A 57671-nucleotide genomic window follows, 5' to 3' on the forward strand; every position below is an offset into this window, starting at 1 on the left:
GCGGAAATCGAAGCGATGCGCTACGAACCGAATCGTATTGCATTTCAATACGCCGCCAGCGAACCGCAATGGCTGCGTCTCGCCGAATGGGATTATCCCGGCTGGAAGGCGGAAGCAACGCTGGAAAGTGAGGAGATAATGACGCTGCCGCGCATTGCAACTCATGAAGGACTACGCGTCTTGCCATTGCCCGCAAAAACGCGGGAGATAAAGCTTACTTATGTTGCTCCCCAGAGCGGATGGCTGCTCTCCGCCGCCGCAAGTATCCTCTTTTTAATACTGCTTTCCCTAGCGATCCTTCTGCAAACCAACCGCTTCTTCCCCCTCTTATCGCGATTGATGGGGAAGTATTATTAAAGTGAAGGTTTGGATTATGTAGTTAGAGGCTTTGAGAAGAAAATTTGGAATTTAAAAAAAGAAAGGGCGCAGAACCGATGATTGTCCGAGTAGTTGTCGAAAAAGACGGCGCCTTGAAAGTGAAAGATCCTGAACATTTAAATGGTTTGGAAGAACTTAATTTAGTCGCCGATGAAGAAACAGACGAGTCCCGCAATGAAACGAATTGGCCGGAACTGTGAAAAGCCTTAGATGCAGTGGACCGCCTTGGCATCTCGCCGCGCAGCCATGAAGAAATTCTGCAAGAACTACGGGAGTTTTGTGAAGGATGAATCCCCTCCGTCTAACCGTCAAGCAAGTTTTTCCATTATATAAAAGAGATTCTAATTTTTCTGGACGACCAACATAAGAGATTGGAATTCTCGGTATTATTATCCCTCACTTCCTCTCCGCCAAAATCTTCATTTCGTCCAATCGGCATTCGCGGATGCGGCCTTCGGCCAGCCGGACGTTGACGGTGTTCTTGACGTAGTTCATCTCCATGACTGCGCCTTCGCCTTCCGGCGTTTGTACGCACGTTCCGGCGTTGGGAAATTCCTTGCGCGCTTTGACGTAATCGTCGGTTTCGTAAGCGAGACAGCACATCAAGCGGCCGCATAGGCCGGAAATCTTCGTGGGATTGAGGGCGAGGTTCTGCTCCTTCGCCATGCGGATCGTGATGGGATCGAACTGCTGCAGAAAGCGGGAGCAACACAATTCCTGTCCGCAGATGCCGAATCCGCCGGTCTTTTTGGAACGGTCGCGGACGCCGATCTGGCGCATTTCAATGCGCGTCTTGTAAACGGCGGCCAGATCTTTCACCAATTCCCGAAAATCGATGCGATGCTCCGCCGTAAAAAAGAAGCGCATTTTTTTGGCGTCGAATGAACGCTCCACGCCTGCCAGCGACATCGGCAGATCACGGGCGCGAATCTTATCCAGGGCGATGGCGTAGGCTTCGCGTTCGATGGCGCGATTCTCCCGCACGATTTCCATATCCTCCTTCTCCACCCGGCGCAGAACGAAGACTTCCGCTTCGGGGGGAAGGTCCTCTTGCCAGGCGTAAGCGGGAGTCTTAACCTTGGCGATCTCTTTATCCCCTTCGATATCGACCAGGCAGAATTCGCGTGGAAGCAGGGGGATCTCATCCTCTTTGAACCGCGCCACTACGCGCCGGTCGCGCACTTTGACGTCGATGACATTCATCTCTATTGACCTATCTTCTTATATGCAGAAACGTTATTTTTGTTACTTTTTCGAGCCGCCGTCCTTCGCTTACGCGTTCGTGGATAACCCATAAATCTATTACGCGGACGAATCGTCCCTTACGCCATATGATAACCGCACTCGCCGTACATATCAAATCGATCCCTCTCATTCCATGCGAAAAGATGTCCGGAGAGTGGAATCGTTCTCTGGACGAACGCCTCTCCTTGGCTATAATCCTCTCCATTCATGTCTCGTTACCATGCGTCAAGGTACTCATTTCGAAATGTTTCAATTAGAATAAGACAATTAGCAAAACGGTATGCCGATTATGAGCCTCTACGATCCCCATATAACGCAGGAACAGAGCCTGCGCTCGTCCAGCCGGGTGTTGAAGTACCACCTCACCTCTCTGGGATGCCCCAAAAACCTGGTGGAGAGCGAAGAGATGATGGCTAAACTGTCTCTCTCCGGCATGGTTCTGGTGCACGATCCAGAAGAAGCGGATTTATTGGTGCTCAATACCTGCGGCTTCATCGGCCCCGCCAAAGAAGAGGGAATAGCCGCCCTCTTGGATTTAATCCAAATACGGCAAAACAATCCCGCCCAACGACTCGTCGTGGTGGGCTGCATGATCCAGCGCTACCGTCAGGAATTTCAAGAAGAATTTCCCGAAGTGGACGCTTTTATTGGTGTGAACGATAAAGAATCCTTCCTACAAGTAGCTTGGGAAGCGTTGGGCCGGAAGCCGCTCAATACGATTCCATCCCATCCCTACGCTCCCCGCTTGTTGACGACGCCGCCTCACATGGCTTACTTGCGCATCTCGGACGGCTGCTCCCACACGTGCAGTTTCTGCGCCATTCCCATTATGCGGGGAAAACTGCGTTCGCGTCCCATGGAAGAGATTCTCTTGGAAGCGAAGTCGCTGGCGGCAGGCGGCGCCAAGGAATTGGTAGTCATTGCCCAGGATACAACTTCTTACGGCAGGGATTTATACGGCCATGCCGCCATCGCCGATCTTCTGACCAAGATGGAGCCGATTCAGGGACTCGAATGGATCCGCTTGATGTACGTCTATCCTCATTTGGTGGATAAGCGCCTGGCCGCCGTATTCGCCTCCAGCCGCAAATTGGTTTCCTATCTGGACATTCCCATTCAGCACGGCGATCCGGAAATGCTGGAAATCATGAGGAGAAGCTCGTCGGACAAGCATATACGGCAGGCGGTGGATTTGATCCGCGCCGCGCGTACAGACATTTCGCTGAGGACAACGGTTATGGTAGGATTTCCCAGCGAGAAAAATCGGCATTTTCAAAATATGTTGAAATTATTGGAAGAGATCGATTTCGACCGCGTCGGCGTTTTTAAATATTCCCGCGAGGAGGGAACGCCATCGGCGGAACTGCCCGATCAGATTTCCGACCGTATCAAGGAGAAGCGCTGCTCCGCCTTGATGGATTGGGCTGCCGACCGCGCTCGCGCCAAAAACCAGCGTTTTGTCGGCGAGATTATGAAAGTATTGATTGACGCCAAAGCGGCGGAAGGCGGCGGCTATTGGGGACGCTACCAAGGTCAGGCGCCCGAAGTGGACGGCCAGGTATTCGTATGCGGCGGAAAAGCGGCTGTCGGAGAATTTGCGAACGTTCGCATCACGGAAGCCGACGAGGACAACCTCTACGGCCACATCAACGCCGATCTTAAAATTTACAATGACAAGCCATAGCCCCAAGAAACCCCTATGCCCCGGTTGGAAGGGACTGCCCGCCGGTTTCGCCGCCGCTTCGCTGCTGCAAAAATTCGCCTATCTGCTGGCGACGACGTTTGGAACAGGCCATCTTCCCGCTTCCGGATCCTGGGGCGCTCTCATTGCCTGGGCCGTTCATTCCTTCCTTTTTCCCAACGCCTTCACCTTAGAAAACTGGCCCGCCGCGCTGGCGATCCTTCTCGCCGTCATCCTGATCGGAATTTGGAGCGCGGAAGTTGTGGAACGTTTTTCGGGCGTCAAGGACGATTCCCGCATCAATATCGACGAGGTTGCGGGCTATTGCCTGGCGATTCTCTTTCTTCCTCCCGGCCTGAAATACACTATCCCCGGCTTCGTTCTATGCCGCATCTTCGACATTATCAAGCCGCCTCCCGCCCGCCGCCTGCAAGACCTTCACGGAGGCGTCGGCATCATGATCGACGATCTCATCGCCAGCCTCTACGCCTGCGCCGCGATGCATCTTATAGCGGCGTTTTTCATGAATTAACCTTGTAGGGTGAGATCAAAGCGAAGCGTAGCCCACCCTTCTCTCTAATCCAGTTTGTAAAGTTTACTCGAACGCCTCTTCAATAGGCGGTTCGGCTTGCGGATTGAATTCTTTATAGTCGAATCCGAATAATTTCACGATCGTCGCCGCCGCCGAGCTGTAGTAATAAGGCTTGGTATTCGACAATTCCCCTTTATCAGGAGAGTCCGGACCGATGACGGATATCCATACGTTTTCAGAACCGGGGGTTTTGGCGTTGTGATCCACCCAATCCTCTTCCGTATTGCCGCGTCCATGATCCGTGAGGATCACCAGGCTGGTTTGTCCGCGATATTCGTCCAAAGATTGCAGGGTAGTCCATAATTCCTGTAAGAAGCCGTCGAAATAATGGGCGGCGAAGCCGTAGCGATCGTATCGTCTTTCATGCGACCAGTCGTCGGTTTCGCCGAGAGCGGCGTAGAGGAAGCGCGGCTTGTAGGCTTTGAGAAATTCCAACGCCAATCCGCCCGTCACCGCATCGAAGCGCACCGTATCCCAAGGCGACATGATCTGGAATTGGATATGGTTCAAAAATTTCATGCCTTCCGTCAGCAGGCGATCGGGCATGGCTTCGTAACCCGCGTTAATGAAGATCGAGCCGTCCTCATGCGTGGCGATGCCATTAAAAACGTTCCACGATCCGAAAGCAGCGATTCCGGTTTCGCCCAGTTGCAATTTCTTCTTCAGATAATCCAATACCGTTGGCGCCGGATTGGGAACCAGGTCGTTGCTTTTGATCTTCTCTTGCGGCTGCCCCGTCAAAATTTCCGCATAGCCGGGATAGGAAAATTTATGTTCGTTTTTAACGCGGACAACGCTGTTTTTCGCTTGGTTTCCCAGAATAACGCCCTGCTTGGCCAGTTCCGTCCATAAGAAGGGTAGCATCGCCTCGCGCCGTTTTTCGGGAGTATCCCGCCAGTATTTCGCCTTGAATTCGTCGAGACTTTCGATGCCCGATTTCTTTTGATTGTCGATCAAAAGCGGATCGGCTCCGCCGAACATTTCCTGCACGCGCAAGCCGTCCACCGTAACCAATATGACGTTTTTCGTATGAAGGGGCGCGCTCTGGGCCGAAAACGAGAAAACCAGAAAAGCAGCGAACAATAAAATACCTGATAAAAAGCGTAAGAATTGGTTGGCCACCATGCGATATCACCTCGAAATTCGTTTGGATTGAAAAACGATAGTTCGTTTCTATTTGAATACTCCCATCGAAAGATTTATTCAACGTTAGGATTTCGATAAATCATGATTTTTCCACTTTACGGTTTGGCCACATTCTAAAATCGATGATTTTCGCATCCCAGCCTTGAAAGGCTGGGCTATTATCAAATGCCCCTTTAAAGGGGCAAACGACAATAGCTAGCCGTTTCAACGGCGGGTTAATTTTCTATCCTTAAAATATCTGAGGCTCTTGCAAAATTCATAAAATCCGCTTTTTTAATTCTCCCCCCAAGATTGGGGGGAGTTAGAGGGGGGTTGATTTTAATAGACTTAGAACAACCCCCTCCTAACCTCCCCCAGGCTTGGGGGAGGAATAATGGAATTTTGCAAGAGGCACGATCTAATAAAAAAAATCTTAAAAAATGCAAAATTGAGTTGACACTCTGTAATAATTGTCCTAGTATTCATAGTACAATGATAATCACAATCGATATGTCCAATCCGAAGGCGACGTACTTGCAGATCGTCGATTGCATCCGCAGGGCCATCGCCACGGGCGCTCTGAAGCCGGGGGATCAACTGCCGACCATCCGGGAGGCGGCGGTTCAGGCCCGCGTCAACCGCAATACGGTGAGCCGGGCTTACCTGGAGTTGGAGCATCTGGGGCTGGTCCGTCCACGGCAGGGATCAGGCTGTTTCGTTACGGACGCAGGCCCCAACCTGGAACGAAAAGAACGCCTGAAGGCGCTGGCGCGCATAACCGATGAGCTGGCGCTGGAAGCCTATCATCACCAAATTCCCCTCGAACAAGTCATCGAAATGCTGCGCAAGAGCGCGGGCAAATTGGGCAAGGAGAGCGAACATGAATGATTTCGCCATCGTTACGGAAGGGTTGGGACGCAAGTTCGGCGCCCGTTGGGCGGTTCGCCATCTCGACCTGAAGGTTCCTCAAGGCGCCGTCGTCGGCCTGCTGGGTCCCAACGGTTCCGGCAAAACGACGACTATCAACATGCTGATGGGGCTGTTGCCGCCCACGGAAGGAAAAATCCAGGTTTTGGGGATGAATCCGCAAAAGGACGATGTCGCCATCCGCCGCAAAACGGGCTACGTCCCCGAAATTTACGGATTTTACGAATGGATGAAAGTAGACCAACTCGTCGCTCTGGTCGCGGCCTATCATCCCGATTGGAATTGGACGCTGTGCCATTCGCTGAAATCGGAATTCAAGCTGGACGGCGACATGGCGGTCAAAGGCTTATCCAAGGGAACAAAAGCCAAGCTGGCGCTGCTGTTGGCGCTATCCTTTGAGCCGCCTATGTTAGTCTTGGACGAGCCGACGGGCGGCCTGGATCCAGCGGCGCGGCGCAATTTCATCGAAACCATTTTGGGGCAATATCAGGACGCGGGCAAAACCATCCTGGTCTCTTCCCACTTGTTGAACGAGTTCTCCGGCTTGTTGGATCACGTCGCCTTTGTCAAAGAAGGCCGCATCGAGATGGCTTCCCGGCTGGACGAGCTGCATCGGCGGACGAAGCGGGCGCGGCTGATTTTCGATGAAGGCATCCCCAGCCATATCAACTTCCCCGGCGCCATCGCCGTCAAGAAAAACGGGCGGGAAGCGCTGGTTACTTGCCGCGATTTCGATCCGGAAAAAACGCCGGGCGAATTGAAGCAATCCGGCGCCTCCAACATCATCATCGAGGAAATGACGCTCGAAGATATCTTCGTCGATTTGGTGGGATCATGAATACGAAATCTTACGCCATCTTTCGCAAGGATTTTCATCTGCTCGCCGTAATGATGCTGGGCGCGCTGGGAATGCAGGCGGCGATCTTGATTTTCGTTCCCGTCATGAATTCGCTGACCCATTTGCCACACGGGATGGGATTGTATTCCGATTTTGCCGTATACAACTGGTTTCCCAAAGTGCAGGTTATTGTCGGCATCCTGTTCGCTCTCGTCGCCGCCGCATTTTGGTCCTGCGAGGAGCGGGCGGGGCAGCACGATTGGTTTTTGCGCCGGCTACCCGTCTCGCGCCGCCGAGTCTGGGGGGAGAAGACGGCGGCGGGGCTGAGCGTCGTTGGACTAGCCCTGATTATCAACGTTCTATGGTTTTATGTTTTTCTCCTCCTCGGGGTAAGGATCTGGTCCACGGAGGATCATATCTTCGCTTATCTCTTAGTTTACATGACGATCGCCTATTTCATTGGCCTGCCTTTATCGCGCATTCTATCCCAATCCATCGGCGTCATCTTGTCGGGAATGGCGATCATGTGCGTCGTCATGATTATAGGCGGGGGCAGTCAATGGATCGATGACATTATAAAAAATCCTTATGCATCCTACCAGTATGCATCCCATTATTTTTCCCAATTCCTAAGCATCTTGACTATTGTTCTGGGAATTGGATGGCTAATTGCTATCCGCTATAGGAAGATCAACCAAAACATTCCACCTAGACGATTTTGGTTCCTAGTACGAAAGCAAGCGAAAGAAACAATTCTTTTCTCAGTCTTAATATTGGCTTACCTAGCTTTATTCGTCATGGCATCTATTGCGTTTTGGCAAGATAAGCAACCTGAATTTTTACCTATCGCTTTTTTTATTGGATTGCTTCTATCGGCTGGCTTAGGGGTCAACCTTTACAGCGCCAAAGAGAAGGAAGGAACCGGCTGCGTCCTCTATCACCATCCCATCTCCCGCAGTGAAATTTATTGGGTGAAGTATCTTTATGGATTGGCATTAGCCAGCGTTATCGCCATTTTAATTACGGCGGCGTATTACTTGTCATTTTTGTCTGGAAATTCAAGTATTCATCTACCCGATACTTATCGTTTTGAAAATGCAGGTGGTAAATGGGGATTTATCTCATATATTATCAATTATGGTCCGGCGCGATGGAGATTGATTCCTTACTTCTTTCTGTTCGGATTAATTCCCTATCATTGCGGGATATTGACTGTGCACGCTGTGCGTAATTCCATTTACGCTTTTTTCGAAACGATCTTGGCTATAGCGGGAGTTTTGTTTGTATGCTCTTATCTGCAATTCTTCAAAATTATCGCCGCATTATTTGCTTTTCAGCGAACGAGCGATTTCAGTTATCATCTTCTTTCCTCCATTTCATTCTTCCCCTGGATACTATTTCTAATGCTGGCGGCGCTGGCGTTGGCGGGGTGCATGGCGGCCAACGACCGCCATCTTTTAACCAGCGGAACTTTCAAACGCCATATAGCCATAGCGCGGCTCTATTTCGCCGCCCTCGCCATCGTCGTCATCCTCGTAAAGACAGGCTGGAAAGATTTGTTCTACCTCCTTACAAACATTGATATAGGCATAGGGTGAGGGGAATGATGAGTGATGAATGATGAATCTCAACTAAAACAATTCCCTCGCCCTCTGGATTGAATCACGAAATCACGAAAGAAAATAAAAACACGAAAAAAGCGAAAAGAAAAAAGATTGCATAGAAAATAGCGCCATAAAAGAATTGCTCCGAGGTATCCAATTCATCCGTGAAATCCGTGATTCAAAAATTTCGTGGAATTCGAGCCTTTTCGTGTTTTCGTGATTCGAAAACGCCGTAGGAAATAAAACGTCTCTTCAGTACTAAAATAATGGACGGGGCGCCAAGGGCAAGGTTGTTTTTGCCCTTGAACAATCCTTGAATTAACCAGGAGAAAAATCATGCAGCGGCCTTTGAATAGAATATTGGAAGCATCCATCGTTCTGGCAATTCTTCTTGTTGTCTTAAGCCAATGGTCAGACCGGCGCGAGCAGCGAATTCTACGCGAGCATTCCATCGAATGCGCAACGATGCTCAATCAGGCGATATGGGACCGCTTCGGCCCCGGCGCCAAAACGCCTTATATGGAATTGTTCGGCCAAAGCAATTCGCCCAATTCGTTTCGCGACAAAATCAACGAGTTTGAAAATTACGCTCAAAGCGTCGGCCAACCTTGGGGATTCGTCGCCGTTCCCGGCGCGCCGCAGGGATTTCAAGACAGATTGAACGTTGCGGCGGATATAATCGGCTGCGTTACGAAAGTTCTGGAGGGCGGCCCGTTTATCGCCGCTCCAAGCGAAATCTATTTTTCTACAAATGAATATGCCATTATGAATTTTTTGAGCGTACAACTTGTCAGCAAAGCGATGCAGCATTTGGCGTGGCGCAATTGGACCGGCGGCGATAAGGCGAAAGCGGTCGAATACGCGAAAGATAACGTTCGTCTCGGCGATTCGCTGCGATATGGACCAGCTCTTATCGAACAATTGATCGGCTTCGCCGTTAAAGGCATCGCTTTGAATTCCTTCAATGGCTTCGCCTGGACGGACCCGGGAAAAGAAGAGAACCGGCTAATCCTGCAAACCCTCATGGATTTGCATCCGGAAAATTGGGATGCTTCAACCAATTTGGAGTATCTCTTATTTCCTTTGACGGATTGGAATCCGCCCAATGAGAGTACTACGCCAAACGATCTTGCCGCTGCCGTTCTTTTACGTGAAGCGCCCGCAGATCCCCCAACCAAGGCGGCTTCGTTATTAAGGCAAGCGGGAATGATTCCGAAAAAGAAATTGCGTTTCGATCGAGTCGTTTCTTTGTTGGGGAAATGGACGACCAAGCCCGCCATGAAAAAACGCGCCAAGAAGCTGCCCGCCGTTTATTATAAAGAAGATGGATTTTTATCCGAACAAGCGGCGCATCGTTTCCCGCCGCTTCTCTACGCCGCTTCCCGCGTTTCGCAAGCTGCCTATAACAAGAATTACTTTTCCCGCATGGAATCCGTTAAGGGAAAAGCCCTGGCCTTAATCGGCGCCTATTGGGCGCGCTGCTACCGCGACGAACATAACGGCGTCTGGCCGACGAAAGAGGAATTCCGATCCCAATGCCCAGTGAAAGATCAAGTGGATATGCGAATTATTGAAGCGGCGAATACCGAGGCCTCCCATACTCTGCTTTGGATTAACAGTTATGTTTACAAATTATTGGCGCAACAATTCATGGTTTTTTTCAATCAAAGCAGGAATGACAAGGATTGCATTCCCGATCCCGATACTCCCGGACAATTTTATTTACGTTGCGTATTCAATAGTAATGAGGCAGGGAAGGAATATGTCGCCTGGAAGGTAGCCTGCATCAAAGCGTTCGCTCCCTTTGTCGAAAACGTAACTCTTAAGATGGGAAATGACTCTCCTTTTTGGAAGGATTACATTGATGCGTATGGAATTGGACATCCTGGATTTAATAACATGGCGGAAGCCCTGGCTATACAAATCAAGCTGCCCAAGAAAACCTATTGGATTTACCATCGAGGACCCGACGGCGTTTGGGACGATATGGGAGATATTTACGATCCATCCAATGGAACGAATAGCAAAGGCGACATCGTTCAACTGGCGGGATGGGAGTGAGAAAAGATAATTTTGAATTTTGAATTTTGAATTTTGAATTGTGTAGGGTGGGCTCAAAGCGAAGCGTAGCCCACCATCCTTTTTCATCTTTGCAATTTCAAAGGCAATTCCAAGCCGGATTTTTGTAGAAGTTCCTCGTTCGTCAGAATCTCCTTCGCGGGGCCGTCGGCGATGACGCTTCCCGAACTTAATAGGATCGCCCGGTTTGTGGTTTCGTAGGCAAGGTCGAGATCGTGGGTGGCGATGAGCAGCGTCTTGTCGCAGGCGTTCAGCCAATGGATGAGCGAGCGCCGCGCGCCGGGATCGAGGGCGCTGCTGGGCTCGTCCAGCGCCAGAATCTCCACATCCATCGCCAGCACTGTCGCCAGCGATACGCGCTTTTTCTCGCCGCCGCTGAGATGAAAGGCGGAACGCTTCTCGAAGCCTGTCATCCCTACTTGCTCCAGCGCCTCGCTCACCAGCCGCCGCACGTCCTCGGCGGGCAGGCGCATGTTGAGCGGACCAAAAGCCACGTCGTCGAAAATCGTGGAGCAGAAGAGCTGATCGTCGGGGTCTTGAAACACCAAACCAACCCGGCGGCGGATTTCATGCAGGTTGGATGCAACGACGGGAATCCCGAATATTTCCACCGCTCCATCGGCGGCCAACACCCCATTCAACAAAGTCAACAAAGTCGATTTCCCCGCGCCGTTGGGGCCGATCAGCGCGATTCGCTCTCCAGCGGCGACATCAAAGGAGACTCCCTTCAACGCCCGCGCGCCGTCGGGAAAGGTGAAACTCAAGTTATGCAATCGAATCGCTGGCGTCATAGAATCACAGTAATATTTTTAACATTTTTGAACCACGAAACCACGAAAAGTCGCGAATTCCACGAAATTTTCGCATCACGGATTTCACGGATGATTTTTGGATTCCACGGAAAAATGGCAATTCCACGGGTAAAACAGGCGTCTCGCCTGTATTTCTTTCGCGACTTCGCGATTCAAAAAGCATAAACTTAACGTCTATCCAAAATGCCGTAATCCTAGTCATCCTTTCATCCTGACCATCATGATTCAGACAAATATAAAGGAACAGTATTATAATTCAATAAGCCAAATCCGAAACGCCATTGCGGCGAGGGCAACCAGCGCCGCAACAACGACGTCCCGCGCCGCGAGCGGCTGATCGTCTAGTTCGACGATGGTTCCGTCGAAGCCGCGGGCGCACATGGCCTGATACATCCTTTCGCCGCGCTCATAGGAGCGCAAAAAGAGAACACCCGCCAGTTGCGACAGGCTCTTCCATTGCAGGGAAAGGGAAGGGTAGATGAGCCGCGACCGCCGCGCCATCAGCATCCGTTCTTTTTCATCCGTGATTACGAATAGATAGCGATAGGCGACTGACAGAGCGTCGGTAACGATGCGCGGCGCTCCGAACGACTGTAAACCTTTAAGCAATCGATGAAACGGCGTGGTGAGGTTGAGAAATACAGTGGAATAAATCGCCAGCGTTCCTTTTAGGAAGATGTTGAGAAAAAGCCGAAAACCCTCCTCCGTGATGATGACGGGCAAAGGGCCGATGGAAAAACGCCATCGCGGCGCCCCCGGTTTGAAAAAGGGAATGAAGATCGTAATAACAAGTAAAAAGGGAATAACTTTCAATCCTTTAGCGGTTATATGCCGAATAGGAACGCCTGTGGAAATCAAAGCGGCGGCGAGCAAAACGGCGTAAAACAGAAACGCCCATTCCTGTCCCGGTCCGATGGTAACAAGAGAGAAAATGAAAATGACGGTCATCGATAGTTTGGCGCCGGGGTGCATCCGATGAAAAAAACTATGGCCGTAGCTGTGATGATCGAGAAACTCATGCTTCATGAGGCGAGCCGTCCGAAGCGGCGTTCTTGCGGGATTTCAGCAGGCGCGCCATCCCATAACCGCCGAAATAGAGAATCAGGGTTCCCACGAATCCAGCGGCGGACGTGGCGAGTTTTTCCGAGGAGATGCCGGGCATGGCGTAGTCGGGAATCATCGGCGGCGTCATCGGCCCTTCAGCGGCTTTGGAGAGAAAACCATGATCTTCCGCCACCCGCTCCAGCCCGTCCGGAGACGGAGAAGCGAAGGGGGATAGAACGACGGCTACGAATAAAGCCAATCCCAAACCGATGAGAATTTCCGACTTCTTCATGATGACGCCTCCAATGGACGCGAGGCGGCCAAATCCGGCCGCAGCGCCAAGACGGCGCTAACGACAAAGGTGGTAATAATCGCCTCGCCGATGCCGATGAGCGCATGAACAGCCAGCATCGCTTTCAAAGCCAACAACGTGGGGTAAGTTCCCGAAAAACCCAATTCCAAAGCGCAAGCGCCCGAAGCAAGAACGACGGAAAGCCAGGAAGCGATGGCGATGGAGGCGAAATAGCCGGTTTTGCCGGAAAATTGACTGGAACATAACTTGAAAATCAAATAGCCCAATCCGGTTCCGATAACCGCCATATTGATAATATTCGCACCCAAAACAGCGACGCCGCCGTCTTGGAAAAGGAAGCATTGCGCGAATAAAACCAGCGAAATAACCAAACTCCCCAGCCAGGGGCCGAGGAAAACGGCGGATAGTACGCCTCCCAAAAGATGCCCGGAGGTTCCAGCCGCTACGGGAAAGTTGATCATCTGGGCGGCGAAGACGAACGCGCACATAATTCCGGTCAATGGAACGGTTTTTTCTTCAAAATGCTGCTGGCATTGCCTTGCCGACAGTATGACGGCGCCTGCGGCGGCGGCGTCGCAGACAGCCCAAACGGGAACGATCAATAATCCATCCGGTATGTGCATAGCTGCCTCCGCCTTGGCTTGGATTTGGATGCCGAATCTTCATCTATTAAAATTATAAGATGAATCCGGCGCCAAACCCAAGCGCATGAACTGGGAAAATATGATTTTTTTTATTTTTTTCATATTTTACCCAAATTCAAGGTAAAGGAAAAGGCGACTGTGGGACGGGGAGACAGGGAGACGGGGAGACAGGGAGACGGGGAGACAGACGGGGTGGCAAAGGCAAGACGAAGTCTGCCTTTGAATTACTCAAGGGCAGGCTGACGCCTTGCCCTTGCCACCCCGTCCACAGTCCCACAGTCTCAAAGTCTCTGCCGCATAGCCCGCAACTGTTTCATGACGTTATTGGCGCCCCGTCCGAAGTAGTCGTACAGCTTTAGATATTCGCTATAAATCGCCGAATATTGTTTATGCCGTTCCGCCGAGGGCGTGAAGGCATTGCGTTGCAAGCGCGCCATTTTTTGCGCCGCTTCCTGGGGCGAATCGTATCCCCCTTGCGCCGCTCCGGCGGCGACGGCGCCTAGAATCGCGGCGCCCAAAGCGCAGGTTTCCGCCGAATCGGCGATATGAATGGCGCGACCCGTTACGTCGGAATAGACTTGCATGAGCAGCCGGTTGCGTTTCGGCAAGCCGCCGCATGCGTACAGTTCGGCGATGGCGATGCCGGATTCCTCGAAAGCGTCGATAATCCTTCGCGTGCCGAAGGCGGTGGCTTCGATAAGCGCCAGGTAAATCTCTTCGGGCTTGGTAGTGAGGGACATGCCCAAGAGCAAGCCGGAAAGTTCCGCATCTACTAAGACCGAGCGGTTTCCGTTCCACCAATCCAGCGCGATCAATCCGCTTTGGCCGGGCGCTAGTTTGACCGCTCGTTCCTCTAAAACCTGGTGGGGAGAGAGGCCGCGCTTCTGCGCTTCCTCGTAGACGGAATGCGGCGCGCAATGCTCCATATACCAAGCGAAGATGTCGCCGGTGGCGGGCTGTCCCGCTTCGTAGCCGTAAAATCCGGGTAGAATTCCATCCCTTACGCAGCCGCACATCCCATCCACTTTCATTTTTTTATCGGAGAGCAACATATGGCAGGTAGACGTACCCATAACCATCAGCATCTTCCCCGGCTCCGTCACTCCCGTTCCCGGCACGGCGGCGTGCGCATCGATGATGGCGACGCCGACGGCGGTTCCCGCTTTGAGGCCCATGAGTTGAGCCGCCGCTTTCGTCAGTTCTCCCGCCTTGCCGCCCAGAGAACGGATATCCTTTGTCAATTTCGTTCCGATGATTTGGCCAAGTTTGGGATGCAGCGCAGCGAGGATTTCCTGTTTCAAGAATCCCTCGTCCATATCCCACATTCCCTTATACCCGGCCATGCAGGAACTGCGCGCTTCTTGCCCGCACAGCTGCTCGACGATCCAGTCGCCGCCTTCGATGAAGCGCGCCGCCGCGTCGTACATCGCTTCGTCTTCGTCAAGCGCTTGGAAGATTTTGGGAAAGATCCATTCGGAAGACATCTTGCCGCCGTAACGTTCCAGGATGGGATCACCCATATTCTTGATCGCCTGAGTTATCCGGTCGGCTTCCGGCTGAGCGGCGTGATGTTTCCACAATTTAGGCCAGGCATGAGGGCGATGGGGGAATTGGCGGCATAGAGGCGCACCATTCGCGTCCACGGGAAGCACGGTGCAGGAAGTGAAATCGACGCCGATGCCGATCACATCTTCGGGGGATGCGCCCACCGCTATCATGACGGCGGGGACGGTGATTTTCATAGTTTGAATCCAATCGTCCGGGTCTTGCAGCGCCCAGTCCGGTTCCAGCGCGGTTCCGTCGGGCAAGGTTTCGTCCATTACGCCGCGGGCGTAAGCATAAACCTGCGTGGCCGCTTCGGCGCCGGTTTCTATGTCAACCAGTAGAGCGCGGCCCGATTCGGTGCCAAAATCGATTCCAAGAGCGTATCGCTTCGTCATGAGATTCTCCTTCTCTCCCTTTGGATTCGGAACTTACTATAGCAAAAGAGAACGGCGCGGGACAATATCCACAGCGGATGGCAAAGAAAAGGATGGCGATTTATATTAACGCCGAAGAGCGGATCGCGCATCATAAAAAACAATCGTTATGATATAATAAAAAAATCCTGATTCGATGATTCCGCCTGGGGTGAACGATGCCGCCGAAAATTCTTATCGTGGATGACGATGACTCCATACTTAGATTATTGGAAATGCACTTAGGAAAATTGGGGTATCGCACGCATTGCGAGTCGAGCGGAGCCGGGATGCGGACGGCGTTGCTTGAAGACGATTTCGATGCGGTGCTTATGGATTTTAACCTTCCCGACGGCAACGGCATCGCCTTTATCCAGGAAGTGCACGAAACCGCGCCCGATTTGCCGGTAATTATCATCACCGCCCATAGCAGCATCGAACGAGCGGTGGACGCCATGCGCAAAGGCGCTCACGATTTTTCTCCCAAGCCCATCGATTTCAACCGCCTCGCGGTTTCCGTCAAGAACGCCGTCGAATGGTTCGCCCTTAAACGTAAAGTCGCCAAGTTGGAACGATCCAAGAAAAGCGGCCTCTGCGGCCTCCTCGGCGGCAGCCCCGAAATGCAGGTGATTTATCGCATTATTGAGAACGTCGCTTCCAGCAAGGCGCCGGTTTTGATAACTGGCGAAAGCGGAACCGGCAAGGAACTCGCCGCCCAAGCGATCCATCAACTGTCCCCCCGCGCCGGGCAGGAACTGATCGACGTGAATTGCTCCGCCATTCCCAAAGACCTGCTGGAAAGCGAATTGTTCGGCCATGAACGCAACGCCTTCACCGGCGCCAATGAGCGCTATATCGGGCGATGCGAGCGGGCGGACAAATCCACCCTTTTTCTCGACGAAATCGCGGAAATGAACGCAGCGCTGCAACCGAAACTGCTGCGCTTTCTCGAAGAACACGCCTTTTACCGCGTGGGCGGCAAGGAAAAACTGTCCGTGGACATCCGCATCGTCTCCGCCACCAACCGCGATCCGATGGAAGCCATTCGGCAAGGTCAGCTTCGCGAAGACCTCTATTACCGCTTAAACGTCGTCAACATCCACTTTCCTCCTCTGCGCGAACGGCCGGAAGACATCCCCGATCTGGCGGCGCATTTCCTGGAGAAATTCGCCCAAACGAACGGCAAGAATTTTCACGAAATCGGCGCGGATGCCGAAAACGCCTTGTGCGAATACTCCTGGCCCGGCAACGTGCGGGAATTGCAGAATTGCATTCAACAAGCGGTGGTTTTGAATACGGGGGAACGCCTGGAATGGGAAATGCTTCCCGAACCGGTGCGCGCCAAGGCGAAAACGCCGTCGGTTTCTAAAGATTTTGGAGAAGAAGAAGTTGCAATGTCCCATTCCGAAGACGGCATCGTCCCTGTAGAGGTTTACGAGAAACAAGCCATCGAAAAAGCCCTGCGCATCGTCAATGGAAACGTAGCCAAAGCCGCAACCGGCCTCCACCTGAGCCAGGCCACGCTCTACCGCAAGATTAAGGATTATGAAATCGTTCTTAAGCGGTTTAAGAAAAGTTGAAAATTATCGGTTTGCCCTTCCACTACGATGAATATCTCGATGCTACTCATGGGCAGGTCCTCCGGCGATGATGTTCTTGCGCCAGAGGTCGCCCAGCGAATAGTCTTCAAGCCATAATGCAAGTTCTTCTTGATTTAGCCGCTTAAATGTGGAGGCTCCCTTTTCGCGGTTAACGACAATGATATTTTCCTGTTCGAAGCAATCGACGAGAGCGGCGGACTGCGTGGATATAATGACTTGCGTTTTCTTGGAAGCGGCGCGTATGACTTCCGCCAGAATTTCGATGGCGTAGGGATGCAAGCCAAGTTCCGGTTCGTCGATAATGATTGTTGATAGCAGATTAGGTTGCAAAAGAGCCGTCGTAAGGCAGATAAATCGAAGCGTACCATCAGATAAATGGTGCGGTTTAAGTGGATAGTCGGAACCCTTTTGATGCCAAAGGAGTTTTACTTTCTCTTGACCGTTTGGTTTTAATTTAAAATCGTCAAAAAACGGAGCGGCCAAACGAATCGTATCAACGATTTGTTCATACGAATCGGATTTATTGTTTTTTAAATAAAGGAGGAAGGGCGCGATATTCGCCGCATCAAACCGCAAATATTCGTTATCGGCGATCGTTTCAGAGCGGCGCATCGCAGCGAATTTGCTGGTGTCATGAAAATGATAAATTTTCCACTCGGAAATAGAATCAAAAACATAGTATGGTACTTTGGGGTACTTAGTTTTTTTTACTTCTTCTAGCAATTTTGGAGTGGAATGACCGCTGCCTAATTCCCACCACCCCGTAGAACCGCCTTCAAAGTATCTTGCTTCATCATTAATTAAGTATGCTTCATCAGCCGTGGGAACGAGTTTGAAGCGATAGCCGTTAGCGCCGAAATACATCTTTACTTCGATCTGTTTTGTTATTTTGGGACCGTTAAAAAGAAAATCGTCAATGCCGCCGCCGTCTTCTAGATAAGCCTGTAGACTTGCAAGTGGCAGCTCGGGCAAAGGCAATTCCATCATAGCGTGCAACATGCGGAAGAAATCTATGAAGTTACTCTTCCCCGCGCCGTTGCCGCCTATGAAAACGTTCAGGTTCGTCAGTTCGAAATTCTCCAGCGACTGAATCGACTTAAAGCCTTTTATGGTTAATCTACTTAATGCCGCCGCCATGCTATTAAGTCCTTCGCAGTCCGTATTCGCACTTCCTACTTATTCAAAAAACTCTCCTGAGAGTAGGTGATGTCGCCGGGAGAGACCAGGCCGTTGGAGGCGTTGTAGGGCGGCGCCAACCATTCGCGGCCCGATACGTTCGTCAGCGCCTTGTCCGGCCCGGCGCTGCATAGGCGCCATAGCGATTTGCCGAAGAGAAATTTCCAAATCGCCGAAGGAGTCTGTACGCCGCCGTTAAAATAGATCGTCGTGTAATCGTAGGAAAGATTGCCGCCGACGAAATGGGATTTCGTCAATGCTGCTTTTACGTCTTCCGCCTGGAATACGTCGGGTACGAGAGCCGTCATGTACGAAATCGGCGTCGTCAGCCGCGAGAGGCTGGAAGCCCAGCCGTGATCGCCCGCCGGTGAAGGACTGTCCCACGGCGCCGCGCCGCAATCGAGGATATAGATTTCCATCGCCGTACCGTAGGCTTTAAAATCGCCTTGCACCCGCGCGATTTTGGCTCGCGTTTGCGCATTGATGAAATTGGGGACGGCGATGGCCGCCAATATCCCGATGATCGCTACCACGATCAACAGTTCGATTAAGGTAAAAGCGTTGAATGATTTTCTGTTCATTTTCTCTCCTTGCGGCGTCGATTGAATCTTTGTTTTGATAAATGGATATATTTTTGTAACTATTCTACTATAAAAATCCATTCCATTCTCGATGGCTAGGGAATTTCAATATACCCCGCTCCGGCGGCGGGCTGGCAGATTTCCACTAGCGGCTCCCCTTCCGTCCAGGAAGCGATAAGCGCCTTCAATTCTTCAGCGGTTTTTTTCGCGTATTCTTCTTTGGTCAACGCCAGGATCGAGCCTCCCAGCCCTGCTCCCGTCAAACCCGCTCCCGCCACTCCTTCCAGCTCGCGGCAGCGATCCACCATCCGATCCAATTCGGGGATGCTGCAACGATAGCCTCCCGGCCGATAGGCGGCGGCCTGGCGGAAATCATCCAGCGAACGCCGGGCGCTTTCCGCCCATTCGTCGATTCGTTCGTCCCCCGCATCGAAGCGATAAGGCCGCGAAATGCCGTTCTTCCAAACCGATACGCGGTCGCCGTCGTGGGAGATATACATCAATTCGCCCGCTTCGCCGATCTTCCCCTCGCGCAAGAGTTGCGGAAAGCGCTTGGCGCGGTCGCATTCCGCAATGCCGAATAATAGAACTTCGCGCAACGGCAAATCTTCCGTCTCTCCATAGAGATTGAATATGCGATCGAAATCCTCTTCCAGAGCGGGATAAGATTTTAAGAGTTGATTCCGGCTGGCTTTGAGAGGAATCTCTTTGAGGGCTTGGTAAATCTCCTCCCATCCGGCATCCAACGCTTCAGGCGAGATATCGCGCAAATAATGAAGACGTTCCCGCCAGGCGGGATGTTGTTCCCGGAAAAGCAGAAAGGCGATTTCGTAGGCGGCAATGCGGGCGTTGAAAGTTTTACGCGCGCCGGACGCCTTGGCCGCCTCTTTGCCGCAATGGGCTAAAATGACATTATATCCTTCCGGAAATGGATAATGCTGGCAGGTCAATGGCATAAAACCAGTATGAGCGACGCAGTTTCTTTCCCCCAAAAGCATGGCGGAATGATCTCCCGCCCCGCCCCGCGTCCCCACGTACCATTCCCCGCTTCCACAGATATCCACCAACTCGGCGTTGGATAGAGTAAGCCGGTTTGCCTGCTGAAGAGCCATCGTTATCCCTACGACGAGGCTCGATGAGGAGGATAAGCCCGAGCCGGGAGGTATATCTCCTCCGATCGTCGCATCGATGCCCCGCAAGGACATATCGGCGAAGCGATCTTGGAGTTTTAACGCGCCCGCCTTGAGGTAGTTGCCCCAATCCCCGCGCGTAAGAGAAGCCGATTGCAGGAATTGCAGCCAGTTTCCCCGCTGCTCCGGTGGAATTTCTTGCCCCATCGAAAAAGCGACGTCATGGTAATGCGGATCGATGTTATTCGCTGAGATTCGGTCCTCTTGCCTTGGCGAAAAACAAAAAAAAGTCTCTCTGGCGATGGGGACGTAATTGCACCATCCTCCCCGGTGATCGATATGCACCCCCATAAGATTGATGCGGGCGGGAACGCGCAGAAGATATAATTCCTTTTTATCAGGATAGGTTTGGCGAAAAAAGGAGACCGTCTTCCCCAATAAAGAGGCGCGGCGGCTGACAAGCGAAAAATCGCTTCCATAATGGGGGAATAGAATTTTTCTTCCGGATTCGTTTTGAAGCGCAGAAATTATTACATCAATTTTTTGAGGAGTGATCGCCATGATGTTTTTTCTCGTATCAATTTGATATCATTGGTGATAGCTATACATATCCCTGATTTCTGAAGGTATGGCGGCATGGATTATTTACCCCAAAAACTTGACGCCCTAATTTTAGCCTTACTATAATTGTATTATGTACGAGTATCAATAAACCGAAAACGAACAGGAGAGAAGAAATGAAATTAGCGCCGGTTATTTTAGCGTTTTTCTTATTATTCGTTTCGCCCATCGCTTTTTCTCAAGATAACGCGAGCGCAAATAATGAAGCGGCTGGCGCCCAGGATGCAACGAATGCGCCGGATGCCGCCAGCGCCACGGTTACGGCGGAAGAAACGGATGCAGCGGCGAATGCAGACGCTTCGACGAACGTTTTGCCTCCCGCCGCTCCGGCTGGGGAAGCGTCAACGAGCGCATCCAGCGGCGGCGGCAGCTTCGATACGAATATGGCCCAAGCCAATCAAGCCTTTTTGGCATTGCGCAACCGTCAAATTCAAATGGCGCTTCAGGGCTACAAACAAGCTGCGGCTTCCAATAGCGAATATAAGAAAATGGAAGATTTTTGTCAAAATATCCTTGATCGCATCAAAGAATTGGAGACGGAATGGCGGGATATTTTTGGAAAAGCCCAGTCGCCGCAATTTCGTTCCGAAAAACTTACGAGAGACGAGATCGACCGCATGATCGATTTTCAATACCGCCAACAACTCGCCGGGCAGGCGCTGGGAGATATGGGTATTATCGCATTAATTCCGGTAGCCGATCTGGGGCTTGATTTCGAAGGCGCGGAAAACACGACCTTGGCGGAATACGTCGGATGGACGAGGCCGAAATCAATCAATGAGCGAATTTGGCAAAGAGTGCGGACGCGCACGTTGGAAAGGCAACTCGTTTTCGCCAAACAGGAAATCTATATGCAGCAACGCCAGGAACGCTTGCAGCGAGTGGAAGATTACCGACGCCGGCGTCTTGATCGGCAATCCGCCGCTGGCGGATTCGGCGGCTTCCAAGGCGGCGGCATGGGCGGCAGCTTCGGCGGCATGGGCGGCGGCATGGGCGGCGGCATGATGGGCGGCTTTGGCGGCGGCATGATGGGCGGGGGCATGATGGGCGGTTTCTGATTCCGCCAACGATTGCCTAGTGATTTTAGAATTGACCGAGAGAGCGGAAAAAAAATTCCGCTCTCTTTTATTTCTCTTGCTTGTTTAGGAATGACATGGATTGTCAAGAATCATGTTCCGATAAGAACCTTTCGCTCGATTCCTCTCTTTCTTCCCGATCGAAAGAGGCGGCGATGGCTTCCGTTCATCGCGGCCGCAGCGTCTTTTTCGCCGATCTCCATCATCCCGGCGGCCAATGCGAAGAGATCGATGCGCTGTTCGGCGAAATCCCCGATGACGCGAAGCGGATTTTTCTGTTGGGGGATATTTTTCACTATTGGATTAACGATAAAGAATTCATCGAGGAGCGCTATCGGGCTTTTCTCTCCCGCCTGAAGCGATGGGCGGATCAAGGAATCGAACTTTTCTTTCTGGAAGGGAATCGGGATTTTCTCGCTTCCCATTATTTCGACGAACAATCCTGGATCGAAGTTCTCTCCAATCCCGCTGTGATCGATATCGGAGGCCGCTCCGTTTATATCGGGCATGGAGATGAATTATGCTGGAACGATTGGGCGTATCAATTTTATAAATCATTGATCCGGTCTTCTTGGATGCGGTTGGCGGCCGATCGCCTTCCCGCCTCCCTGCGGCGCAGCCTGGCGCGGAAAATGTCGCAAACCAGCGCGGCGATCGTAGCGGGCAAAAGCCAGGAAACACTCCGAATTCCCCATCGCGCTTACGAACAGATTGTCGCGACCGGCATCGATCTGATTATCCACGGCCACTTGCACGAATCCTATCAACGGGAATGCCGCGCCAGGGGAATGCAGGGAACGATCGTCAGTTTCGGCTGGAAAGACGGAAAAAGAAATTTCATTCATTTTGAAGGATAATCCTCCTATAGGCGTTGCCTATCGGTTCCATTCTCTCTATCATTCTCTATTTATCGTTCCGCCGGGGCTGTTTTGTCTCCTGGCGGTATTAGATAAAGCCGGGCTGGTCTTTTTTATCGCAACGGATACTCCGTTGGTTCTGCCTCGTTTATTTCTCCCTTGATTAAAAAAAGCGCTCGGCGGCCGCCGCGCGCCTTTCCTGCTTCGGACCGCGGCGGCGGAATCGATAGATAACGGTTCAATTCTTGTATGGAAAGCGAGAACGCTATGCCCTTGCGCGCCAAAATCCTCGAAATTCTCGAACGAGACGCCCGCATCCTCCCCGCCGATATCGCCGTCATGGTGGGGGAAGAGGAAGCGAAAGTCGCCGAAGAAATCAAGCAGATGGAAAAAGAGGGAATCATTCTTGCCTATAAAGCGATCGTGAATCCCGAACGAGCTTTGGAAGATAAGGCGGCTTGTTTGATCGAAGTCTCCGTGCAACCGGAAAAAGGGTACGGCTTCGACAAAATCGCGGAGCGCATCTATCGTTTTCCGGAAGTGCAATCCGTCTTTCTTGTCTCCGGCGGCTACGATTTGCTGGTGGTCATCGAAGGAAAAACCGTGCGGGAGATCGCCGATTTCGTCATCGACAAGCTGGCGACGTTATCCAACGTCCGATCCACCGCATCTCACTTTTTATTGAAAAAATACAAAGAGTCGGGCATGATCCTGGTCGAACACGAAAAACGGGATCGCATACCCGTTACTCCATAAAATGAGGCGAACATGGCAACCTATCCCACCCCCATCCATTCCGCGCCGGAGCCGCGTCCTCGCGTCAACCGGCAAGTTCTTGAACTCCCTCCTTCGGGCATCCGGGTTTTCTTCGACTTGGTGGCGGGCAAACCCGGCGTGGTTTCTCTGGGAGTCGGCGAACCCGATTTCAGCACTCCCTGGCATATCTGCGAGGCGGGCATCTATTCCCTTGAACGAGGGCATACGTCGTATACTTCCAACAGCGGAACGCCTCAACTGCGGGAAGAACTCGCTGTTTATCTGCAAAGAAAATTCAACGCCGTTTACGATCCCGCCAAGGAATTCATTATTACGGTTGGCGGCAGCGAAGCCTTAGACCTCGCTTTCCGCAGCCTCTTGGAGCCGGGGGATGAGGCTATCGTTCTCGATCCTTCCTTCGTCTCTTATGCGCCGCTGGCGGCGTTGGCCGGAGGAACGCCCGTTTGCGTTCCTTCTTCGATCGAGAATCAATTCCTGCCCCGGTTGGAGGATTTGGAAAAAGCGGTTTCGCCGAAAACGAGGGCGATCATCGTCAATTATCCCAACAATCCCACCGGCGCGGCGTTGAACCAATCGCAAGCGGAAGAAATCGCCGATTTCGTTTTGCGGCATGATCTTACGCTAATCAGCGACGAGATTTACATGGAATTGAGTTATGAAGGACGCCCCGCAACCTTTACGTCCATCCCCGAAATCCGGGACCGGTTGATTCTTTTAGGTGGCTTTTCCAAAGCGTGGGCTATGACGGGATGGCGATTGGGCTTCGCTGCCGGACCTTCCGATTTCATCGCGGCGATGACCAAGATTCATCAGTATTCCATCATGTGCGCTCCTACGACGGCTCAGGAAGCCGCCGTGGAAGCCTTGCGCCACGGCGACGACGAAGTCGAGCGGATGAGAAAGGAATACGATGCCCGCCGACGCTACATCGTCCATCATTTCAATCGAATCGGATTGGATTGCTTATCGCCGAAAGGCGCTTTTTACGTCTTTCCTTCCATCCGCTCGACGGGTCTCTCGTCTCAACAATTCGCAGAACGGCTTCTGGAGAAAGAAAACGTCGCCGTGGTGCCGGGGCCGGCTTTTGGCAAGTGCGGCGAGGGGCATATCCGTTGTTCCTACGCCGCTTCTTTCGAAGATATTCAGGAAGCCATCCAACGGATCGAACGCTTCATCAATACGCTTTGAACTGGAACATCTCGATAATTCGCTCGCCTTCGCGTTTAAGAATGGAGATCAGCGCCTTGACGACTTCGCCGTCGTATACGGCGTCGGCGTTTTCCTGAAAATAATGGATGATATCTTGGATAGGCCAGGCGGGCTTGTAATTCCGTTTCGTCGCCAAGGCGTCGCATACCTCCGCCACCATCAGCATTCGGCTATGGGGATGAATCTCGTTTTTGGATAAGCCTCGAGGATAGCCGGTTCCATTCATCCGTTCGTGGTGTTCGTAGACGTAACGGCTTACTTCTTTGAGGGATGGGATTGGCGAAAGGATTTTATAACCAATAAATACGTGATCCTTCATGATATCGTATTCGATCGGCGATAACTTATCCTTTTTTAAGAGGATAGAGTCGGGAATGCCGATCTTTCCGATGTCATGCAACTGGCAAGCGAGGCGAAGCGTTTGAAAATGTTCTTCGCCGACGCCTAATTCTATGGCGAGATGGATTACGAATTCGGCAACCCGTTGGCCGTGGCCTTCCGTGTAAGGATCCCTCGCTTCCAGAGCCAGAGAAAGCGATTGCACGGAGTGAAACAAAAAATCGCTCAATTCCTTGGTCCGCGCTTCGACTCTCTTTTCCAGGTCGATCTGATAATCGCGGTTGTCGATGGAAAGGCGGCGGTAATTAAGAGCACGGTTGAGCGTAACCTTCAAAATGTCTAGGTTAAAAGGTTTGATTAGATAATCGTACGCTCCCAAACGGATCGCATCGATGCTATTATCGAGGGTAGGACGGCCGGTCATGAGGACGACCGGAGTTAAAGGAAGATACTCCAAGGCGATGGCGAGCAAATCGTGCCCTTTCAGTACGGGCATATAAATATCGGATAATATTGCATCGAATTCTTGTTCCTGAATCCATTGCGCCGCCGTCTCGGACCGATCCGTCCATAAGACTTGAGCATTCAATTGCTTAAGGAAATCGGAGACAACGCAGCAAATTACTTGATCGTCATCAACGACCAATATTTTTGCGTTACGAAATAAATCTGGCTTTTCGATATTTTCTATGAGATTCAGTTTGGATCGAGAGTTCATTATGGCCTTGGATACAACAACAAAAAGAAACGATTGGCATCGTTTGCAAGCGATAAATTGTTGCAACGCAATTTCAATTCTTTCGCTTTTTTCATAAAGTGAATTATATCTTGACGAAGGATTGGTTGACAGAGGCAGGAGGGATTTTTTACGATGACATCGTCATATAATCCTAAAAAGTTCATCCCCGTCCTAGCCTCCTGGTTAAGTACATTAAAAGTGTTTTTGTTTTTTGTTCGCTCGCGGTTTATTTTTATATAAAAATATAATAATAGGAAGGTGTTCCGCTATGTTTGAAGGTTCCGCCGTCGCCTTGATCGCCCCATTCCACAATGGAGCGGTCGATTATATCGCTTTGGAAAGACTGATCGATTTCCATGCGAAAGCCGAAACCGAATGCATCCTGGTCTGCGGCACAACGGGCGAGTCCGCTACGCTCAGCCACCAGGAACATAAAGACATCATCGGCCATGCCGCCCAATACGTCCGATCCGTTCGCGGAGGCAACCGCTATCCTCTGCTGATGGCGGGTTCGGGCAGCAACAATACCAAGGAAGCTTTGGATCTGACGCAAGCCGCCAAAGATTTGGGCGCAGATGTTGCCTTGCTCATCTCTCCCTACTACAACAAGCCTACCCAACAAGGATTGTTGCAACATTACCGAACCATCGCCCGCGAAGTGGATATCCCACAGGTCCCTTATAACATTCAAAGCCGCACCGGCGTCAATATTTCCGTCGATACCATCGTAGAACTCGCTCAGGAAAAAAGAATTATCGGCGTTAAGGAAGCCAGCGGCGATCTGGGACAAATATCGGAAATCGCCCGGCGCGCGCCGGAAGGCTTCAAGGTTTGGTCGGGCGACGACGGATTGACGCTGCCGATTCTAGCCGTCGGCGGCGCGGGCGTCATCTCCGTCTCCGCCAATATCATTCCCAAAGACGTGCGCGCCTTGGTTCACGCTTTTCTGCGAGGGGATTTTGCGGAAGCCTTGCGGCTTCATCGGCGGATGGCCGCGCTTAACAAAATTCTATTCGTCGAAACCAATCCTGCTCCCATCAAAACCGCCGTCAATCTTCTTAGCCGCAACCCGGAATACGGTCTTCCTCATTGTGGAGAATTGCGTCTGCCAATGGTTCCCCTGCAACGGGAAAACGAAGACAAATTGATAAAGGTTATGCGGGAATACGGTCTCTCGATCCCTTGATTTCTTTTCGGTTAAGGATCATTTTGTCTTAATGGGGGAACTTTCGCTTGGGGAAAGAAACAGGGCGCCTTAAAGGATGCGTTTCCGTTTGCCGTTAGCGCCACAACATGAGAGTAACAAGGCGAAACGTTATTATAGCGTTATGGGACGACGAATGGAGAAGGGCGACGTTTGCCCCAATCTTTGGAAAAATGGTTGTTTGAACAAAGCCATGCGAGCTGGAAGAATGCAGAAGGCGATGAGGTTAATCCGGCATCCGATGAATTCCGCAAATAAATCGATTAGGGCGTTTCCGTCATTCTATCTTTTTTTGGCTTTCATAATAGCAAGTTTTTCCTCGATAGGCGCAGTGGAGGAAAGCCCTAAACAATCGGACTTGTCGAGTCAGGAATTGGTGGAAGCGTTAAACCGCATAGTTTCTTCTTCGGTGAATTACGATGAACGCGTGAAACTGGCGGCGGAAGTGATCGATCGGCTCGAAAAAATGGGAAAGCCTTCTTTTTCCGAACAGGCGCGCAAAATTTGCCTGGAATTTTACGCTTCAATTCCCCCCAATATAAAATCGGCCTGTCAGAACGATCCCGTCAAACCGTTCGACAAAAATTTTCACGAGTACGCACAACTGATCGATCGGGGAAAACGCAACGACGCCCTCGCCAAGATTCATGCTTATTTGGAAAATAAAGAGAACAAAAATCCTCATCCTTCCCTCGCCGTGATGGCGCTGAAATCCGACGATATGCCCTCCTGTTACGCCGTGTTGTTCGTCGATCTCGCCCAACGCAAGGTCAGCCCCTATTCTCAATACGTCATCGGATATCTGACCGCCAGGATTAAACGCATGAGAGAAGCGGAACAGTTGCTTACCCTGGCTAAGGACAAATTGGGCGACCCTATTCTGGAAGACTGGATTACTTTCGATTTGGCGAAAATTTACATTGTGAACGGCGAGACGGAGAAAGCAGGCCAAATCATCGACAACCAGCTCAAAAAGAGTCCCAACAACGCTGGGATGCTTTATTTAAAGGTTTTGTATTTCATTGCAAATAGGAACGATGATGCAGCTCGGCAGCAGTTGGCGCGATTAGAGCCTTTTCTATATGAAGATCCCTATCTCTTGGCGAACACGGCTACTACCGCCGTGCGGATCAATGAGGTGGATACGGCTGTCCGTATTCTGGAAAAATTCGAGGCTATGGTCGAACCAAACCGCGAGTTTTACAGCGCATTCGCTATGGTTCGCAAGGTCCAGGGAAAAATTGGCGATGCGGAAAAATATACCGAGAAAGCCAATCGAATCCCCGATGTCCGGGTCGCCGTTGCCGGAATGCTTCCCCCCAGCGAAGAACTAAAAAAAATTATCGCTTCCGTACGAGATGAAAAACAAAGCCGATACGCTTCCTTGGAGGGAATCGATCCGCTGGCCAAGTCCTATATGAATCTTCTCGACTACAACGCCGTCAGCGCCATTAATATTTTGGAAGAACTGGTAAAAGACAAGCCTGCCAACTACGTTTGGGAACGCTTCACCCTGGCGGCGTTTCAACGCCGCTTCGGCAAAATCGGCGACGCTCTCGAAACGCTGAAAACGATCGCAAAAAACCACCCCGAATTCCGCCCTTATCGAATGCTCGCCTTATTGGCGGACCTTTCCTACCGTCTGGGAGACGAGGCGCAAGCAAAGACCTATTACGCCGAATTGGATAAACAATTTCCCCAATCCTATCAAGCGTTCGTCGCCAAACGTTTTTTAAATTCTTCCTATTCCAAAGACAAAACCGATATTCTATATCCGATTCGCCTCTCGCCGTTGATGTCCCAATTCGCCAATTACTCAGCGCCTTTCGTCTTCTCCGAAATCGGAAATTATTGGGGCGACAATGTGGAATTCTCCACGGTTTGCGCACAATTGGGAGTCAATCCTCGCCGGGGGCTTCAGTTTAACGAATTTCTAGCCGCTCTTTTGACGTGGACCCGTTATCGCATCGTTCCTTTTATTGGAAGTTCCGACGCGGTATTGGAATTTTTGAAACAGAAAATACCGGTGGTTTTTTGCCAGGGAGATATGTTTGCGGGCAATAATATGATCGGTCCATGTCTGATTGTAGGGGCGGATCCCGGCCGAGGACTTTTTTACGCCGAAAACGTTACGCCATCCGATCCTCATCTTTACGCCAGCGAAGAATTGATGGAAGGAATTTGTCTCGCCGCCTACCCCGATTCGCTTAATCCGACGTATTCCAAAGAAGCGGAGCAAGCGATCGCGTTAGGCGAAGAATATGCTCGCTTGAATTCGAACGCTACCAAAAAAAGGCGCGACAATAAGACTGACGACAAGGATTTTCTTAAACGGAGAGAAACTATCGCCCAAGAAAAATCGCCGCTCGCCGTTCCCATGCAACTCGCTTTCGCCCGCTGGATCGTTCAAAACGAAAAGGCGGATCGGGCGAAGAAATATTTCGATTCCATCCAACCGTTAGGCAAAGATTCCGCCCAATTTCTATTCCTCAGCGCGGATTTCGATTTTCGGCAGAAGCGGTTGGACCCGGCGGCGAAAGCTTTGGATGCCGTCGTCCAAAAAAGTCCGGAGAATCCGCGCTACGCCTTGGCGTTAATGCGCATTATGTATTTGCAAGGCAAAATCAAAGAAGCGCTGAGGATGACGGAATCGATGAGAGAACAATTCCCCGAAGACCCGGCAGTATCCGCCCACTTAATGGCGCTTTACGACAAGACGGGAGCGAAGGAAAAAAAGGCGGCGGAAGAAAAAAGATTGAAAGATTTTCTGCATATCGAGAACATCGAAATCAATCTCGATCTTCCCGCGAAATGACGATTTTCATCGACCGTCTGCGCTATAAAGGCGGATGATGCGGATGACGGCAGATAAAAGATCGCGTTGGATGATATCCGGCTGGCGTTCGGACGTTTTGAGCGCTTGCAAGGCGTGGAAAGGCTTGCCGGTTTTCACAAATGCCGTTTTGCATCCGGCCGCCCATCCAGCTTGCATGCTCTCCCAACCGCTGCAAATGAAAAAAACGTCCTGCAGTTTGAAGCCATGTTTGGCGGCGGCGACATGCAATAGCCTCGGTTTGGGGAAGCGGCAACGCTCCCAATCCGCATAAAGACTGGGGCAAACCATAATATCCTCGATTTTGCCGTATCCCTCTTCGATCATTATTCGCATTCGCCCATGAATTTCGTCTAAGGCGCCCGCCGTTATTTCTCCATTGGCGAGCGGTTCCTGACAGGTTACTATAACCGCTTTAATTCCGTTTTCCCGCAGAGTATGAAACGCTTCGATAACGAAAGGCAATAGAATCAAGCGATCAAGCGTCCTCACCGGCTCATCCTGCAGGACATTGACGACTCCATCCCGTTCAATCAGCGCATATCGTTCCATCGTTCACCTGAAAAATTTTCGCCGGGATCAATTCCGCGCCAAGATGTTCGCGGCTGGTGGCCGTTACGATGAGTTGGCCGTCGAGGTCGATCCGCTCCCAAAATCGGGCGCGGCGGCGGTTGTCCATTTCATAGACCACATCGTCGATCAACAGAATCGGCCGGCGTCCCGTCTTGGCGGCGCATAGGCGGGCTTCCGCCAGGCGCAGCGCCAAGGCCGCCGTCCGTTTTTGTCCTTGCGATCCGAATTGGGCCAGATTTTTTCCTTTAAGTGAGAGGGCGGGATCGTCCCGATGCGGCCCGATTTGGGAACTGCCGCGCTCGATTTCCGCCATTCGCGAACGCTCCAGCCGTTCCGCCATTCTCTTTGCGATATCTTCAACGTTTGCTTCCTCGCCGGGGGGATAAGCCAATCCCAAGGGACCGTCATCCGCCAATCCGGCGTAGAATTCTTCCGCTAGAGGTCCCAGATTGCGCACGGTTTCGCCCCGCCGATGAACGATCTGAGCGGCGTATTCGAGAAAGGGGCGATCCCAAACCGCCAATTCCCGCATTCCGCTTCCATGAGGATCGTTCTGCAGCCGTTTCAAAACCGCGTTGCGCTGCTCCAGCGTCCGCCGGAATTTTTGCAACAGCGCAATATACTCCCGGTCGATCTGGGCGATGGACATGTCGAGAAAACGCCGCCGCATCTGCGGCCCCCCCGCCACGATCTCCAAATCCTCCGGCGCGAATAACACCGTGCGCAAATGGCCGTACAAATCTCCGATGCGCGGCAGCGCCGCTCCGTCGATTTTGACCGATTTCCGTTTTTTTTCCAATCCGCACTCGATGCGTTCTTTTACGCTCTCTTCCTCCGCCTCTCCGCGCAGGAATGCCGTTTCGCTCCCCCAGCGTATCAATTCTTCTTCCCTGCGGGTGCGGTGGGAAGTGGATGTGGAGAGAAAAAGGATGGCTTCGATCAGGCTGGTTTTTCCCTGCGCGTTGGCGCCGAGAAAAAGTTGGATTCCGGGGCCGAGCGTCAGAACGGCTTCCTCGATCATGCGGAAATTTCGTACAAGCAAAGAAGATAAAATCATGGAACCGGAGATAGGCGTTAACCAATAGAATTAGAAATGCGCGTCCTGGAGAATGCGAATCTCCGGCGGATCAACAGATCTTTCGCAAATGTTTGGGCTGCAACAGCCACAATAGAACGCCCGCTCCCAACGCCGCTTGGCTTTCCACGCCAACGCAGGCGACGGCGCCCTTTTTCATATCGAATCCGCAATGATCGCCACCTGTAACCAGAAGGGATATCATCCGGCTCATATCGGGTTCATGTCCGACAAAGGCGAGGCTGGCGCCGGCAGAATGCTTCTCGGCGCATCCTTCCAATATTTCCAGCGTCATGCCCGGCGCCATGCCGGAAACCAAAGAGATGGGCGGTTTTGGTTTAAAAGCTTTGGCAACGATCTCCGCCGTCTGTTTGGCCCGCGCATAAGGACTGGAGAATATTTCGTCCAGACCGGCGACGATCCGCGCCAATCCTTTGGCGGTTTGCTCCATTTTTTCGATGCCGTCTTTCGTCAACCGCCGTTCCTCATCGGAAGCGATGTTGGGATCTTCCCGATCGATAGCGATCCCATGCCGAATGAAAAACAGTTCCATTATACGCCTCCCGTTCAGGAGCCGCCGCCATCCAGTTTGGCTTTCCGGGCGGCTTTCCGCGCTTCTCGTTCCGCCGTGATGCGTTCGATTTCAATGCGTTCTTCCTCATCCCGCTTCTTTTTCGATTCTTCCAGTTCAATCAACCGTCCAAACATGCCGCCGCCTTTGAGGGTTTGCTTGATCTCGTCGCCGAAGGGCGTATTGTGCCAGAAAAATTCGCGGAATCGTTTATCCAATTTGGGAATCCTTCGCGCTTCATTAGCGACCCAATGATAATAATTATCCATAAAAACGGCTTTAAGGTCCTGCCTTTGCTCTTTGGTGGAAAACAGAGCGATCCATTTGCCGGTAAGGCCTTCCGAGAGCCAGTAGTGCATGGCGTCGGTCTTGGCGTATTCCCAACGGTAATCGGAGATGCCCGTTATTAACGCCCTGATGCTGGACCGTGGGGGAAAGGCGCAGATGCAAATGCGCGCTCCGCTTCGCCCTTTCATTCCCGGACTCCACGGTTCCCAGCATCCCGATCTCTGCCCATACCCCGGACAGATGATGAATAAAGGCTGCAAATCGACGTCGTCCCCTTTGTATTTTTTCTGAAACATCTGGTAATCGCAGCTAACGACGAACTTCAACGCCTCTTTCAACCAGGCGCGGTTTATAATGGGATTTTCGCGGCTAGGAGCGCAATATTCCTGCGTTAAGATCGCCACCGTATTCGCTCTCGCTCCGACGCACATCCTTTGCATTTGCGGCACATTGATGATTTCGTATTTCAACGCCAAAGCGCCCGTCGCCTTCGGATCGGGCTTGACGCCGTCGAGCGAATATTCGTCGATGGTGCTGTATTTTATCCGCCCCCGAGCGATTTCGTCGAACCATTCGTCGACGAAATACATGCCAGTGTCCTCCGGCTTGCTTTTATCCAGGTAGAGTTGATTCCAAATGTCCATGCGGTCCGCCATCAATTTTTCGTCCAACATGCCGTACCGCATGGCTAAGCGTTTTTCCCAGATTAAATTTTCGCTCGCCTGGCGTTTAGCCATATTGGCGACCATCCGCCAGAAAACGCTGGTCAAAGAAAGCAAGATATTGCGCCGCTGCTCTTTTTCGCAGGTATCCAGATTTTGAAGCAGCGACTTGATTTCGTCCGCTTCTTCCTCGCCGTCCAGCACGGCGCTTAAAAAGGCGCCTGCTTTGTAATGAATAACGGTTTGGGGCGGTTGCGGGATTTGGGCTGCTTCTATGATGGGTCCTTCTTCCTCCGGCGTCTCCGCTGGAGTCTCTTCGGCGCCGGGAGGCGGCGTTTCTTTGATAACTGGAGGCGGCGGCTCTTCTTTTTTGGCTCGTATGGCCTCTTTAACTTTCTCATCGATTCCCGGCGCCGCCTTTTTGACGAATGTGGCGGAGCGTTCCTCCAACGGTTTGACTTTGGGCGGAATCGTGGGCGTGACGACGGCTTGTTTCTTTACGGGTTCGGGCGATGCCATCTCTTCTAAGATGGCTTTTACGGTTTGGGATGGGCCGTTCGCTGCAATATCTACCAACTGGTTTCGTAAATCCAGAATCTCTTGATCGCGCTTCTTGAGCATGACTTGATACTGCTTGACCTTCTGCTCAAGATTCTTGATATATTGAACGATTTGTTCCCGATTCATGGCAGCCATGGGGCCGATGGCTCCTTGATAAGGTTTTTCCAATTCCTTGAATGTTCATTGTAATATTTTGTTGGACAAATTACCACTGGAATCGGAACAATTTTTCGAGATTGGATGGATTTTGGACCTGTAGGGGCGTCCCCCAGCGGGCGCCTGGAAAAAGCGGCGCTTCAATCCCCAACAAGCCGGGACAAATTGCGAAAGGCTTCGGGAGCGTTCTCCTTGCCGAAGATGGAATATCCCGCCACAAATTCTTGCGCTCCAGCTTGAAGCGCCTGCCGGATCGTCTCTTCCCCGATGCCGCCATCCACTTGGATGAGGAACTGGGCGCTTAATTGTTCCCGGCGTTTCGCCAGCCATTCGATTTTGGGCAGGACTTCGGGGTGGAATTTCTGGCCGCCGAATCCGGGATTCACCGTCATAACCAAAACTTGATCCACTTTTTCGAGGCAGGATCCAAGGGCTTCCATTTTTGTTGGAGGATTAATTACAATCCCCGTTTTTTTCATGCGTTCTCGGATGATTTCCAAGACGTTGGCCGCATCCACAGGCGCTTCGATGTGAAATGAAATGCTGCGCACGGAGGGGAAATCGAACCAGGGAATTTGCTCGTCGGGATTGGTTACCATCAAATGGACGTCGAACTGGCTTTGGATTAAGGGCTGCAAGTTTTCGATTAGCAAAGGCCCCATCGTCAGGTTGGGAACGAAATGGCCGTCCATGACGTCGAAGTGAAAAACATCCGCTCCCGCCGCTTCCAGCGAACGCAGCGATTCTTCGAGACGGCCAAAGGGCGCCGATAACAAGGAAGGCAATATTTTCAATGAATTTTTCATCGTAGAATCAAGCGCGTCTTCTCTCGGCGGCGTGATCGATGAGCGTTTTCATCTCGCGCACGGCGCGCTCCATACCTACCAATGTTGCGTAAGATATGATGCTATGGCCAGTATGAAGCCATTGGATTTGCGGCAGGGCGGCTATGCGCGCCGTATTGCGATAATGCAGGCCGTGGCCGGCATTGACGTTCAATCCTAATTTTTCGGCTTGTTCAGCGGCCTTGACGACGATGGCGAACTCTTTGTCTTCCTCTTTCGGCGTTGAGGCGAGGGAGTAGGGTCCCGTATGAATCTCGACGAACTGGACGCCCAGCGAGTGCGCCGCCGCGATCTCTTCCGCCTTGGCGTCGATGAAGATGCTCACGAGGATGCCCGCATCCAGCAATTTTTGGATATTCGGCTGCAGAATCTTCTCCCGTCCGGCGGTTTGCAGGCCGCTTTCCGTCGTTCGTTCTTGCCGCAACTCCGGTACTAGCGTGCAGGCGTGAGGTTGAATCGCCAAGGCCAGATCGGCCATTTCGTTGGTCAAGGCCATTTCCAAGGTCAGAGGAACCTGAAGCATCCGCCGCAGCAGCTCCACATCCCGGTCTTGAATATGCCGCCGGTCTTCGCGCGGATGCACGGTGATCCCGTCGGCGCCGCCCAATTGAGCGAGGACGGCGGCGTCCACCGGATCGGGATAAGGCGTATCGCGCGCCTGGCGCAGCGTGGCGATATGATCGATGTTCAGAGAGAGTTTCGGCATATCATTTTCCCTTTTTTTCCAATTTCAACGTAACGGTAACTCCCCGTATGTTCTCCTGCGCCGGATGGATGTCAATCCCTTTTTCCATCCGTTCCAATGGCAAAAAGATGGGGGGCGTATTGGGGGAAATCAAACTCATGTTCAAACTCACGGTCGATACGGATTGGATGCGGCTCAAGGCCGCCCGGTCGCCGGTGAAGGCGATTTTATCGGGATCGATGACAAGGCTCTTCAAATCGTAGCCTTCGGGAGGCGTTCCCATGCGCGGCGCTTCCACGGCCAGCAGTTTTCGAACGCGCAAGAGCGGGATCGCGATTTTGGCGGAATCGGCGGTTTCGAAATTCGGTTGGGTTTCCGCCAAATCCCAATAGGCGACGCTTATCGTCGCCTGGCTTGGAGCGATGCTGTCTTCCAAGATGGAAATCCGCGCCCGGTCACGCGGCTCCAGGTTCGTACGGAACATCTCGTTCGTCAAAATCACGTTCAACGGAGAGCCGTCCTCCGGCGGCGCGAACTTGGAGAGATCGATGCGGAAACTGGAAAGATCGGGACGAATCAGTTCCAGGGAATTTCTTGCGCCCAGAATCGTAACGCGCGCCTGCGGAGATATCCAGCGATCGGGAAGATAATAGAAATGGGGCAAATTTTCCACCGTGACGGGAACATCCGTCAACGTACGGCGATTAATGCGATCCTGTCCTTTCAACCAGACCATGCCCACGGCCAACAGCAACGCGGCGAACTTCAAACCCAGGTTCGATGTCAACCGGCTCATGAACTGCCTCTTTTCTTAAGCACATTGGTTAAAATCGATGGGAAGCGCTCCACGTCGATTTGGCGCGTAATTCGTCCGTTGATCGCCAGCGATACGCCGCCGGTCTCTTCCGAGACGATGACGACGACGGCGTCCGTTTCCTCGGCCAGACCCAAGGCCGCCCGATGGCGCATTCCCCAGCTGGAATCGATCTGTTCCCGCTCGCTCAAGGGCAGAAGACAAGCGGCGGCGGCGACTCGTCCATTTCGCAGAATGACGGCGCCGTCATGCAGCGGAGTCAAAGGTGAAAAAATCGTTACTAACAATTCGGAGGAGACGTAGCTATCCATTCGGATGCCAGTATCGATGAAGCCTTGCAGGCTGGAATAGCGCTCGAAAACGATCAAGGCTCCGATATGCCGTTTGGAGAGAACTTGCGCCGCCTGGGCGGCTTCGGCGCAAATCGGATCATCCTGGTTGCGGGATCGCTGAAAGAAACTCGTGCGCGTCATTTCCGTCACTGCCCGCCTCAGCTCGGGGGCGTAAAGAATTACCAGTCCAATGAAACAAGGCAATTGCGCGGAAGTTAAAACCCAATAGATAGTAGCCAGGTTCATAGTGCGGCACAAATAGGATAAAAGGAGCAGCAGAACCATAAACTGGACGACGTGCATCGCCCGGGTGCCGCGAACGGATTTCAGCAGCAAGTATACCATCGCCCAAAGAATGACGATTTCCGTTATAGCGTAGGGCGCTTCCTGTCCGAATACTTTTATCCACATGAAAATGAACCTTATTGCGATTCGCCGTTCGTTAACGATTCCCGCCGAATGGCGTCCGCCATCGCCGCCGCGTCCCGCATGGCGGCCGCATCGTGCACCCGTACGATATCGGCGCCGTTCATGATGCCCGCTACGGCGGCGCCGATCGTTCCCATGAGGCGATCTTCCGTCTCTTTTCCCGTCGTGATTCCAATAAAAGATTTGCGGGATACGCCGATCAACAATGGGTATCCCGTCAACCGAATGCGTTCCAATCGGCTAAGGATCGAAAGGTTTTGCTGGGCTGTCTTCCCGAATCCGATGCCGGGATCGAGAACGATTTGGCCGCTCTCCACTCCGGCTTTTTGCGCTTCTTGGACCTGTCTTTCGAAGAACGAGCGAATTTCTCCCGCGAGATCGCAGTATTCTGTTAACGATTGCATCGTGCGCGGGTTACCGCGCATGTGCATTAAAATTAATCCGGCCCCAGACTCCGCCGCTAAATCCGCCAGCCGAGATTCGTTTTGCAAGCCGGATATATCGTTGACGATCGCCGCGCCCGCCTCTACAGCCTTTGCCGCCACGGCGTATTTGACCGTATCGATGGAGACGCAAAGGCCGCCCTTTCCCGCCGCTTCCCGGATGACGGGAAAGACGCGCCGAAGCTCTTCTTCCTCGGAAACAGCCTCCGCGCCAGGCCGCGACGATTCGCCCCCGACATCGATAATGTCCGCCCCTTCTTCCGCCAATTGGTAAGCGCGTTCGATGGCGCGCTTCGCTTCGAAATAGCGTCCGCCGTCGCTGAACGAGTCGGGCGTAACATTTAATATGCCCATGATCAGCGTTCGTCTCCCCCATTCGAATGAGCGATGGCGGCATCGCCATAGGCGGGACATGGAACGGCGTTCCTTTCGTTTTCGGCGGATAGACCTCGGCTTATCCGTTCCATCATTTGGGAATGAAACGGAGAATATCGTTTGTTAGGATGACGCCATTCGAGGATTTACGGCCATACCGTATGAATAAAGCCGCTTATCTTAATAAACAGCGATCAATGGCCAGTGGCCAGTGATGCGTGGATAGAGATATTTGTGGGGCTTGCTTCGCTTTTCCCGCTCAATGATTTTCGAAGCGTTTCAGGAGAACATCCCGCCCGCGGTACGCGGATTATATCAAGCATACAGGCGAAACGCTTGTTTAACCCAAGTTGGCGGGGTTCGCTTCGCTCGAGCCACCCTACAATTTCTAAGCCGTTTCAGGAGAGAGGGATTCCAGTATTTTCGGCGGATCGGGAATCGCGACTTCTCTCTTCTTCTCCTCCGGCGCCGCCTCCGGTTTTTTCTCCACGCCGGGGATTTTCGCGCGAGATTCAATTGTATTTTTCCGGAGTTCTTTCACTTCGTCCGCGCTGAGTACTTCTCGTTCCAGCAAGGCGTTGGCTAAAGCGTCCAGCATGTCGCGGTTTTCATCCAGAACCCGCTTGGCGCGGTGGTAGCATTCGTCGACGATCTGCCGTACTTCTTTGTCGATCTCGAAGGCGATCTCTTCGCTGTATTCCCGGTCTTTATAAAAATCTCTCCCCAAGAAAATCTGATTTTCGTTCAATCCGAAGGTCAGCGGACCCAGTTTGTCGCTCATGCCGAATTGGCAGACCATTTTATGGGCGATGTCGGTAACGCGCTCCAGATCGTTCTGCGCTCCGGTGGTGACGTCGCCGAAGACGATGTCTTCCGCCACGCGGCCGCCCAGCAAGGTTACCATCCGCGCCATTAATTCATTGCGGGTGGTGAGATAGCGGTCCTCAATAGGAAGGTGCATGGTGTAGCCTAGCGCCCGGCCTCGCGGCAGAATCGATACTTTGTGCACGGGATCGATTTCGTCCATGTCGAGACCCACGAGAGCGTGTCCTCCTTCGTGATAGGCGACGATCTTTTTCTCTTTGTCCGTAATCGCGCGGCTTTTGCGTTCGGGACCGGCGGTAACGCGTTCGATGGCTTCTTCGAAGTCCTCCATTTGTACGCAATCACGGTTTTTCCGCGCCGCCAGCAGAGCGGCTTCGTTGACGCAATTGTAGATATCTGCGCCGGAAAATCCCGGCGTCCGCCGCGCCAGCACGTGCATATCCGTGTCCTTGGCTAACACGATATTGCGGGTATGAACTTTTAAAATCCCTTCACGTCCGTTCAGGTCCGGCAGGTCGATGATGACTTGCCGGTCGAAGCGTCCAGGGCGCAGCAAGGCGGGATCGAGAACGTCGGGACGGTTGGTGGCCGCAATCAGGATCACGTCCTCGTTGGTATTGAAGCCGTCCATCTCGACGAGCAGCTGGTTCAGCGTCTGTTCCCGTTCGTCATGACCGCCGCCTACGCCCGCGAAGCGCTGGCGCCCCACGGCGTCGATTTCGTCCATGAAGATGATGCACGGCGAATGTTTTTTCCCCTGTTCGAACAGATCGCGCACCCGCGAAGCGCCCACGCCGACGAACATTTCCACGAAATCGGAGCCGCTGATGCTGAAGAAGGGAACATTCGCTTCCCCGGCGACGGCGCGCGCCAATAAGGTCTTTCCCGTTCCCGGCGGGCCATGTAATAGAACGCCGCGTGGAATCCGGCCGCCTAATTTTTGGAACTTATGAGGATCTTTTAAAAATTCGACGACTTCCTCTAACTCTTCCTTGGCTTCATCGCATCCGGCCACGTCGTTGAAGGTGATTTTCGATTGATTTTCGCTGTTCAGCCGCGCCCGGCTTTTGCCGAACGACATGGCCTTGCTGCCGCCGATTTGCATTTGCCGCAAGATGAAGAACCACACGCCGATCAACAGAAGAATCGGCAATAGGCTGGTGAAAATCGTAAAAATCCAATTGCTGTCCGTTTTGCTGCGGTAAGAGAATTCTTTATGCGCTTTGGCGTAATTGTCGATTTTCTCCCACACCTTCACGCCCAGTTCGGGCGAGGCGAGTTGGACTTCGAAGGGAACTTTATCTTGAATCGGTTTTCCATTCTCGACCATGAAGCCGGTGATTTTCGTAGGATAAAAATCCACATCCAGCAATTGGTATTTGACGCCTTCATCCAAAATATCCATAAATACTTTCAAATCCAGTTGCCGGGGCCGTTCCGTTTGGATATTGAAGACCACCAGGATGATGATGAGGAGAAGAAGGCTGTAAAAAATAATGGTTCGGTTAAACAAGATTCGTTTTCCTTAGCAGGAGGTTCGTTTGTTAAGATTAACAAAATCAAGGTTTGGTTTTAGAGCGGGCCGGAACTGGCGACGTTGCGGCGAGCCGGCCGGACGGATATTTCTACTTATGATGCCAAAAATGCCTTTCTTTCCTATTTTGCCGCGTCGGCGCCGCCCGAAGGAAATTGGATCGATGCAATTGCGCATTGGCATGCCGCTATGATAATTAGGCTGGGTATTAATCCATTTCGATCCCAACGAAAACGCCTCCCCAAAATTTCATGGAGAGGAGCATTTTCATTTTGCCGTACTGAAGCTAATAATAGGACAATATTTAATGTTAAATCAATTAACCTTTCTGTCAAGCAAAGTGTAGGCCGAAAGCGGCGCGATACGGTTTTTTTTGGGATTTTATTCAGGCGCCGATACTCTTTCTCCCGGTTCGATGACCAACGGTATTTTCAACTCCCGGCATACGTCGCCAATTCGCTGCAAAAGCAAGCGCGTTTTCTCGATGCGTACTTTATCCGGTTGGCTTTGAAAGACGATATCCGCCGGCCCCAACTCGCGAACGTCGGCGCAGAATCGCGTTTCCAAGTACTTCTCGTCTTCCGGTCCCAGATCCTCGCCCATCGCGGCGAGGTTGAGAAAATTCAACGCGGGATAAGCCGCCAGGTAACGTTCCTTATACTTTCCCAGCCGGGAAAATTCCACGACGTGAATAGGCTTATGATGAAAGGTTTGATGATAGAGATGCATTCCGCTCAAGTTGGAAGGCGAAAAAGGCAATTCCAATATGGATTTGCAATTTGGATTGAATATAGCCGGATTGAAAGAATAATCCGCCAGCTGCGGCGGCCGCCACCAGGTCTCCACTAAAAAAAACAGACCTAAGACGATGTAAATAGGCGCGGAATAACTCCGAAGCGCCGGTTTCCATTTTTCCCATCCGATGGCTCCAGCCAAGACAAGGCAAAGAAATCCGATATAAGCGAAGCGGGCATATACGCGGATGACGGTCAAGAAAGGGATGGTCTCGAATAGCGCCGTGGGCGAAAAGATCGGCATTCCCTTCGGCATGACGATTTCACCTTTGAATTTGAATACGGGACCCAGCGATAGAAAAAGAAAAATCGCCGCCATTGCGAGCACTGCGCCGCGTTGCGGGCGATTTTTCCACAACGGACGATCGGCGATAATGAAAAATAAACTCGGTAGTACTATCGCCAGGCCGGGATGCAACTGAAATTCGCCATAATTCAATAAAGGCAATTGCAAAGAGTAAATTAACCAGGCTGGCAATAATAGGTGCAATAGATCCAGCGACCAATAAGCGGAATATTTCATCCCCACGGGATCAATGTAAATTTCCTGGAAAGCGCCCGCGTTGGGCCGGTAAAAATACGCCAAGAGAGCAGCCAGCATCGCCGCGCCTGATATCGCGGCGATTCGCAGAATGCGGAAAAAGGCCGCCCTATCCTTCTTTTCCGCTCCATGCGATATCAACCTAACGAATAAGTAGATCCCCGTAAAAAGTCCATAATACCAATCCGTAAACAAGGCCAATAACCATGCTAGAGTAAAAAGGGCGAGCGAGCGCTTTTGGCCGGATTCCAGCATCCGCTCGCATTGCCAAAAAGCCAGAAACAACCACGCCGTGGAAAAGAGGTTCAAATGCGGCTGATGCGCCCAGCGGTAGGGATTGAACGCCGCCAAAAAGCCGATGAACGCCGAAGCGGCCATCCCCAATCCGAACCGCCGCGCCCAAAGCGAGGCGAATACGCCCGTCCATAGCGTCCAGAAAAAAAAGAGCAGATTGTAGGAAACGTTGGCGCCGAAGAACGCCGTAATCGGCGCCGCGATGAGACCGTTGGCGATAGATAGGGTATGCACTCTCAAATCGCATCCCCAAGGAATAAAAATCATATCGCAGCGCAAGGGCGAGACATGGCGCTCGAAAAGGGCATAATAAACCCACCAAAGATTCCAAAGATTCGTTCCTTTATCTCCCATCGGCGGGCCGCCAAGATGGCCTTGGATATGCAGGATTATGGGAGAACAAAGAATCGCCGTGACGGCGGAAAAGAAGACGATGAAGCGCGCCGAATCCTTTTCCCATAGCCTTTTCAGCCCCGGAACGGCGTTTTTATTGTCGTGGACGCTCTCCATCTGCGCGATGCCTCAAGACCTGACGTGGGGCGATGCGCCCGAACTGGCGGCCAGCGCCTGGACGTTGGGCGTTCCCCATCCGACAGGATACTCGTTTTACATGCTGGCCGTCCATCTTTGCCAATGGCTTCCCTGCGGAACCGTCATTTTCCGCGCGCATCTGTTTTCGGCGTTCTGTTCGGCTCTGGCCTGCGGCGTCTTGTTCGTAGCGCTGCGCCGGCTTCTTGAAGACGCTGGCGATATAGAATCTCTGGCGCCGCCGTCCGCGATGCTGGCTATCATGGCTTATCGCTTGACGCCGGCCGTCTGGGAGCAATCTCTCACCGCTGAGGTCTACGCCCTCTTCGCCTTGGAATTCGTTTTGATCCTTTATATTCTTCCTTGGATCATCCGCCGCCCGCGCATTACTTTGGCGCCGTTGGCGTTTCTAATCGGCTTGCTTTTAGTTCATCACCGGCTATCGATTTTTTCGATTCTTCTTGTTCTGATTTTGTTTTGGATTCGCGTCTCGCCGGTTCTTACGCGGTGGCTGCGCCTTCCAGATTGCGACGTCAAGATTTCGGGAATAGATTTTCTTTTCGCCGGTCTCTGCGCTATTCCTCCACTGCTTTTGTTGTTATATTTTCCCTTTCGTGCATGGAAAAATCCGCCCATCGACTGGTTCGATCCCGAAACCTTTTCACGTTGGCTGCAACTTGTCAATGGCGGCCAGTTTAACGATATTCTCCAGCGCGGAATCGCCGCCTTCATCAGCCGATTCCATCCGGCGTACGCAGCCGCTTTCTTTTTCTTGCCGCTTTTTTGTTATGGCTTCGCAGCGATTTTGGCCGTATGGGGTTGGATAGTTCTTTTCCGTCAAAGGATTTGGCTAGGATTGTTAACGTTAGCGCTCTTCGCCGTCTATCAGGGCTTTTTTCTTGTCTACATCACCGGAGACCGGCAGGTTTTTCTGCTCCCGGCGTTATTGACGCTTACGATGCCCTTGGCTTTCGGCGCAGCGGATATCTTTTCCCGCCTGCGCCGTTCGAATTTATCGTTCTCCTCTTGGATCGGCGCATCGTTGGTTCTGGTATTGGCGGCGATTTCTCCTCTATTTCTCGCTTACGACGACCGCAAACCGTTCTTTCCCGTTTCTGTGGAATCGATAGCGAATCGCTTTGCCGCCGCAGGAGACCGATCCGCTTCCAGCTACGCCGACGGCGTTTGGCGCTTTGCGCCGCCTGGCCGTCCCATCCTCACCGGGCTTTTCGAACCCAGCGCCGATAACGAATATTTTCCCTTGCTCTATCAGCAAATCGTGGAATGCCGGGGCGTTTCCACTCCCCTGATTGGAGCGGGATTTCTCTTTTACGATTGGTATCGCGACCAGCTCAATTCCCGTCTATCCCAACCTCTAGAAATGCGCGGCGACCGGCTGATGCTTACCCGCGAGGATTGGCTTGAAGACGTTTGGTTGACTATCGTCGAACCCGGTCTGCAGGACGGATCCATCGCCGTTACTACCCAACATATTCCTCCCTCTTGGTTCGAACGGGCGCGGATACGAGAAGCGGCTCGCATAACGGTAGACCGCCGCGCCATATCTCTATCGTATCAAAGTTACATCCCCAGCGGATTCGTTTATATCTTATCCGCCAAAAATAAGGATAATCGGTGAGACGCCAATGAACCTGCCCATTCATCGCGCCGATATGGACAAATGGGAACGCGTTATCGCGATGACGATCGCCGCTTCCACGCCCTTCGTCATTACGCTAACGACGGTCGATTCCTACCTTCTGCCGAAGTATGTATGGCTTGCCTTTTGGACGGCGTTATGGCTTTTTCTTATCGCTGTCGATAAGCGCGGCCTACGTCATCCATGCGCCTTGGATTGGCCGATTCTAGCGTTATTGTCCTTATCCTTGATCTCAATCTTTCTTCATTACCGGACGCCCATACAAATCCGGGCTTACGGCAATCTGCTGCTCTTCGTTTTTCTCTTTTACGCTTTCCGCCGTATTTGGTCGATGGGCGCTTCGCGGGGTGGCAAGGGCAAGGTTTTTTCTGCCCTTGATCGAATACCACCCGCCCAAGATGGCGGCATGAATTCAAAGGCTGGCTTCGCCTTGCCTTTGCCACCCGCGATGGCGATTATCCTTACTATTGTCGCCAGTCTGTTATCCCTTCACGCCATACTACAAGATTACGGCGTCGATTTCGCCTATCGCTCCGGCGGAAAGGGAGATTGGCGCTTTTTAATAGTGGCTACACTGGGCAATCCTGAATTCCTAGCGGGAGGTTTGGCGATTATTTTGCCCGTCATCTTATCCTTTGGTTTGAGACAAGATCGCCGCGGCGGAAAAATAACGCGATTCCTGGAATCATTCGCGATAACCTTCGCCGTTCTGCTGATCGCCGCCTGTCTGGCCGTTACATTCTGCGTGGGCGCCGCCATCGGCTTGGCGGGAGCGCTTATCGCAGGGATCGGAACCGCCCTATGCCTGCGCCAATCCATCCACATTCCCTTGATTCGCGGGATGATACTTTTTCTCGCTTTTGCGTTCTCTCTCGCCTGGTATATCACGGATAATCCTTACAACAGCCACGGCCATTCCTTATATCAAGAAGCCAAAAAATCCCCCGCCTGGTTTTCTGGCTTCGGCGCCCGCCGCTTCAACTGGAAGACGACGCGCCTCATGATGGACGAATTTCCTCTAACCGGAATCGGTTTTGGCAACTACCTCACCGTTCACGAGCATTATCAGGGATTGAATTACAGCATCCAAAACCACGCTCACGACCGCTCCTACGTCGTTCCCGTCGATCAACCCCATTTTCAACTCTTGGAAACCGCCGCCGAAATCGGACCGATTGGGGTTTTGATTCTCTTTTGGCTCGCCGCCGTCTGGATCAAGGCGGCGATTAGGAAAATCCAATTGGAGCCGCACCATCGATGGTTCGCCTGGGGCGCCTATCTGGGAGTTTGGGCGGCGGCGGTTCATTCCCTGGCGAGTTTCCCCTTCCATCTTCCCGCCAGTTCTTTGTTTGTCGTTCTACTGGCGTCCTATCATGTCTCTTACCCTCAAAATAGAGCCGTTAATACGACATCGACCGACAAGAAATGGATAGCCTTCGTCCTTGCGGCGATCATTGCCGCATCATCTTACTTTCAATTTTTGAGCAGCAAGAATCTGCGCATTGGCTTGGAATTGAACGGGATGAACTCGCTGCCTTATCTGGAAGCGGCGCGTTTCTTCGATCCCTATTCCCATCAAGTTCATTACGCCCTGGCTCTTCGATACGGCGAATTGGGATGGAAGCAAAAAGCGATTGAATCCACACGGATGGCGTTGCGCTATCAGGAAGACCTCGAGTCTCATGAATTCCTGCATAGCATCTATTTGGGACAAAATAATCTCGCCGAGGCCATCCGGGAAAAGACGCGCGTCGTCGAGTTGAATCCAGTCTATCCCGGCCATCGCCGCGAGCTGGCGGCTCTGTTGCGCAAAGCGGGCGATGAGAAATCGGCGATAATTCAAGAAGCCGCCACCGCGGAATTGGAAAGTCAATTAAGCGCGAAATAGCCGCATTGACTCCTTAAAGAGAATGAATCCGAATCCCTTTTATCTATTCAATGGATTTTATTCTAATTGATACTTTTTTTGTTTTTCTCCTATGAAAGTTTTCCAAATCTATTAAAATATTGAATCGATTTTTTATAGGATTATAGAAGATCGATAGACATAATTTATACGAAAGAAAGGATGAACAAGAGCATGGAGAAGAAACTTATTTTAGGAGTGCGTTTTTCAACGATGAATGTCTTATTTCTGATAGCTGCCATACTATTGGCGGCGATGCCGGGTTGGACGTCGGTACGGCCTTTCAGCAAAAGCGGCTTTACCAACGATCCTGGAACACTGGCCCCTTATACGCCTCCTGCGCCCCATAATGGAACCGGCAAAAAATTGTTGGCTATTTATATGGTGGGCAGCGACCTGGAATCGAACGATCTAGCGGGGACGACGGATCTCAATGAACTCATAACGGGATATAACGAAATCGCTCCCGGCGCCGTTGATGTCATTGTCGCATTCGGAGGCGCCAATAAAGATGGCTGGCGCGGCATGAAATTCGCCGACATGGATCAAGTTATCAAGGATTCTCAAAATGGCGCTTATGGCGACGAGACCGCAAATAGTTCTTATCTCTACGCGGAAAGCCAAGCGCACATGGGCGATGAGAGCTCTTTAATCCTATTTTTGCAATACATTCAAGAAGGCTATCAAAATTACGATCAGCGTTTTCTCGTTCTATGGGATCATGGCGGATCTTATAGCGGCTTCGGCAACGACGAGAATTTCAATTTCGATGCCTTGTCGTTAAGGGAAATAAAAAACGCCTTCGTCAATGGCCAGGCGGGCGTTTGGGATATCATCGGCTTCGACGCCTGTCTCATGGCGTCGATGGAAGTCGCCCTGATTGTGAAAGATTACGCAAAATATCTCATTGCTTCCGAAGAACTTGAACCAGGCCACGGTTGGAACTGGAAAGGCGTCGTGAAGGAATACGCCAAAAGAAGCGCCGCCGTTGAAGCGGCTAAGGCCATCGTAAACGATTATGTTCAGGATATTCATCCTTATTATGCATCGGGCAAAACGCTCTCCGTCGTCGATCTTAGCCGCATGGACGAGGCTTCGTCGAAAATCGACGCCGTCGCCTGGGCTTTCGCCAACGCTTTGGATAATAATACGGAGGACAAACCTGCCGTCCTTGAAGCCTCCACTAAATCTCAAGTCTATGGACAGCAAGGCAAGAACGATCAAAGGATCAGTCTTGATCTTCTCCATTTCGCGCAGATCGCCCAATCCAAGATCGTCAGCGGCGAGAATTCGCAAAAACTGGCGGAACTCATCGCTGTCCTCCAATCTCTCGTAGTTCTCGCCCGCGACGACGGCACGAAGCCCAATTCGAATGGCATTTCCATTACTGCGCCCGAAAACAGTCCCGGCATCTCTGCGTATTATGGTACTCCCGGCATGGAGGCGTTTCAGACAGCGTTTCAAAAAATCAAACAAGACGACGTCGAATCTCCCGATATCGTAGATCAAAATCCCGACGCCGATGCTGGAGATATCGACTTCTCCGATCCGCTCCTCTCCCTATTCGAGGGAGAGGTGGATCCCGCTTTTTACGAATGGCTTTGGAAGTTGGAAGAGGAGATTTGGATTGAATACGAAGCAGGAAATTTGACGGACGACGAATTGAATGAAGAACTTGAATTGCTCTATTCGTCCTATACGGAAGAGAGTCCCGAATACCAGGAATGGTTGGCGGAAGTGGTTTACGATCCGGAACAATTGATGACTTTCGTCTTTATCCCGGAAAGCATCCTTAGTTACTTCATCTCGGGAGATTTCGAACTTCCTCCCGCCATCGACGGTTCCGAGGAATCGGATGGAGACATAGCGTCTTTCAATCCATCTCCCTCCTATCCCTTCCTTATCGGCGACCGGGCCGCTTTCGTCTATCAAAACGGCGGCCATGGTCCGGGAACGCAACCCCTCTCCGATACCCCCGTCCAGATTCAAGGCCTGCTGGTCGATTTCAGCGATCCCAATCTGACGAACGTCGTCACTACGTTTGGTCTCCTTTCCACTTTCGACGTAGATGACGATGGGAATATTGACGATTGGTTTATGACGGTGGCGGAAGTGGAAGCCTATTCCACCAGCAAACCGGGACAGTTCTTCACGCCGAAATGGAATCAATATTGGTATTTCATGGATTACGATCCTGAAGCCGATCCCATGTATTTACCTCTCTATTTCACGAACAAAACCAAAATCCTAGGCCGTTATTTTACCTTGTACGCCTCCGAGATCGATTATCAAGACGCCGATGTGGATTATTCCACCGGAACCCACGAGGTGGATTTCTATGGCAATCCCGTCGATTACGCCTCGCTGAATTTTATCGTGGCGGATAATAACATTGTCGTCGATCACGACATAAGGCCCTACAAAATTCTTTATTCGGGGCCGGACGACGAATACGGAACCGTGCAATACGATAAGAACGCTAAAAAGATAAAGATCGGCGATGCGATCCGTTTCTATTCCCTCGGCATCAACCTTACCCGCGAAGGGTACGACTTCTGGTTCGAGGAAAGCGATCTCTTAACCATCGCTCAAGAGCCAACCTATTTCGTCGAGCTGTTGCAATTCGAAGACGAGAACGGCGAGTTGCTGGATTACTATTACGCCATGCGCGCGGAAGACGTGGCGGGCAACGCCGTCATGACCGATCCCGCTCTCGCGGCGGCTCCGCCTGATGATACCAGCGTGTCCAATTGGTCGATTTATTAATTCGTTTCCGGCAAAAAAAACGTAATCGTGGACTTAACTTAATTGGTTTTATATACTACAATATAACAATAAAATTTGATCGAACATCGATGCGGGAACCATTCTTCCTTTCGCTTTATTGATTCCAGCGGTTCCCGTTCTTATCCTCCCTTGAGTAGCGCTTATCTTAAGCGCTATTTTTTTGCCCGTTGGAAGAAAATGAATTGGCGCAGTTATACCCTGCGAAACGATCATCCTATATGGAACTCTGCGTAATGATGGAATAATGGAAAATCGCCGGGAAGATTACTCGCGCGGTTCGACGTGCATTCGCGAAGATGCTTTTTTGGCGAGCAAGGAATCCAATCCTGGGGATTTTTGGATTTTCGGCGTTTGGCTTTGAAATTTCTTCAATTGTTCGTCTACTCCATCTTCTACGATGGCGGAACCGATTTTATCGGCAATCGTTCGGGTGTTTTCGATTTCTTGTTTCAGAGCCGCGCTTTCCTGTTGCAGAATCTCGATTCGTTCCGTCTTCTTTTGGATGGCGGATTGGACTTTACTCATTCTTTCTTTCAACGCATCCAGGCTGTTGTATTCTTCGTCTTCGTCTTTTTTGGTCGAAGAGCTCGCCGCTTTTTGGAAAGCCGATTCCAAATTCTGCATATTTTGTTTCAGCGTATCCAGGGTCAGCGATAAACTCTGCGTTTCCGATGCGACGCAATCCAAAATATGGCCGAGGACTTTCTCTTTCGAACGCACCAAATCGCCGCGTAACTGGCGGATTTTTTGAATGTCCGGGCTGAGTGAGCGGGCGAACAAAAGATACTTGGATTTGATGAGGCGCAATTCCATAGCCAATTCCGTCGCCCGTTTTTCGTCGCCATGGCTGCGGGCGTTGATCATCAATCCCAATTTTTCTTCGAACGCGTCTACGACTTTGGTATCTCTTTTTTTCCGGGCCAGATCAGATTCGCTTTGCCGGACATCCTGCGCCAATTGCAATACGTCTTTTCGCCGCCTGTCGAGTTTGGGCAGTACTTCCGCATTGTCCTTATGGCCCGATTCCGCCATGCATAACAAAATCAACATCTCGTCTTCCAGGTGATTGATATCGCCGTTGATGGCGATTTCTATCTGATTCGCGATATTTTCGGATTCATCGGAAAGGGAATGATGGCGATGATACTCGATCATCTGTTTTGCCTGTTCCACCGTAGTCCACATCACGCGTCCATCGCGAATCACCCGCACCAGCCGGTGCGCCGGAGCCTGCGTCGACCGTGCGCTCTCTTCCAAGACTCCGCGCATCAAGGCGTCGAAACGGCTCAAATCCAACTTCCCATCCTTCAACAGAATCAAATCTTTGAAGGATTTGCCGGATAAAATGGATTCGAAAGAGACGAAGTCGGCTTTGTGCATGAATTTCCTTTATGGAATTGCATCTGTCCTTGGTTTGGAAGGACGAATAAAATGTATATATATGAGCCTCTTGCAAAACTATATTATTCCTCCCCCAAGCTTGGGGGAGGTTAGGAGGGTGTTGAGATAAGTCTAACAAAATCAACCCCCCTCTAACTCCCCCCAAGCTTGGGGGGAGAATTGAAAAGAAAATTATACCATTTTTGCAAGAACCTCATATGATATTGTAAATTACTCGTAAATACGTTCAATATAGATTTTACCCCGATTTTCATTAATTTAAAGAATTGGAATGAATCAGGTGAAAATCGTTCTCATCGCCTATTCTGTATAGGCGGGAAGGATAGTAAAATCTAAAGATACAATCCTTTTTCTTCAATATACCGATAAACGGCGCGGGGAAGCATATATTCGATAGAAAGGCCTTTGCGCCGCCGTTCCCGGATATCCGAAGAGGAGATGTCGATCAATGGCATATCGACATGGCATATGCGTTCTGCTTCGGCGGAGGATTGGCCGTCATTTTGCTTCTGAAAACCAGGACGGGAAAATATGGCGACGCAGAATTCTTGCAGCAGCTTATCGCCGTCTTTCCATGTCTTCAACCGGTTTTTCCAGTCCTCTCCCGTAAGGAGATTGATTTCGGCGTCCGGAAAAACTTCGTCCCGCAGATAGCGCAACGTATCGATGGTATAACAGAATTTTCCCTGTTCGATCTCGTAGCTGCAGATTTCGAAACGGGGATTGGACTCGGCGGCCAGACGCAGCATCTCGAGCCTGTCTTCTCCCGACGCCACGTTGGATTCGTTCTTATAATGCGCCACTCCCCCCGACGGGATGAAAATCACCCGGTCCAGCGAGAGCGATTCCAAAGCGGTTTGCGCCAAAATCAAATGGGCGATATGCACGGGATCGAATCCGCCGCCATAGACTCCGATGCGCTTCAACGGGATGCGTTCCATCGATTCCTTCCGTTGGAGAAGTTATACCAATTCCATTGAAAATTGTAACTAATAATTCCCTCGCACTTTGGGAGAGGGCTAGGGTGAGGGAATATTCGCTTAATACTACCAACCCTCACCTAACCTCTCCCACTCTTGGGAGAGGAATATAAAAAGCGGCAAAATCAAAGGCGATTGGTATTATTCCCGCAGATGTCCTTCGCCTAGTACTACGAATTTCTCGCAGGTCAATTCCACTAGCCCCATCGGCCCGCGCGCATGGAGCTTATCCGTGGATATCCCCATCTCCGCTCCCAGCCCGTATTCGCCGCCGTCCGAAAAGCGCGTGGAAGCGTTCACCATCACCGACGACGAATCCACATCCCGCAAAAAGCGCATAGCAGCGGAATAATGGTTGGTAACGATGGCGTCGGTATGGGCGGACGAATGAAGGGCGATATGATCGATCGCCTCGTCCATGCTATCTACGATTTTCACAGCAACGATAAGATCGAGATATTCCGTATCCCAATCCTCCGGCGTTGCGGCTATCACGGCGGGATCGATCTTTTGCGTCCGTTCGCAGCCTCTGATTTCCACACGGTTCCGCTTCAAATCCGCAATCAGATTTTTCAGAAAATCCCCCGCCATCGCTTGATGAACAAGAAAGGTTTCGGCGGCGTTGCATACTCCTGGACGTTGGATTTTGGCGTTCATGCAGATTTTATGCGCCATCTCCGCATCGGCGTCCTTGTCCACATAAACATGGCAGTTGCCATCGTAATGCTTCAGAACGGGAATTGTCGCCAGTTCTACGACGGTTTCGATCAGCGACTTGCCTCCACGCGGAATAATTACATCAACTAAACCGTTTAACCGGCACATCAACCGCACCGCCTCCCGGTCCGTCGTCTCGATAAACGAAACCGCCGCCGCTGGCAGGCCGCATTCCTTCAACGCCTCTTGCAGAATCCAGGCCAAGGCGATGTTGGAATGAATCGCTTCCGAACCGCCTCGCAGCAGGATGGCGTTACCTGATTTCAGACATAACGCCGCCGCGTCCGCCGTCACGTTGGGACGCGATTCGTAGATCAATCCAATCACGCCTATCGGAACCCGCATCTTCCCAACCCGCAATCCATTCGGACGCACGCGCATCTGCGTAATCTCTCCCGCTGGATCGGGCAGCGCGGCGACTTCTTCCAACATTTTCGCGATGCCTTCGATACGCTTATCCGACAGTTCAAGCCTGTCCAACATCGCTGAGGATAAACCTTTCTCGAGTCCGTAGGTCAGATCGAAGCGGTTTTTTTCTTGGATGGAGGCTCTCTGCTCCCGCATCCGCTCCGCCGCCGTCATAAGCGCGCGATTTTTCAGGTTAGTAGAAACGCCGGCTAAAACGCGGGAAGCTTTTTTCGCCTCTTCCGCTTTATGCCGGATATAAGTTTCCAAGTTTTCTATGGAGTTGGGGCTATTGTTCGTCATTGTTCGCCTCGCTGTTGTCAGAATCAGGATATCCAAGATGAAAGGATGGCCAGGATTTTTTTATACTGAATATCCAGATAATCCTGATTCCAACAAACAAACAACCGTCGATACATAATTAGGAAGAGTAGGCTCAAAGCCTAATCCGCCATTCTTCTATTTATATCGCTGTTTTTGAATTATAGATGGTATGCTGCCGGAATTTTAAGTCTTGAATCGGGATTCGTTGGAAAAAGAGGCGCCCCGCAGGACATTCTATATTTTTTTGCTCAAGGATTCTTCTATTCTGCCGATAATCGATAACGGGATAGTATATCCATATGTAGAATTGCGTCTTGAATCCGGCGGCAAGGCATCATTAACGGCGAATGGCAATGGTTAACGGACCGACCGCCATAGGGAGTTCTCCCCAGATTCATTATCGCCCCGATCCTGGCGAACCCGCCGTCCGTTTGTCCGCGCCTCCCCAGCAAACTGCAGGACTGGTTACGGCGCAAGAACAGCGAAACGAAACCCGCTTGCGTTCGCGAGCCATCATTAGCGGTCAGGATATTCTTTACTCCAAGCGCACGTTTACCTTAAGTTACGGCGATGGATCGCCTGTCTACAATGCGGGATTGACCACCGTCGTCACCCGTTCCGATGCCAACGGCTTTTTGCCCGACAATCCGCTCCAATCGGCGGACGCTCAGGGAAATGGCGGCAATGGACAAGAAGACGGGGAGAATGTGGACGCCGCCAATGGCGTCCAACCAGCCTCCAATCCCCAACAAGCGCTGCAACCCACGGAAGACGAACTCAACCAAACCAAACAGGACTTGGAAAACGACGACGCCCGCCTGGCGCGCAACCTCGCCCGGGCGCAACTCGAGCAAGGGCAAGCCATGCAAAGCGGCAATCCCATCCAATTCGAACAGGCTCAACGCAAGCAGCAGGAGATCGCACGCCAATTGGAAGAAAACGAAAAGGATAAACGCGAAGTCGAGCTGGACAAAATGGCGGTCAAGATGCAAGACGCTCTCGATTCCGCCGGGGCCGATGTGGAAGAAAATGGAAACACCGTTGCGGGAATGCTTGATGCTTTATTCGGATTGAGAAACGGTTCTTCGGCTCTTGCCGGAACTTTCTTCTCCCAACCCAAATAATCTCTCCTTCTCCAAGAAAAAAGGGCGAGCGTCCGGCTCGCCCTACGAGATGTTCTCGTTGATCCGTTGGCGGAAAAAAAGTTATTACTTTGCATCTCCGCCGGATTGTATTCCTAAGAGATTGAAAATCGGGTCGATCATCCACTTAAAGTAATTTTTGTAGATCATAGACAGGGATATCGTATCCCAAAAGGCGATTAATACTCCCAGAATCACCAACAAAACCACGACGTTAGCGATGATTTTCACAGAACCGCCAGCGAAGAAATCGGCGGCTTTTTCTTTCGAGGATTTTGTGGGTACTTTCGTTTTTCTGCCCCGGAGAATGCGGTCGCGGTCGCACTCCAGCGATCCCAGCGTCTCGTTAAGAAGGATATTGGCGTCGTGCCATTCGATCAGGGTTTTATTGACTTCCAGCGGACTGAGATTATGGAAGCCGCTTAGAGTAATCGTCCGTTTCACGGTGGTGAGGATCGACTGTCCGATATGAAAATCCTTCTTGATCAATTTCATGAACTGGCCGTGGTGTTCGGCGACGACTTGCTTGATCTGCTGAAATTCCGGATCGAGTTTTTTGATATCTTCGTCGGCTCCGTAAAAGGAAGTCGTTAGGATTTTGTAGAACTTATGCCAGATTTTCATCAACATCTGGATTTCGTCCATTTCCTCTTCTATTTCTTTTATGGGTACAGTAGCCACGTCTTAACCTCCTGTCCGTTCCGAAAAAATAACGCTTCCACGAAGACCCGGCTGCGTCATGGCGCAATAGGAATATATATCTTGATTTCTCGCTTTCGAAAAGAGACGCGGCCTATTTTCTTTCTTCTCTTAGGAACATCCCGCCCCTGGTTCGCGGGCTTGAGCAGGAGAAAACCGATGCTTTTTGGAAGAGTAAGTAGAAGAGCCATCTTGGCTCTTTCTTTTTCCACGAAAGAGGCTGGATGCCTCTTCTCCCCGGAGCGGCGAATAAATTATGGAGCGCCATGAGAATAAAGGTTGACTTTTTGCTGTGAAATCTGTTAAAAACGATGATAAAATAGATTTATATAATTTATATTCTATGGTTGTCCAGGAGTGGGAAATGAAAAATCGGTCGTCAGGTTTTACGTTAATCGAACTGCTTATCGTCGTAGCCATTATCGGCATTCTGGCGGCGATCGCCGTACCCAACTTTCTCAACGCCCAAGCGCGGGCCAAACTGGCCCAATGCTATGGCAATATGGCTTCATTGCGCACCGCTATCGGAATGTATGAAGCCGATAAAGGCTGGGCGCCGTGGGATAGGGGAACGGAATATGCCAATGGCAGTAGTTATATCTCGCTGACGACGCCGGTGGCATATCTTAGCGGATGGGGCGTAGTATCGGATATCTTTCCTCCCAAAAACAATATCGACCAGCGCAAGTATTACGACTACGGCGCGCCGTTGCGCTATGGGGCGGAGCCGGATACCGCCGCCGGTCAAGAACGTATCAGGGAATATAAAGCCGCAGGCGTCAGTTATGTCGTCAGTTCTTCCGGTCCCGATGGCGATACCGATTGGCCGTGGACCAGTTGGGCTGTCGGTCTTCGCGTCTTGAATACGCCCCAAAAAGCGGGAAGCAATGGCGACGGCGGAGCGTTTTTCTCCGTCAGCAACGGGCTGATTTCCGGCGGCGACATCGTCAGCACCAGCGCAAAAACGTATCAATAAAAATTAAAAGAATATTTTTACAATCGATTCGCATGTTTATAGATGAATCCGGCGCAGCTTTGTAAATAACAAGCGGCGCCGGTTACGTTTGTCTTTTACGAAACGTTTTCCCATTATATCGGTTCCATGCTCGGCAAAGGAACCGTTTTTTGTATAGGTATTATCCAAATTCCATGCGATCGTTGGGAGATAAAGATAAGGAAGAGAAGTTGGCCAATAATTTGCTATTTATATAACATTATTTTCTTGGAGTTCATCCCTATGAAAAATTCTTTCGCCTTTTATCTCGCCGCTTGCGCTGTTTTTTCCCTTTCTGCCGCTTCGGAACCCATCTCCTATAATTTAGCGGCTGAACGCGCCGGACGGCTCTTTGAAAATCTCCAATTGGATATCCCCCGCGCTCAACCTATCTTTCTGCAAAAAATGAAATTAGGCCAAGAGTGGCTGGAGGCATTGCGATCCTTGACGGCGGAGAACGCTCATGATGGCGCTGATGGCGTCGTCAAGTGGCTTATGGTATGGAATCGCTGCCGTTATGGTTCGTCGCCTTCCACGCTGATCTCCCGCGATGCTTATCGGCTGCGCGACCAATTTGCTATAAATGCGGCGGATTCCGCCAAAATCAAGGAAAGTCTGCCTTCCCTGGAGCCAATCGTCTCCGAATTGCTATATGAACTGGAAGCCATCGACCGCATCGAACGCTGCCGCCGCCGGGATATAACCATTCAAGTCGTCGATAAAAACGGACATCCTGCGCCCGGCGCCCGCGTTGCGCTCCAACAGACGCGCCACGATTTTCTTTTCGGATGCAATGTCTTCCGCTGGGAAGAAAGGGAGACGCCTTCGCAGCAATCCTATCGCCGTCTCTTCGCCCAATTAATGAATTTCGCCACCATAGGTTTTTATTGGCCCGCCTACGAGCGAGCGCCCGGCCAAACGCGCCGCGCCTATGCGGCTGGGGCTGCGAAATGGTGCTTGGAGAATGGCATTATCGTTAAAGGGCATCCCTTGGTTTGGAATTTCACCGATCCTTCCTGGCTGCCGGAGGATCCTGATAAAGCCCAGCCATTGCTTATGGCGCGCATCAAGCGCGAGATCGAAGATTTCAAAGGCTTGATCGAAATTTGGGACGTCGTCAACGAAGCCACGGTTTTCGACCGGAAATCCTTTTTGCAGCGCGCTCCCAAAACTACCCGGCTTTGGCAAAAGGCCGGGCAGATGGAATTGACGATCGAAGCCTTCAAGACGGCGCGAAAAGCCAATCCAAGAGCCGAACTCGTCATCAACGATTATTATCTCCACAATCGCGAGCAAGCCGATAACGATTCTTCCATCGAAGGCGAAAAACATGAAATCTATGAGGACGTCCTTGAAGCCCTCGTCGAAGAAAACGGCGAACCTCTTTACGATATCATTGGCGTTCAATCCCACATGCACAACGGGGCATGGCCTACGAAACATATCCTTTCCGTCGTCGACCGTTTTGCGAATTACAAAAAACCTCTCCACTTCACCGAAACCACCATTGTTTCCGGCACTAAAAAGGAGAAAGAACAATGGGAAACGACAATGGAAGGCGAATGGCGTCAAGCGGAAGAAGTCGAACGCTTTTACCGGACGGTTTTCTCCTGTCCGCAGGTGGAAGCGCTAACATGGTGGGATTTCTCCGACGACCGCGCCTGGCAGGGCGCCCCGGCGGGCTTGATCCGCAAGGACATGTCGCCCAAGTCCGCCTATGAGCGCTTGTTATCATTGATTAAAGGTGAATGGTGGACTCAGGAAGAGTTCCTATACGAAGCCGAACCAGTCCGGACGCGCGCATTTTTAGGAGATTATACTGTTGCCATTACCTCCAAAGATGGAAAAAAATGGGAAAGAAAATTTTCTCTTCAGCGGGGAGAAGAACCGATCGACATTACAATCCGCATGGATTGATTTTCGTTTTGCGTTGGGAAAATGAATTCCCGTTTAGGATGCAGCCTTGCTCATGCGGCGATGAAGGAGGATTATAACAGAGTGCAGGCGGGACCTCCGCGTTCCCTGCGCGTTTCATGAGTTATTAACCATTTCAAATCGAGGGAGAGACGGAATGACGAGTCCGAATCGAATGAATCGAAGAAGTTTCTTGGCGAAGAACGGAAGAGCGGCTTCTATGCTGGCGTCCGCGTCGTTGCTGGCCCCATCGCTCCGATCGGCGGCGGCGAACGATAAAATCCGCATGGGCTTGATCGGCTGCGGCGGTCGAGGCAGCCATCTTATGCTCATGACCCAACAGATCGATCCCGCCGTTCAATTCGCCGCCGTATGCGACGCCTCCGAACTCAAACGCAACCAGGCATTGGAGAAAGCCGCTCCCGGCGCGCAATCGTTCGTCGATCATCGCAAACTTTTGGAAATGAAAGAGATCGACGCCGTCGTCATCGCGACTCCCGAACATTTGCACGGTCCCCAGTTGATGGACGCCGTGGCGGCGGGCAAGGACGTTTACGTCGAGAAGCCGATGACCTACTCGGTGGAAGAAGGCGTTCGCATCATTAACGCCGTGCGCAAAACCGACCGCATTGTGCAAGCCGGAATGCAGCGCCGCAGCGCGCCTATGTGCATCGAAGCCAAAAAACTGGTGGATCAGGGCATCCTGGGCGATGTAACTCTGGTTCGAGCGCAATGGTATTGGAACGTTCCACCGCTTAGTCCCGAATGGAAAGTACAAGGCGACTTCAACTGGGAACTCTTCCTCGGTTCCGCACCCAAGCGGCCTTTCGATCCGATTCGCGCCGCGCAGTGGAATTGGTATTGGGACTATTCCGGCGGCATGGTAACCGGCCAAGGCGTGCATTTAATGGACTTGATTCAATGGTTCATGGGCAAAGGCGTTCCCCGCTCGGCGTCGATGCAGGGCGACTCGTATATTCTCGGCGGTGAATGCCCGGACGTTTTCAGCGTGAACTACGAATACGACGGCTTTA

General features: G+C 51.6%; 48 protein-coding genes (1 of these 48 running past the window's edge). 22 read left to right on the top strand and 26 right to left on the bottom strand.

Translation table 11 applies throughout. The features are described 5' to 3' along the window. Window positions 1-357: hypothetical protein (locus AB1656_11030; GenBank protein MEW6235911.1), on the top strand; the 357-nt coding region annotated here is incomplete at its 5' end. Window positions 358-434: 77 nt separating this feature from the next. Continuing rightward, on the top strand, window positions 435-578 hold the full coding sequence (locus AB1656_11035; GenBank protein ID MEW6235912.1) for a hypothetical protein: 144 nt from the start codon (window positions 435-437) through the stop codon (window positions 576-578). 196 nt (window positions 579-774) lie between these two features. On the opposite strand, the gene ricT is transcribed toward AB1656_11035, so the two are convergent. Next, a complete protein-coding gene (gene ricT, locus AB1656_11040) occupies window positions 775-1581 on the bottom strand; it encodes a regulatory iron-sulfur-containing complex subunit RicT (GenBank protein ID MEW6235913.1) in 807 nt (268 codons plus the stop codon). 322 nt (window positions 1582-1903) lie between these two features. On the opposite strand from ricT, the gene rimO reads away from it, so the two are divergent. Together rimO and AB1656_11050 are read left to right on the top strand one after the other, a co-directional pair. Continuing rightward, window positions 1904-3307, top strand: a complete 1404-nt coding sequence (rimO, locus tag AB1656_11045) for a 30S ribosomal protein S12 methylthiotransferase RimO (protein MEW6235914.1) — start codon at window positions 1904-1906, stop codon at window positions 3305-3307. Then, entirely contained in the window at window positions 3294-3836 is a 543-nt protein-coding gene (locus AB1656_11050) for a phosphatidylglycerophosphatase A (GenBank protein MEW6235915.1), read from the top strand. Before rimO ends, AB1656_11050 begins: the two co-directional genes overlap by 14 nt. A gap of 63 nt (window positions 3837-3899) precedes the next feature. Here the strand turns inward: AB1656_11050 and AB1656_11055 are convergent, their stop codons facing one another. Next, a complete protein-coding gene (locus AB1656_11055) occupies window positions 3900-5021 on the bottom strand; it encodes an AP protein (GenBank protein MEW6235916.1) in 1122 nt (373 codons plus the stop codon). 510 nt (window positions 5022-5531) lie between these two features. Between AB1656_11055 and AB1656_11060 the strand changes: the two genes are divergently transcribed. From AB1656_11060 to AB1656_11075, 4 genes are all read left to right on the top strand, one after another. Continuing rightward, window positions 5532-5909 carry a GntR family transcriptional regulator gene (locus AB1656_11060; GenBank protein ID MEW6235917.1) on the top strand — a complete coding sequence of 126 codons (378 nt, stop codon included), beginning with the start codon at window positions 5532-5534 and terminating at the stop codon, window positions 5907-5909. Continuing rightward, window positions 5902-6786: an ABC transporter ATP-binding protein gene (locus AB1656_11065; protein MEW6235918.1), complete on the top strand. Its 885-nt coding sequence runs from the start codon at window positions 5902-5904 to the stop codon at window positions 6784-6786. Before AB1656_11060 ends, AB1656_11065 begins: the two co-directional genes overlap by 8 nt. Further along, on the top strand, window positions 6783-8384 hold the full coding sequence (locus AB1656_11070; GenBank protein ID MEW6235919.1) for a hypothetical protein: 1602 nt from the start codon (window positions 6783-6785) through the stop codon (window positions 8382-8384). The genes AB1656_11065 and AB1656_11070 overlap by 4 nt, the downstream gene beginning before the upstream one ends. Before the next feature lie 342 nt (window positions 8385-8726). Further along, window positions 8727-10451, top strand: coding sequence for a hypothetical protein (locus AB1656_11075; GenBank protein MEW6235920.1), 1725 nt, complete (start codon window positions 8727-8729; stop codon window positions 10449-10451). Between the two features lie 83 nt (window positions 10452-10534). Here the strand turns inward: AB1656_11075 and AB1656_11080 are convergent, their stop codons facing one another. The 5 genes from AB1656_11080 to AB1656_11100 form a co-directional block, all read right to left on the bottom strand. Further along, window positions 10535-11260 (bottom strand): ABC transporter ATP-binding protein, encoded by a 726-nt coding sequence (locus AB1656_11080; GenBank protein ID MEW6235921.1) that lies wholly within the window; start codon window positions 11258-11260, stop codon window positions 10535-10537. 270 nt (window positions 11261-11530) lie between these two features. Further along, window positions 11531-12307 (bottom strand): cobalt ECF transporter T component CbiQ, encoded by a 777-nt coding sequence (gene cbiQ / locus AB1656_11085; protein ID MEW6235922.1) that lies wholly within the window; start codon window positions 12305-12307, stop codon window positions 11531-11533. Then, window positions 12297-12617 carry a PDGLE domain-containing protein gene (locus tag AB1656_11090; protein MEW6235923.1) on the bottom strand — a complete coding sequence of 107 codons (321 nt, stop codon included), beginning with the start codon at window positions 12615-12617 and terminating at the stop codon, window positions 12297-12299. The genes cbiQ and AB1656_11090 overlap by 11 nt, the downstream gene beginning before the upstream one ends. Then, entirely contained in the window at window positions 12614-13261 is a 648-nt protein-coding gene (locus AB1656_11095) for an energy-coupling factor ABC transporter permease (GenBank protein MEW6235924.1), read from the bottom strand. Before AB1656_11095 ends, AB1656_11090 begins: the two co-directional genes overlap by 4 nt. A gap of 302 nt (window positions 13262-13563) precedes the next feature. Further along, window positions 13564-15222, bottom strand: coding sequence for a ribulokinase (locus tag AB1656_11100; GenBank protein MEW6235925.1), 1659 nt, complete (start codon window positions 15220-15222; stop codon window positions 13564-13566). Between the two features lie 197 nt (window positions 15223-15419). Between AB1656_11100 and AB1656_11105 the strand changes: the two genes are divergently transcribed. Then, window positions 15420-16820, top strand: a complete 1401-nt coding sequence (locus AB1656_11105; GenBank protein MEW6235926.1) for a sigma-54 dependent transcriptional regulator — start codon at window positions 15420-15422, stop codon at window positions 16818-16820. Between the two features lie 42 nt (window positions 16821-16862). On the opposite strand, the gene AB1656_11110 is transcribed toward AB1656_11105, so the two are convergent. The 3 genes from AB1656_11110 to AB1656_11120 all read right to left on the bottom strand — a co-directional run bounded on the left by AB1656_11110 (window position 16863) and on the right by AB1656_11120 (window position 20289). Continuing rightward, window positions 16863-17978, bottom strand: a complete 1116-nt coding sequence (locus AB1656_11110; protein MEW6235927.1) for an AAA family ATPase — start codon at window positions 17976-17978, stop codon at window positions 16863-16865. Between the two features lie 35 nt (window positions 17979-18013). Next, on the bottom strand, window positions 18014-18598 hold the full coding sequence (locus AB1656_11115; GenBank protein MEW6235928.1) for a prepilin-type N-terminal cleavage/methylation domain-containing protein: 585 nt from the start codon (window positions 18596-18598) through the stop codon (window positions 18014-18016). Between the two features lie 95 nt (window positions 18599-18693). Continuing rightward, window positions 18694-20289, bottom strand: a complete 1596-nt coding sequence (locus AB1656_11120) for a galactokinase family protein (protein MEW6235929.1) — start codon at window positions 20287-20289, stop codon at window positions 18694-18696. A gap of 176 nt (window positions 20290-20465) precedes the next feature. Here AB1656_11120 and AB1656_11125 point away from each other — a divergent pair, with 176 nt between their 5' ends. The 4 genes from AB1656_11125 (at window position 20466) to AB1656_11140 (ending at window position 24247) form a co-directional block, all read left to right on the top strand. Beyond that, window positions 20466-21407, top strand: coding sequence for a hypothetical protein (locus tag AB1656_11125; GenBank protein ID MEW6235930.1), 942 nt, complete (start codon window positions 20466-20468; stop codon window positions 21405-21407). A 95-nt stretch (window positions 21408-21502) separates the two neighbouring features. After that, window positions 21503-22282 carry a UDP-2,3-diacylglucosamine diphosphatase gene (locus tag AB1656_11130; protein MEW6235931.1) on the top strand — a complete coding sequence of 260 codons (780 nt, stop codon included), beginning with the start codon at window positions 21503-21505 and terminating at the stop codon, window positions 22280-22282. Window positions 22283-22555: 273 nt separating this feature from the next. After that, on the top strand, window positions 22556-23038 hold the full coding sequence (locus AB1656_11135) for an Lrp/AsnC family transcriptional regulator (GenBank protein ID MEW6235932.1): 483 nt from the start codon (window positions 22556-22558) through the stop codon (window positions 23036-23038). Between the two features lie 12 nt (window positions 23039-23050). After that, a complete protein-coding gene (locus AB1656_11140; protein MEW6235933.1) occupies window positions 23051-24247 on the top strand; it encodes an aminotransferase class I/II-fold pyridoxal phosphate-dependent enzyme in 1197 nt (398 codons plus the stop codon). Here the strand turns inward: AB1656_11140 and AB1656_11145 are convergent. Then, window positions 24234-25325: an HD domain-containing phosphohydrolase gene (locus AB1656_11145; GenBank protein MEW6235934.1), complete on the bottom strand. Its 1092-nt coding sequence runs from the start codon at window positions 25323-25325 to the stop codon at window positions 24234-24236. The genes AB1656_11140 and AB1656_11145 overlap by 14 nt on opposite strands. Before the next feature lie 289 nt (window positions 25326-25614). On the opposite strand from AB1656_11145, the gene dapA reads away from it, so the two are divergent. Together dapA and AB1656_11155 are read left to right on the top strand one after the other, a co-directional pair. After that, the gene (gene dapA, locus AB1656_11150) at window positions 25615-26532 is read left to right on the top strand and encodes a 4-hydroxy-tetrahydrodipicolinate synthase (GenBank protein ID MEW6235935.1); all 918 of its coding nucleotides are present in this window, start codon (window positions 25615-25617) and stop codon (window positions 26530-26532) included. 349 nt (window positions 26533-26881) lie between these two features. Further along, a complete protein-coding gene (locus AB1656_11155) occupies window positions 26882-29365 on the top strand; it encodes a tetratricopeptide repeat protein (protein MEW6235936.1) in 2484 nt (827 codons plus the stop codon). A 6-nt stretch (window positions 29366-29371) separates the two neighbouring features. Here the strand turns inward: AB1656_11155 and AB1656_11160 are convergent, their stop codons facing one another. The 11 genes from AB1656_11160 to AB1656_11210 all read right to left on the bottom strand — a co-directional run bounded on the left by AB1656_11160 (window position 29372) and on the right by AB1656_11210 (window position 41690). Continuing rightward, window positions 29372-29935 carry a hypothetical protein gene (locus AB1656_11160; protein MEW6235937.1) on the bottom strand — a complete coding sequence of 188 codons (564 nt, stop codon included), beginning with the start codon at window positions 29933-29935 and terminating at the stop codon, window positions 29372-29374. Further along, a complete protein-coding gene (recF, locus tag AB1656_11165; protein MEW6235938.1) occupies window positions 29913-31013 on the bottom strand; it encodes a DNA replication/repair protein RecF in 1101 nt (366 codons plus the stop codon). The genes AB1656_11160 and recF overlap by 23 nt, the downstream gene beginning before the upstream one ends. Window positions 31014-31083: 70 nt before the next feature. Then, the gene (gene sixA / locus AB1656_11170; GenBank protein MEW6235939.1) at window positions 31084-31584 is read right to left on the bottom strand and encodes a phosphohistidine phosphatase SixA; all 501 of its coding nucleotides are present in this window, start codon (window positions 31582-31584) and stop codon (window positions 31084-31086) included. Window positions 31585-31598: 14 nt separating this feature from the next. Then, window positions 31599-33248, bottom strand: coding sequence for a hypothetical protein (locus tag AB1656_11175; GenBank protein ID MEW6235940.1), 1650 nt, complete (start codon window positions 33246-33248; stop codon window positions 31599-31601). A gap of 161 nt (window positions 33249-33409) precedes the next feature. Further along, window positions 33410-34063: a ribulose-phosphate 3-epimerase gene (rpe, locus tag AB1656_11180; GenBank protein MEW6235941.1), complete on the bottom strand. Its 654-nt coding sequence runs from the start codon at window positions 34061-34063 to the stop codon at window positions 33410-33412. Between the two features lie 19 nt (window positions 34064-34082). Continuing rightward, window positions 34083-34820: a pyridoxine 5'-phosphate synthase gene (locus tag AB1656_11185; protein MEW6235942.1), complete on the bottom strand. Its 738-nt coding sequence runs from the start codon at window positions 34818-34820 to the stop codon at window positions 34083-34085. Window position 34821: 1 nt separating this feature from the next. Next, window positions 34822-35595 carry a YbbR-like domain-containing protein gene (locus tag AB1656_11190; protein ID MEW6235943.1) on the bottom strand — a complete coding sequence of 258 codons (774 nt, stop codon included), beginning with the start codon at window positions 35593-35595 and terminating at the stop codon, window positions 34822-34824. Next, window positions 35592-36356: a diadenylate cyclase CdaA gene (gene cdaA, locus AB1656_11195; GenBank protein ID MEW6235944.1), complete on the bottom strand. Its 765-nt coding sequence runs from the start codon at window positions 36354-36356 to the stop codon at window positions 35592-35594. Before cdaA ends, AB1656_11190 begins: the two co-directional genes overlap by 4 nt. 11 nt (window positions 36357-36367) lie before the next feature. Then, a complete protein-coding gene (folP, locus tag AB1656_11200) occupies window positions 36368-37171 on the bottom strand; it encodes a dihydropteroate synthase (protein MEW6235945.1) in 804 nt (267 codons plus the stop codon). 409 nt (window positions 37172-37580) lie between these two features. After that, on the bottom strand, window positions 37581-39530 hold the full coding sequence (ftsH, locus tag AB1656_11205; protein ID MEW6235946.1) for an ATP-dependent zinc metalloprotease FtsH: 1950 nt from the start codon (window positions 39528-39530) through the stop codon (window positions 37581-37583). A 402-nt stretch (window positions 39531-39932) separates the two neighbouring features. Then, a complete protein-coding gene (locus tag AB1656_11210) occupies window positions 39933-41690 on the bottom strand; it encodes a hypothetical protein (GenBank protein MEW6235947.1) in 1758 nt (585 codons plus the stop codon). On the opposite strand from AB1656_11210, the gene AB1656_11215 reads away from it, so the two are divergent. From AB1656_11215 to AB1656_11225, 3 genes are all read left to right on the top strand, one after another. Continuing rightward, a complete protein-coding gene (locus tag AB1656_11215) occupies window positions 41614-43347 on the top strand; it encodes a DUF2723 domain-containing protein (GenBank protein ID MEW6235948.1) in 1734 nt (577 codons plus the stop codon). The two genes, AB1656_11210 and AB1656_11215, sit on opposite strands and share 77 nt — an antisense overlap. Before the next feature lie 7 nt (window positions 43348-43354). Continuing rightward, on the top strand, window positions 43355-45256 hold the full coding sequence (locus AB1656_11220; GenBank protein ID MEW6235949.1) for an O-antigen ligase family protein: 1902 nt from the start codon (window positions 43355-43357) through the stop codon (window positions 45254-45256). 231 nt (window positions 45257-45487) lie between these two features. Further along, on the top strand, window positions 45488-48040 hold the full coding sequence (locus AB1656_11225; GenBank protein MEW6235950.1) for a clostripain-related cysteine peptidase: 2553 nt from the start codon (window positions 45488-45490) through the stop codon (window positions 48038-48040). Between the two features lie 285 nt (window positions 48041-48325). Here AB1656_11225 and AB1656_11230 read toward each other — a convergent pair whose 3' ends face one another. The 3 genes from AB1656_11230 to AB1656_11240 form a co-directional block, all read right to left on the bottom strand. Further along, window positions 48326-49441, bottom strand: a complete 1116-nt coding sequence (locus AB1656_11230; GenBank protein MEW6235951.1) for a hypothetical protein — start codon at window positions 49439-49441, stop codon at window positions 48326-48328. A gap of 353 nt (window positions 49442-49794) precedes the next feature. Then, a complete protein-coding gene (gene nadD / locus AB1656_11235) occupies window positions 49795-50403 on the bottom strand; it encodes a nicotinate-nucleotide adenylyltransferase (protein ID MEW6235952.1) in 609 nt (202 codons plus the stop codon). 180 nt (window positions 50404-50583) lie between these two features. Beyond that, window positions 50584-51867 carry a glutamate-5-semialdehyde dehydrogenase gene (locus AB1656_11240; protein ID MEW6235953.1) on the bottom strand — a complete coding sequence of 428 codons (1284 nt, stop codon included), beginning with the start codon at window positions 51865-51867 and terminating at the stop codon, window positions 50584-50586. 374 nt (window positions 51868-52241) lie between these two features. Between AB1656_11240 and AB1656_11245 the strand changes: the two genes are divergently transcribed. Then, on the top strand, window positions 52242-53012 hold the full coding sequence (locus tag AB1656_11245; GenBank protein MEW6235954.1) for a hypothetical protein: 771 nt from the start codon (window positions 52242-52244) through the stop codon (window positions 53010-53012). 84 nt (window positions 53013-53096) lie between these two features. On the opposite strand, the gene AB1656_11250 is transcribed toward AB1656_11245, so the two are convergent. Continuing rightward, entirely contained in the window at window positions 53097-53711 is a 615-nt protein-coding gene (locus AB1656_11250) for a hypothetical protein (GenBank protein ID MEW6235955.1), read from the bottom strand. A 382-nt stretch (window positions 53712-54093) separates the two neighbouring features. Between AB1656_11250 and AB1656_11255 the strand changes: the two genes are divergently transcribed. From AB1656_11255 to AB1656_11265, 3 genes are all read left to right on the top strand, one after another. After that, the gene (locus AB1656_11255) at window positions 54094-54705 is read left to right on the top strand and encodes a prepilin-type N-terminal cleavage/methylation domain-containing protein (GenBank protein ID MEW6235956.1); all 612 of its coding nucleotides are present in this window, start codon (window positions 54094-54096) and stop codon (window positions 54703-54705) included. 261 nt (window positions 54706-54966) lie between these two features. Continuing rightward, entirely contained in the window at window positions 54967-56640 is a 1674-nt protein-coding gene (locus tag AB1656_11260) for an endo-1,4-beta-xylanase (GenBank protein ID MEW6235957.1), read from the top strand. 154 nt (window positions 56641-56794) lie between these two features. Further along, window positions 56795-57671 carry the 5' portion of a Gfo/Idh/MocA family oxidoreductase gene (locus tag AB1656_11265; GenBank protein ID MEW6235958.1) on the top strand. It continues 365 nt past the right edge of the window, so the window shows 877 of its 1242 coding nt (coding positions 1-877); its start codon is at window positions 56795-56797; the stop codon falls past the right edge of the window.

The organism is Candidatus Omnitrophota bacterium (assembly GCA_040755155.1).
Lineage (GTDB): Bacteria > Hinthialibacterota > Hinthialibacteria > Hinthialibacterales > Hinthialibacteraceae > JBFMBP01.

Bases quoted from the DNA above. Each gene is read 5' to 3' on its own strand.
- AB1656_11035 (MEW6235912.1), top strand. From the start codon at position 435: ATGATTGTCCGAGTAGTTGTCGAAAAAGACGGCGCCTTGAAAGTGAAA.
- ricT (MEW6235913.1), bottom strand. From the start codon at position 1,581: ATGAATGTCATCGACGTCAAAGTGCGCGACCGGCGCGTAGTGGCGCGG.
- rimO (MEW6235914.1), top strand. From the start codon at position 1,904: ATGCCGATTATGAGCCTCTACGATCCCCATATAACGCAGGAACAGAGC.
- AB1656_11050 (MEW6235915.1), top strand. From the start codon at position 3,294: ATGACAAGCCATAGCCCCAAGAAACCCCTATGCCCCGGTTGGAAGGGA.
- AB1656_11055 (MEW6235916.1), bottom strand. From the start codon at position 5,021: ATGGTGGCCAACCAATTCTTACGCTTTTTATCAGGTATTTTATTGTTC.
- AB1656_11060 (MEW6235917.1), top strand. From the start codon at position 5,532: ATGTCCAATCCGAAGGCGACGTACTTGCAGATCGTCGATTGCATCCGC.
- AB1656_11065 (MEW6235918.1), top strand. From the start codon at position 5,902: ATGAATGATTTCGCCATCGTTACGGAAGGGTTGGGACGCAAGTTCGGC.
- AB1656_11070 (MEW6235919.1), top strand. From the start codon at position 6,783: ATGAATACGAAATCTTACGCCATCTTTCGCAAGGATTTTCATCTGCTC.
- AB1656_11075 (MEW6235920.1), top strand. From the start codon at position 8,727: ATGCAGCGGCCTTTGAATAGAATATTGGAAGCATCCATCGTTCTGGCA.
- AB1656_11080 (MEW6235921.1), bottom strand. From the start codon at position 11,260: ATGACGCCAGCGATTCGATTGCATAACTTGAGTTTCACCTTTCCCGAC.
- cbiQ (MEW6235922.1), bottom strand. From the start codon at position 12,307: ATGAAGCATGAGTTTCTCGATCATCACAGCTACGGCCATAGTTTTTTT.
- AB1656_11090 (MEW6235923.1), bottom strand. From the start codon at position 12,617: ATGAAGAAGTCGGAAATTCTCATCGGTTTGGGATTGGCTTTATTCGTA.
- AB1656_11095 (MEW6235924.1), bottom strand. From the start codon at position 13,261: ATGCACATACCGGATGGATTATTGATCGTTCCCGTTTGGGCTGTCTGC.
- AB1656_11100 (MEW6235925.1), bottom strand. From the start codon at position 15,222: ATGACGAAGCGATACGCTCTTGGAATCGATTTTGGCACCGAATCGGGC.
- AB1656_11105 (MEW6235926.1), top strand. From the start codon at position 15,420: ATGCCGCCGAAAATTCTTATCGTGGATGACGATGACTCCATACTTAGA.
- AB1656_11110 (MEW6235927.1), bottom strand. From the start codon at position 17,978: ATGGCGGCGGCATTAAGTAGATTAACCATAAAAGGCTTTAAGTCGATT.
- AB1656_11115 (MEW6235928.1), bottom strand. From the start codon at position 18,598: ATGAACAGAAAATCATTCAACGCTTTTACCTTAATCGAACTGTTGATC.
- AB1656_11120 (MEW6235929.1), bottom strand. From the start codon at position 20,289: ATGGCGATCACTCCTCAAAAAATTGATGTAATAATTTCTGCGCTTCAA.
- AB1656_11125 (MEW6235930.1), top strand. From the start codon at position 20,466: ATGAAATTAGCGCCGGTTATTTTAGCGTTTTTCTTATTATTCGTTTCG.
- AB1656_11130 (MEW6235931.1), top strand. From the start codon at position 21,503: ATGGATTGTCAAGAATCATGTTCCGATAAGAACCTTTCGCTCGATTCC.
- AB1656_11140 (MEW6235933.1), top strand. From the start codon at position 23,051: ATGGCAACCTATCCCACCCCCATCCATTCCGCGCCGGAGCCGCGTCCT.
- AB1656_11145 (MEW6235934.1), bottom strand. From the start codon at position 25,325: ATGAACTCTCGATCCAAACTGAATCTCATAGAAAATATCGAAAAGCCA.
- dapA (MEW6235935.1), top strand. From the start codon at position 25,615: ATGTTTGAAGGTTCCGCCGTCGCCTTGATCGCCCCATTCCACAATGGA.
- AB1656_11160 (MEW6235937.1), bottom strand. From the start codon at position 29,935: ATGGAACGATATGCGCTGATTGAACGGGATGGAGTCGTCAATGTCCTG.
- recF (MEW6235938.1), bottom strand. From the start codon at position 31,013: ATGATTTTATCTTCTTTGCTTGTACGAAATTTCCGCATGATCGAGGAA.
- sixA (MEW6235939.1), bottom strand. From the start codon at position 31,584: ATGGAACTGTTTTTCATTCGGCATGGGATCGCTATCGATCGGGAAGAT.
- AB1656_11175 (MEW6235940.1), bottom strand. From the start codon at position 33,248: ATGGCTGCCATGAATCGGGAACAAATCGTTCAATATATCAAGAATCTT.
- AB1656_11185 (MEW6235942.1), bottom strand. From the start codon at position 34,820: ATGCCGAAACTCTCTCTGAACATCGATCATATCGCCACGCTGCGCCAG.
- AB1656_11190 (MEW6235943.1), bottom strand. From the start codon at position 35,595: ATGAGCCGGTTGACATCGAACCTGGGTTTGAAGTTCGCCGCGTTGCTG.
- cdaA (MEW6235944.1), bottom strand. From the start codon at position 36,356: ATGTGGATAAAAGTATTCGGACAGGAAGCGCCCTACGCTATAACGGAA.
- folP (MEW6235945.1), bottom strand. From the start codon at position 37,171: ATGGGCATATTAAATGTTACGCCCGACTCGTTCAGCGACGGCGGACGC.
- AB1656_11215 (MEW6235948.1), top strand. From the start codon at position 41,614: ATGAAGCGCGCCGAATCCTTTTCCCATAGCCTTTTCAGCCCCGGAACG.
- AB1656_11210 (MEW6235947.1), bottom strand. From the start codon at position 41,690: ATGGAGAGCGTCCACGACAATAAAAACGCCGTTCCGGGGCTGAAAAGG.
- AB1656_11220 (MEW6235949.1), top strand. From the start codon at position 43,355: ATGAACCTGCCCATTCATCGCGCCGATATGGACAAATGGGAACGCGTT.
- AB1656_11225 (MEW6235950.1), top strand. From the start codon at position 45,488: ATGAATGTCTTATTTCTGATAGCTGCCATACTATTGGCGGCGATGCCG.
- AB1656_11230 (MEW6235951.1), bottom strand. From the start codon at position 49,441: ATGCACAAAGCCGACTTCGTCTCTTTCGAATCCATTTTATCCGGCAAA.
- nadD (MEW6235952.1), bottom strand. From the start codon at position 50,403: ATGGAACGCATCCCGTTGAAGCGCATCGGAGTCTATGGCGGCGGATTC.
- AB1656_11240 (MEW6235953.1), bottom strand. From the start codon at position 51,867: ATGACGAACAATAGCCCCAACTCCATAGAAAACTTGGAAACTTATATC.
- AB1656_11245 (MEW6235954.1), top strand. From the start codon at position 52,242: ATGGTTAACGGACCGACCGCCATAGGGAGTTCTCCCCAGATTCATTAT.
- AB1656_11255 (MEW6235956.1), top strand. From the start codon at position 54,094: ATGAAAAATCGGTCGTCAGGTTTTACGTTAATCGAACTGCTTATCGTC.
- AB1656_11260 (MEW6235957.1), top strand. From the start codon at position 54,967: ATGAAAAATTCTTTCGCCTTTTATCTCGCCGCTTGCGCTGTTTTTTCC.